This is a genomic window from Clostridium sp. E02 (assembly GCF_003833015.1).
GTDB lineage: Bacteria > Bacillota > Clostridia > Lachnospirales > Lachnospiraceae > Lacrimispora.
Genome location: NZ_RJLQ01000019.1, coordinates 1 through 57,671, shown reverse-complemented (window position 1 = coordinate 57,671; position 57,671 = coordinate 1). Strand labels below are relative to the sequence as shown.

Genomic DNA, 57,671 nt, shown 5'->3' with positions numbered 1-57,671 from the left:
ATTGCAAATGTTAACTATAAAAATAAAAAAGGTTGACAATTAAAGATACCCTCTGTATAATGATGTAAAATCACATATGATACAGGGGGTATTTTAGATGAATTCAACGACGAAACAAGTAACATTATGTGCACTGTTTGCAGCCTTGAATGCAATTTTGGCACAAATATCCATACCCATTGGTCCGGTTCCCATCAATCTGGTTCATGTCTCAACCTTTGTTGCAGCGGGACTGCTGGGATCTAAGTATGGGGCGCTAAGCCAGTTTGCTTATGCTTTGATGGGAATGGTAGGTTTGCCCGTATTTAGTGGGTTTTCAGGAGGACTTGGAGTCATCATAGGTCCCACTGGAGGGTATATCCTTGCATACATAATGGCTGCTTATGTGTCAGGTCTTATCATGGAGCATTTCGGAAAAAAATCAGTTTTTGTTATCTTTATGGCTATGTATGTGGGCTGGATCGTTACCTATGGGTTTGGAACCATATGGTATTCTGCCATAACCCATACCGGATTTTTACCGGCGCTGTTGGTGTGCGCAGTTCCGTTTCTGTTCGGAGATCTTTTTAAAACCTGTTTTTCGGTATACATGGTTAAACGTTTAAGTCCAGTCTTTCGTCGTATGGAGAATTAAGATAAAAAAGAGTTGTCATCTTTCTAGTTCGAAATTAGAAAGGTGACAACTCTTTTTTATACGATCCTACTGGATCTCTTCTTCGACAATTGTAGTCGCATGATCGGAAGAAGGATCTTCCGTCTCTTCGAGTGGTGTAAAATCAGGTTGTCCCGTTCTGGAAGCAGTGTAATCTAGCCCTCCGTCTTCCGTTATATCTTGGTCTTCTTCTGTTTGTTCTTTATCGGATTCCAATTTATCCATTGTTGAAAAAGCTACGGCACTCGCTGCATCTTTCGCTGTATCACTTACGAGATTGGCTGCATCTTTAACCAGATTCTTCGCTGCATTTGCTGCATCTTTTGCGGCATCTGCCATGTCTGATGCTGCGACCTTAAACTCGTCTTTACTGGCATTTAAGGAAACATAATTGCGATTCATCGTACTGTCAATTTTTGAAATGTCATCATTTCCGTCATCTTCAAAATCATGGAAGTTTTCTTCCAGTTCTTTGTGGAAGGATTTGTATTTGGTAAAATAAGAGATACCAGCAGCAACAGCGCCGGCGATTGTAGCAAGTGCCACGAATTTCCCAAAACCATTACCCATTTTCGCCATATGAAACACTCCTTTCATTCTCTATTGTATTGTAATACTTATATAGAAAAAAAGAAAGGTATATAATAAGAAAATTTCTATAAACTAAGTAAGTAAAGGTAAAAAACGGATAATCTAGTAGTAATTGTAAAAAAAATATAAAATTAGCACTCAACTATTGACAGTGCTAATAATGAGTGATATAACTTATTATGTGATTAAAATATAACTTCTTTCTGAGCGCGGAAAGAAAAAAATAAGCAGAAAGCTATGAGGAGGAATTGCAATGAAGTTAGTGCCATTATTTGACAAAGTTGTGTTAAAACCATTGGTTGCAGAGGAGACAACAAAGTCCGGTATCGTTTTACCAGGGCAGGCAAAAGAAAAGCCACAGCAGGCGGAAGTCATCGCAGTAGGGCCAGGCGGTCTGGTAGATGGCAAAGAAGTTACTATGCAGGTTAAAGTAGGCGATAAAGTAATCTTCTCCAAGTATTCTGGTACAGAAATTGAGACCGGAGAAGACGATGAGAAGTATGTCATTGTTAAGCAGAATGATATTTTAGCAGTCATTGAATAATTGTTTCAGACTGCAGCGATAACAGAAGGATTCTAAATAGTAAGCAGGTGTGATTTCCTTAATAAATCACAGATAAATTAAGAAGAAAACTGGAGGAATGAAACATGGCAAAACAGATTAAATTTGGCGTAGAAGCCAGAAAAGCACTTGAGTCAGGAGTGAATCAGTTAGCAGATACCGTGCGTGTAACGTTAGGCCCGAAAGGAAGAAACGTTGTACTTGATAAATCCTTTGGCGCACCTTTGATCACCAACGATGGAGTAACCATTGCAAAAGAGATCGAACTGGAAGATTCTTTTGAAAATATGGGAGCACAGCTGGTAAAAGAAGTTGCAACAAAGACAAACGATGTCGCAGGGGACGGAACTACAACAGCGACTGTTCTAGCACAGGCTATGATCAATGAAGGAATGAAGAACCTGGCAGCAGGTGCGAATCCTATCGTTTTAAGAAAAGGAATGAAGAAGGCAACTGACGCTGCAATCAAGTCGATTGCAAAGATGAGTGAGCCAATCAAAGGAAAAGCTTCCATTGCAAGAGTCGCAGCAATCTCAGCATCAGATGATGTAGTAGGTGAGATGGTAGCAGATGCTATGGAAAAGGTTTCTAACAATGGTGTTATTACCATTGAAGAATCAAAGACTATGATGACAGAACTGGACCTTGTAGAAGGAATGCAGTTTGACAGAGGGTATGTATCTGCCTATATGAGTACAGATATGGAAAAGATGGAAGCGAATCTTGATGATCCTTACATTCTCATTACAGATAAGAAGATATCAAATATTCAGGAAATTCTCCCATTATTAGAGCAGGTTGTTCAGTCTGGTTCCAGACTTCTTATTATCGCTGAGGATATTGAAGGAGAAGCATTAACTACCTTAATCGTTAATAAATTAAGAGGAACTTTCAACGTAGTAGGAGTAAAGGCTCCAGGTTACGGAGATAGAAGAAAAGAGATGCTTCAGGATATCGCTGCTTTAACAGGTGGTAAAGTACTTTCTGAAGAACTTGGCTATGACTTAAAGACAGCAACTCTTGATCTTTTGGGCCGTGCAAAATCCGTTAAGATTCAGAAAGAGACTACCGTTATCGTTGACGGATGCGGAGATAAAGAAGAGATCACCGCAAGAATTGGTCAGATCAAAGGGCAGATTGAAGAGACTACCTCTGACTTTGACAAAGAGAAATTACAGGAAAGACTTGCTAAATTATCCGGTGGTGTTGCAGTGATCCGTGTAGGTGCGGCAACTGAAACAGAGATGAAGGAAGCAAAGCTTCGTATGGAAGATGCGTTATCCGCAGCAAGAGCAGCCGTAGAAGAAGGCGTTATTGCAGGTGGTGGTTCTGCTTACATTCATGCCATCAAAGAGATTGATGATGTAGTAACGGGTCTTGAGGGTGATGAAAAAACAGGTGGAAAGATCATCTTAAAAGCACTAGAAGCTCCATTATACCACATTGCAGCCAATGCGGGTCTGGAAGGCAACGTTATCATTAATAAAGTAAAAGAATCAAAAGTCGGTGTAGGCTTTGATGCATACAATGAAGCTTATGTGGATATGGTGGAAGCAGGAATACTTGATCCTACGAAAGTGACCAGAAGTGCACTCCAGAATGCAACCAGTGTTGCATCTACCTTATTGACAACTGAGTCAGTTGTTGCTAGTATTAAAGAAAAGACACCTGCACTTCCAGCGCCAGGCGGAATGGATATGATGTAATAAGGTGATTGAATCCTTGCAGGTATCCCATTATGCCGTAGGTGGCAGACTTGCAAGAAGAAAGGATCCGGTATCTTTATGAATGAAATGTATGCAGAGTGGCTCGTGAAGCGAAAGTCTCCGGCCTATACCATGTTGTTGAAAATCTTGATGGGTATATTATGCGTGATCGCAATTTTCTTATCCATTACACCAGCATTTGGGATTTTTGGAGTGATCATCTTGTTTGCAGTTGGTGCAGGCACATATTTTGTATTCCGCAACAGTGAGGTAGAATACGAATACTTATTTGTGACAAACATGATTACCATCGACCGTATCTATGGCAGGAGCAAGAGAAAAAAAGCCTGGGAAGGAACGATGGATGAGGTTCAAATTGTTGCACCAACCGATTCCGATGAGGTGAAAAATCACGAAACAAGCAATATGAAGTTATTGGATTTTTCTTCTCATGTCAATGGGAAAAAAACCTATACGTTAATCAGTCAGTCTGGTTCAGAAACGGTTAAAATTTTATTTGAACCAAACGATAAGCTGCTTCAGTGTATGAGGATGACATCACCCCGAAAAGTGATTGTTGATCGATAAAACAGGAAGAGTCAGACGGTTTGTAAAACTGTCTGACTCTTCTTTTGGTAAAAAATGACACGAAGGGTTGTCCACATAGGACGGAAAAAAACAAAAAAATGTCCGTTGACAAGTTCCGTAAAATTTGCTAAACTATGTAACTAATAAGCAAAATTCGCTTATAGCGAAACGAATAAAATAAGATGAAGGAGAGGAAATATTAATGGGCACAATTATTGGCGAAGGTATTACTTTTGATGATGTGTTATTAGTTCCAGCTTATTCAAATGTAATACCAAATCAGGTTGATTTAGCGACCAACCTCACAAAGACCATCAAGCTGAATATTCCACTTATGAGTGCAGGTATGGATACGGTAACCGAGCATCGTATGGCGATTGCCATGGCAAGGCAGGGTGGAATTGGCGTTATCCACAAGAATATGACGATCGAGCAGCAGGCAGAAGAGGTTGATAAGGTTAAGAGGTCAGAAAACGGCGTCATAACGGACCCATTCTATCTTTCACCAGAACATACATTAAAAGATGCAGATGAACTGATGGCTAAGTTCCGCATTTCAGGTGTACCGATTACAGAGGGAAGAAAGTTAGTCGGCATCATTACGAACCGTGACTTGAAATTCGAAGAAGATTTCAATCGGATGATTAAGGAGTGTATGACTTCTGAACACCTTGTTACGGCTAAAGAAGGAATTACACTCATGGAGGCAAAGAAGATACTGGCTAAAGCCAGAGTGGAAAAACTTCCTATTGTTGTTGAGAACTTTAACTTAAAGGGACTAATCACGATCAAAGACATCGAGAAGCAGATCAAATATCCTATGTCGGCCAAAGATAAGCAGGGTAGGCTTTTGTGCGGAGCAGCAGTAGGAATAACGGCTAATGTTCTAGATCGTGTATCAGCACTGGTAGAGGCCAAAGTGGATGTTGTGGTATTAGATTCTGCCCATGGACATTCTGAGAACGTTCTGCGCAGTGTTAGAATGATCAAAGAAGCGTATCCAGACCTTCAGGTGATTGCAGGAAATGTGGCGACCGGAGATGCAACCAAAGCTTTGATTGAAGCCGGTGTGGATGCGGTTAAAGTAGGAATTGGACCTGGGTCCATCTGTACTACCCGTGTGGTTGCAGGAATTGGTGTTCCTCAGATTACCGCTATTATGAATTGCTATGCGGTTGCAAAGGAATATGGCGTACCGATTATAGCAGATGGCGGAATCAAGTACTCTGGCGATTTAACCAAGGCGATTGCTTCTGGAGGAAGCGTTTGTATGATGGGCAGTCTGTTTGCAGGCTGCGACGAAAGCCCGGGATCATTTGAACTGTATCAGGGAAGAAAATATAAAGTATATCGTGGAATGGGCTCTATTTCAGCGATGGAAAATGGAAGTAAGGATCGTTACTTCCAGACAGATGCAAAGAAATTGGTACCAGAAGGAGTCGAAGGTCGTGTCGCATACAAAGGTATGGCAGAAGATACAGTATTCCAGATGCTTGGTGGCTTGCGTTCTGGTATGGGTTACTGCGGAGCACAGACAATTGAGATCCTTCAAGAGTCAGCAAAATTTGTTAAAATTTCGGCTGCATCCTTAAAGGAAAGTCATCCTCATGATATTCATATTACAAAAGAGGCACCCAACTATAGTGTTGATAAATAATTGTTTGAAGCAGGTGAAGATTTCTATAAATCTCCACCTGTTATTTTTCTCTATGGGGCAGTCGTCCCCGGAAAAGGCGTTTTTTCAATTCTGAGAGATGGAATGGGATCAATGGGTAGATATAACTCTTTCCAGCTATGGTTTTATTAAATACAATCGCAAGTATTGTAAGAAGTGCACCACCAATAAAGCCCCAGAAGTTAAATAAGGCAGTTGTTATTAGCATAATCATACGCATGAACTTAAAGGCATAGCCCAATTCAAAACTGGACTGGGAATAGTTGGCGATTGTGACAAAGGCCATATATAACATGGTATCACTGTTAAACCAGCCTGATTTTACAGAATATTCTCCTAGAACAATACCAGCAATTACACTAAGTGGAGTGGTCAGCATACTGGGAGTATTCACGGCAGCAAGCCTTAAACCATCGATTGCAAATTCTAATATCATAAGCTGAAAAAACAGTGGGACTTTCGGTGTTTCTGATATCTGAATAAATTGAAGCCAGGAAGGAACGTACTGCGGATTCTGCATGAACAGGAGCCATAAAGGAGTGACAAATAAAGTTAGAATGGAAATTAAAAATCGAGAGAGTCTTAAATAGGTTCCGGTAATGGGAGGAAAATAATAATCATCGGCTTCTTCTATAATATCAAAAACAGAAGAAGGCAATATCATGGCTGAGGGGGAATTGTCTACCATAATGACGATATTGCCTTCTAAAATAGAAGCGGCTGCAGTATCAGGTCGTTCTGAGTATTTGAACTTTGGAAAGGGGTTGTACCACTTATGAGGATAGATACATTCGGCAAGGCTCTCCTGATTCATAGTGAGTGCATCTACTTTTAATTTTCGGATCCGGTCTTTGATCATAGTAAGCAGGTTTTCATCAAATCTACCCTCAAAATAGCAAATAGCGATATCGGTATGAGAACTTTCTCCTGCACTCATAATCTCTACAGTAAGTTTCGGATCGCGAATTCGCCGACGCATGAGAGCTGTATTAAAAATCAAAGTCTCCACAAAACCATCTCTGGAACCTCGTAAAACTTTATCCTTATCCGGCTCAGATATACTTCTAGCGGGATAGTTTCTAGTATCGATGGAAAAACAACTGTCATATCCGTCTATTAACAGACAGGATACTCCTGACAGAATCTGAACAATAATTTCATCATATGAACTTACTAAATCTACCTGGCCATAAGGAAAATCCACTTTTGAAAATTCATGGGCATCTTTTGGCATATCTTTTTCAAGAATAAAGGAGAAGTCTTCTAAAATCTTTTGCCAGATCCCCCCTTGGGTAAATCCAGAGATATAATAGAGACATGCTTCTCTGCCTCCTACGTAAAAGGTGCGGTATATCAGGTCAAAATTCTCTTTGACATTCAGTTTTTGATTTAAATAGTTCATATTATCGGCTAGACGATTGGAAAATTTCATTCGTGACCTCTCCTTGTCTTAAGCTTTTCAGCAAATTAGAAATCAGTATAGTATGCGCATTTTATACAATTATATGTTTTGTAAAATCTGTATGCTGATAACTAAAATTTCATTAAAAATGTAGAATTTCATACGATAATTACAAGAAAATACGGAATGTGTTTGGGTATAATAGACTAAAAATATTGACTTTAAACTTATAATATGGTATTATCTTACATGTAGCGCAGGAAAAAGTGTTTTTCGTGCATCATTTGGGCTCGGGGATGCCAAAATGTAGAAACAGTATAATGTGACGGTTTTGGATCGTGACGGAGGAGTGCCTTCTGTGGGGGAAAGGTACTTCTCTATTTTTTGTCTCATAGGAAATAACATCCTTAATTATTGATATGATATAAGTAATCATATATAATATTATTTATTGATAAGGAGGAATTTTATGTGGAAAATTCTAAGACGGGATAAAAGGATCCGATGTGCGATGACCACAGCGGCTGTGATTGGATCTGCTTTATTACAAACATACGTAATTCAGGCATTTATTCGGCCGGCTGGATTGCTTTCTGGAGGTTTTACGGGACTTGCCATACTAATTGATCGAATTACGTCTCTATTTGGTTTTCACATTTCAACGTCCCTTGGCATGATTTTGTTAAACCTTCCGGTGGCTTTCATCTGCAGTAAAAGCATCAGCAAGCGATTTACGATGTATTCATTGCTTCAAGTATTGTTATCCAGTGCATTATTAAAAATCTGTAACTTCCAACCTATTTTCGATGACGGATTATTAAATGTGGTTTATGGGGGCGTATTATATGGATTTTCCGTTGTTCTAGCACTCAGGGGGAATGCGTCCACAGGGGGAACTGATTTTATTGCTCTTTATGTATCCAATAAAACGGGGAATTCTATCTGGTCTTCTGTATTCAGTGGGAATGTACTTGTACTTTGTATTTTTGGAGCTATTTTTGGTTGGGATTATGCTGGATACTCTATTTTGTTTCAGTTTGTTACAACGAAAGTTATTTCCACATTTCATCATAGGTATGATCGGGTAACGCTTCAAATTACGACGGAAAAAGGGCCGGAACTGGCCGGAGAATACGGAAAGGAATTTAGACATGGCATATCCTGTGTCGATGCCATGGGTGGTTACAGCAAGAAGAAGATGTATCTTCTTCATACTGTAGTGTCTTCCTATGAGGTCACAGATATTATTGCTTTATTCCACCGAGTGGATGACCATGTGATTGTAAATATGTTTAAAACGCAGCAGTTCTTTGGAAGCTTTTACCGGGCACCGATGGAATAATTTGGTCTATCGAATCACGATATAGAACATATAGATCATATAAACGACGATCATAAATATACTTTCCAAACGGTTTAACTTTTTCTTGGTCTTGCAAAATAGAAAGGTGACAAGGCTGATGAGGATTAAAAAAGCGGCGTCATAAATAGACAGCGGATTTACCTTAATGGGGCTGATGGAGGCGGAGATCCCAAGTACCATCAGGATATTAAAGAGGTTGGATCCAATTACATTACCAAGTGCCAGACCATTTTCTCCTTTTCTGGAAGCGACGATGGAAGTAACTAGTTCTGGTAAGGAAGTGCCAAAAGCCACTATGGTTAGTCCGATTAATGACTGACTAAGGCCAAAGGAGGCTGCGATGGCACTGGCATTATTCACAACTAGATTACCGCCCCATATAATTGCGGAAAGACCAAGAATGATATAGACAGCGGAGAGCCAACTGGGCATGGAAACCGTTTCAATTTCTTTGGGAGCCCGGTTTACGATGGCGTCTCGAATGGTAAAGCCTACGAAGAATATAAAAAAAGCAAAGAGGATAACGCCTTCTAATCTGGAAATATTTAAATTCGTAATCATAATGACGAGCAATAAAACACCAGCACCTATCGATGCAGCGTAATCCCAACGAAGCCGTACCCGAAACGGGTGTATGACACCACATGCACCTAAAACTACCAGAAGATTAAAGATATTAGAACCGATCACATTTCCAATTGCAATATCATTGTTGCCAGACAGAGCAGCGGTAGTACTGACTGCAAGCTCCGGTGCACTGGTGCCGAATGCTACGATTGTTAGACCAATGATGATACTGGGGATTCGTAACTTTCTGGCAATCGACGAACTGGCTTCTACAAAATAATCGGCACCCTTGATTAGCAGTACAAAACCTAATATTAAACTTACGTACATCATCATATGAATCCCTCTTTCTTATTAAGATTGTAGGTGTATTGAAAAAGCGAGGCTTTTATTGCACGTTCCCGTGCAGTAAAAGTCTCGCTAATTATATGCGTACCGGTTTGTCCACACTGACAGAAGGAATTCTGATAGAAGGAAAACGGGTATGTCGAATACACAAAACGCTGTAAGCGTAAGCTACTCCCTTTTATTTGATATTAGTATAGTAAACATATCTTTTCTTGTCAAGCCTGTTCCGGTGAAATTAAAGAGAACTTCTTAAATATACCGGCTACCGGTAGAAAGACCGAAAAAGGGCATAAATCGGCAGCCAGGTTTGTTCCTTTGTATTATGTACGTGATCTTGTTCTGATCCTAATCTGTTTTTTCAGCCTTGGTAAGTGCTTGATTCACAGCCTTTAACAATACGCTGGAAGTATAGCGTGTGTCATCGGAATAAGAAATGTTTTTGGTGGACTGGTTTTTCAAAATCTGTTCCGATAGGTTATCCATAGCGGGCTGCATAAGAGGATACATGGTGGTAACCGCCTCGCTTAATGGAACCAGAGTAACAGAAGTGATTTTCTTTGAGTCAACTGTGATTTCTACATTCACATCCTGGCTGTTTAATGTAATGGCAGAAGAATACACACCCGGAACATAGAGCATAGGATCGCTGGAAGTAGGGACTGAATCCTTTTTCGGGCGGAACATGACTAAAAACAGGGTTATGAGAAGAATCCCAAGGCCTACAAAAATTGCAGTGTAAATGATTTCTTTCATTCGTAGAACAACTATTTTTGTTTTTGAGCTCATATAAAAAGCCCTCCATACCGTTTGTTATAATGTATGAGTGGATTGGGTGGTTTCATTCCTAAGAATTTATTGTTGTAAAAGGAAATTTGTGATAATATGGTAAGCAAACATGCGTTTTGTTTTATCTCATAGGAAATCACGTCTTATGAGATAAAAAGATAGAAGAATAGGAGGCGATTAGGTTATGTCACTTCAATTTATTATAGGTGGTTCTGGGTCAGGCAAGACGACTTGTCTGTATACCGAACTGATTCGGCAGTCCATAAGTGATCCAGAGACCAAATACATTGCCATGGTACCAGAGCAGTTTACTATGCAGACCCAAAAAGAGATCGTTTCCCTCCATCCAAACCATGGAGTTATGAATATTGACATTGTTAGTTTTATGAGATTCGCTTACCGGATATTTGAAGAACTTTCTATCAAGAATCCTCAGATTCTTGATGATATGGGGAAATCAATGGTTTTGCGGAAAGTGGCGGCCAATCATAAAAAAGATTTGATTTTATATAAAGAACATTTATCAAAAGCAGGATTTATATCTCAGTTAAAATCCATGTTGTCTGAGCTTTATCAATATGGAATTTCACCAGACCAATTAAAGGAAGAAATCCCCCAAACTATAAGTCCAGTGCTTCGCCAGAAGTTATCAGATATTTCTGTGGTCTATCAGGGATTCAAAGATTATATTGAAAAAAAATACATTACTACAGAGGAAATTCTTGATGTGCTTTGTCATGTTCTTCCGAGATCAGAACGGATCAAAAACAGTGTGATTACCTTAGATGGATACACTGGTTTTACCCCAGTCCAGTACCGGATTTTGGAATTGCTTCTTCGGTATTGCAAAAAGGTCATAATTACAGTGACCATTGATCCAAGGGAAAACATGAGCCAGAAAACAGGGTCCCAAGAGCTATTTTACATGAGCCGGCAGATGATAAAGAAGATAAACGATCTTGCAAAAGTTACGCAGACCAGCCGGGATCAGGATATCCTGCTTTCTGCTCACCCACAGATTCGATTTCAAAAAGGGGCGGGAGTGGATCTTGATTTTTTGGAACAGAATCTTTACCGCTACAAAGGAAATAAATACAAAGAAGTGCCAGCCTCCATTCATTTATACCAGGCACTGAATCCGTCAGAGGAGATTGCATTTGTTCTCCGTTCAATGGAAGAAAGGGTTCGGAAAAATGGGCTAAGGTATCGGGATATGGCAGTGATAACGGGAGATCTTTTAAGTTATGCCAAAGAAATCAACCATCAATTCCAGCAAAATGGGATTCCATTCTTTTTAGATGATAAGAAGAGTATCTTAAAAAACCCTATGGTGGAAGTGATTCGGGCTGGGATTGATATCATTCGAAAGGATTTTTCCTATGAATCAGTGCTTCGGTACATTCGTACCGGACTGATCATCCGGGAAGAAGATAAGGAAAAAGCCGATCGTCTGGAAAACTACGTGATTGCGCTTGGAATCCGGGGATATAAAAGATGGGAAACACCGTGGGAAGGCTGGTACCGAGGAGGAAAGGAATTAAACCTGTTGGAATTAAACCAGCTAAGAGAAGAGATTTTGACTCCTTTAACAAAGTTAAGGGACGCATTTCAAAAAAAGGATTCTACCGTATCAACTTTAACGGCTGCGGTTCTGGATCTTCTTATGGACAACCGAATGGAAGAGAAGATGACAGCCTATGAGAAAAAATTCCAGGATATGGGAGAATTTAGTCTTGCCAAAGAATACGGACAGGTTTATGGACTTGTAATGGATTTATTTGATCGATTGGCAGGTCTTCTGGGTGAGGAGCATGTAAGTAAAAAAGAGTACGCGGAGATTTTGGATGCAGGATTTTCTGAGATTAAAGTCGGTGTGATTCCAGCTTCCATAGACCGGGTTTTTGTAGGAGATCTGACTAGAACGAGACTTGATCATATTAAAGTGCTGTTTTTTGTGGGAGTAAATGACGGAATTGTTCCGGTGAAAAAGGAGAAAAGCAGTCTTTTTACAGATCGGGAAAGGGTGTATCTACATAACAATGACATGGAACTTGCCCCTACGGCCATGGAGGAAGGGTTTCGCCAGCGGTTTTATATCTACCTTTCACTCACAAAACCAGAACAGGAACTTATTTTGTCCTATACAGCAATGGATGGAAGTGGAAAAAGCATGCGTCCCTCCACACTGATTGGAGAATTGAAAAAAATTTTCCCACTTCTTGTGGAACAGGCTCCCGAAAAGAAAGGGGTACCCTTATCGTTTCTGGAAGCAAAAAAACGACTGGCAGATGAACTAAGAGAATATGGCAGTGGAAACTTGGAAGCGAAAAGTGAATTTTTAGAGCTTCTAAGAGCGTTTCTTTTATCGGATCAATACAAAGAAGAAGGAAAGAAACTAGCAGATGCGGCCTTTTATGTCTATGAGAAGAAAGGGATCGGGAAATTAGCAGCCAAAGCCCTTTATGGCTCTGTTATGAGAGGAAGTGTAACCCGTATGGAACAGTATGCATCCTGCGCTTATGCTCATTTTTTAACTTACGGATTGGAGCTTATGGAACGGAAAGAGTATGAACTGGCAGCGATGGACATCGGGAACTTATTTCACAATTCTATCGATTTGTGGTTTCAGAAAATGACGGAAGAAAAAAAGGATTTTCATTCTTTGTCTGAGGAAGAACGCAAATCCATGGTTCATGCGTGTGTCACCCAGGTGGCTCAGGAGTATGGCAATACTATATTAAAAAGTTCAGCGAGAAATGCCTATCTTGCAGGAAAGGTAGAGCGGATTACGGACCGTACGGTATGGGCTCTTGTTGAGCAGTTGAAAAAAGGAGATTTCACTCCCGTAGGATTTGAAGTCTCATTTTCTGCGGAGGATCATTTAAAAGCCATGCGGATTCCGTTGTCAAAGGATGAAGCCATTCATTTACGGGGCAGAATTGACCGTATGGATTTATGTGAAGAGGATGAAACGGTTTATGTAAAGATTATTGATTATAAATCTGGGAGTACGGCATTTGATTTGACTTCTCTTTATTATGGGCTGCAGCTTCAACTAGTTGTATATATGGATGCGGCACTGGAGATGGAAGAGAGGCGAAGACCCGACAAGAAAGTGGTTCCGGCAGGGATCTTTTACTATAACATTGATGATCCGGTCATAGAAAAAAACGGTGAGATGAAAAAAGAAGAGATCGACAAAGAGATGTTAAAAAAGCTTCGCATGAACGGCCTGGTAAATAGCGACTTTGCAGCGATCGCTCATCTGGATCATGAGATTGAAAAGGAATCAGATGTGATCCCTGTTGCCATGAAAAATGGAATCATACAGGAGGCAAAATCCTCTGTAGCAGGAGCAAAACGGTTCGGGGCACTGAGGCAATTTGTAAATGATAAGTTAAAGGCACAGGGAATGGAAATACTGGATGGGATCATAGATGTAAATCCTTATAAACAAGGGAATAAAAGTGCTTGTGATTATTGTCCTTACCACTCAGTTTGTGGCTTTGATCCAAAGACCCAGGGGTACAAGTATCGAAAATTCAAAGCCCTTAAGTCCGAGGAGATCTGGCCGGAGATAGAAGGAGATGAGGAGGGAGGACAAAAAGATGGCAATTAATTGGACAGAGGAACAAAAAGCGGTCATTGAGAGCAGAAATAGAAATCTTTTGGTGTCCGCGGCAGCAGGAAGTGGAAAGACAGCGGTTTTAGTAGAGCGGATTATTCAGATGATTACAGATGGAGAGAATCCGTTGGGAATCGATCAGCTTTTGGTTATGACGTTTACAAAGGCGGCAGCGGATGAGATGCGGGAACGTGTGTTAAAAGCCGTGGATGAAAAACTAATGGAAAACCCAGATAATACTCATCTCCAAATGCAGGCTGCCATGATTCCTTATGCACAGATCACAACGATTGACAGCTTTTGTCTGGGAATTATCCGGGAACATTATAACAAGTTAGACATTGATCCTGCATTCCGGATTGGAGATGAAGGGGAGCTGATCCTTTTAAAAGGCGACGTGATGAAGGAGATGCTTGAGGAATATTATGAGAAAGAGGACCCTTCCTTTGAACGGTTTGTAGAAACCTATGCAACAGGGAAAACGGACCGTGGAATTGAAGATTACATCATGCAGGTATACACATTCTCCCAAAGCAATCCGTGGCCCCAAACCTGGATAGAGAATTGCAGAATAGAACTTAAGACCTGCGGAGAGGGGAATCTTAAGGATACCGCTTTTATGAAGTTTCTGATGGAAGATGTTTCTTTGTCACTAGAAGAGTTGAAGATGCAGGTCAAGGCTGCAATGGAAGTTTGTCAGGAAGAAAATGGTCCAGAGGCTTACCTTCCCATGCTGGAAAGCGATCTCCATATGTTAGATGAGATGAGCATGGCCAAAGAGTATGAAAGCCTAAATAGTAGTTTACAAGAGATTTCCTTTGTACGACTTGCTTCCATACGAAGCAAAGACATTGACCCAGAAAAAAAGGCATGTGTGACAGGCATTCGGGATCGAGTGAAAAAGGCAGTGGGAAAACTTCGGGATTTGTACTGTTTTGAGTCTCCCGAAGAAGTGCTCTCTGACATGGCAGGAACCAGTGAAGCGGTTACTATGTTGCTTCACTTAGCAGAGGAATATCAAAAAAGGTATCAGGAAAAGAAACGAGACAGAAATCTGGTGGACTTTAATGATCTGGAACATTATGCACTGGAAATTTTATTGACGGAGGAAGATGGAAAACGGATTCCGTCAGAAGCAGCAGATGAATTAAGCCGTCAATTCGAAGAGATCTTGGTTGATGAGTATCAGGATAGCAATGATGTGCAGGAAACGCTGATACAGAGCATATCAAGAGAACGATTTGGCAATCCCAATGTGTTTATGGTAGGGGATGTAAAACAGAGTATCTATCAGTTTCGTCTGGCAAGACCTCAACTGTTTCTTACGAAATACGAAACCTATCAAACAGAAGAAGGAAACTATCAAAAAATTGAACTGCATCAGAATTTTCGAAGCAGGCATCAGGTACTCACTGGGATCAATGAAGTTTTTTATCAGATCATGACAAAGAATCTGGGCAGCATTCGTTATACGAAAGAAACAGCTCTTCATGCAGGAGCTGTATTTCCAGAGGAAGAAACATTCGGGGAAAAGCCAGAACTTCTATTGATCCAATCATCGAAAGATCTGGAAAAAAAGCTAGATGGAGCTGCATCTGACTTTACCAGTCGGGAGATGGAAGCAAAGGTAATAGCCAGAAAGATAAGAGCACTCACGGATCCGAAAACGGGTTTGATGATCTGGGATAAAAAGCTTTTAAGGTATCGCATTGCAGAGTACAAAGATATGGTGATACTGTTAAGAAGTTTAAGCGGATGGGCAGAAGAATTTGTAAGTGTATTTATGAATGAGGGAATCCCGGCCTATGCGGAGAGAAAAACGGGATATTTTTCTGCAATAGAAGTAGAAACCGTTCTGTCCATGTTAAATATCATAGATAATCCGATGCAGGATATTCCTTTGGCCGCAGTCTTAAAGTCCCCTATTGGAATGGTTTCCGATGAGGAACTGGCATATTGTATGGCTTTGTGGAAAAATACAACGGATAAGGGACAAGACCGGGGAATCTACGGAGCTTGGCAAGCTTATATGGAGATTGGAGAGAAAGATAAAAAATATCCGGATCTATATGGTAAATTAAAGAAATTACATGAGATGCTTTTGGATTACAGGGAGAAATCAGCATTTCTTTCCATTCATGAACTGTTGTATGATCTATACGAGAACACCGGATATTTCGATTATGTATCAGCGATGCCAGGAGGAGAAGTGCGGAGGGCTAATTTGACTATGCTGGTGGAAAAAGCTTCCGCCTATGAGAAAACCACTTATTCTGGATTGTTTCATTTTATTCGATACATTGAAAATCTAAAGAAATACGATACCGATTTTGGAGAAGCTTCCCTGGCAGGAGAGGAAAATACAGTTCGCATTATAAGCATCCATAAAAGCAAAGGACTTGAGTTTCCGGTTATATTCCTAGCTGGTATGGGGAAAAAATTCAACAAGCAGGATGCATATGGAAAGTTGCTGATTGATCCAGAACTTGGAATAGGGACCGATTATCTTAATCTAGAACAGAGAATCAAAGCACCTACACTAAAAAAGCATGTTTTAAAGAGAAAAACAGAGTTGAACAACTTAGGAGAGGAACTACGTGTACTTTATGTAGCCATGACTAGGGCAAAAGAGAAGCTGATTTTAACAGGGATTGACCGTTATCTGGATAAAAAACTGGAACGATTTTTAAATGTTATGAGAGTAGATGGGCAGGTTCCTTTTACCATACTCCAGACGGCGGATTCTTATTTGGACTGGCTGCTTATAAGTCTGTCAGGAAAATATACGGAATCAGGGATTCAATCAAAAGAAGGAGTGGATACAGGCAGTATTCTTGTAAAGGAGTGGCAAGTTTCTGATCTTGTAGGGATTGAGATGAATCGGCAGGCTATGAAAAAATGGTCCAAAGAAAGTCTTCTCTCCTTTGACACAAAGGCTACGTATGATTCCACATTTGAGGCTGAGTTAAAACATGCACTGACATACCAGTATCCCTTTTTAGAGGATACCAAACTGCATGCCAAGTTAACGGTATCTGAGTTAAAAAAACAGGGACAGTATGCAGAGGAAGAAGAAAGCGATTTTCTGCCAACAATTCCTGAATTTGCAAAAGATGGGAAACGAGAAGACAAAGCCCAGGGGGCAACCCGAGGAACCGCTTATCACAGAGTACTGGAGCTTTTGGATTTTGGAGCAATAAAAACCAGAGAAGATTTGCGGGCTGCACTTACAGAAATTCGGAAAGAGCAACGGATGGATGAAGAAAGTCTTTCGTTTCTATCAGAGTCCCTTCTTATGTCATTTCTTCAGTCCCCCCTTGGAAAACGTCTATCGGCGGCCGAGGAGCAGGGACGATTAAAAAAGGAGCAGCAATTTGTGATTGGAATTTTAGCCAGAGAAATGAATGTGGCAGATTCGGATGAAAGAATTCTGATCCAGGGAATTATAGACGCTTATATGGAAGAAGATGGAAAGCTGATTTTGGTGGATTATAAGACGGATCGCATCCGTGAGGGAGAGGAAGAAGTTCTATTAAAACGATACAGGATTCAGATGGAATATTATAAGCGTGCGTTGGAGCAGATGACCGGAAAAACGGTGAAGGAAATGATTCTTTATTCTCTGGAACGAAAGAAAGAAATTCTTGTAACTGGGAGCTGATTTTATGCATAAGGATTAAAAAAATATAACATAATAGAAGAAAACAAAAGTACGACACCACGTAGAAAGCCTAATAAAATAGTATTGACAAATAGTTTTCCCATATGGTATAGTCAATCCTGTCAAAGGTCACATAGATTTGTGAAGTATTAATATTCGATGAAACTTATATATGCTCATAATTGGTTGAGTGTTTCTACCAACTACCGTAATAGTTGTCTATAAGTTTCCACGAGACAGGAATGCAGCTTTTTTAGTTGCGTTTTTATTGTCTGCGTTTGGAGAGATAATAGAGAAAACGGTGGTTTTTTATTGCTTGGGTTTGATAGAACATTGCAATTAAACTGCCGTATTTTTTGTGCTTACGGAACAGGAGGTTCTATGACCAGTGATAATAATTTTATTTTAAAGGGAAACATATGCTACAGTGAGAATATCCATAGGTTAAAAACAGTGGAACAAGGTTTCTTAATATGCCAGGAAGGAAAGTCAGCAGGAGTGTTTTCGGAAATACCAGACCTGTTTCTGGAGTATCCGGTTACAGACTTAGACGATATGTTAATAATTCCAGGGCTTATTGATCTACATATTCATGCACCGCAGTATTCTTTTCGCGGTCTTAATATGGATTTGGAACTTTTGGACTGGTTGAATACGAATACATTTCCAGAGGAAGCCAGATACGGTGATTTAGAATATGCAAAAAAAGCTTACCAGATTTTTGCAGATGCCATGAAAAAAAGTGGAACAACAAGAGCTTGTATCTTTGCCACCTTACACAGGCCAGCAACGGAACTTTTGATGGACCTGATGGAGGAGACTGGACTAAAGACTATGATAGGGAAAGTCAATATGGATCGCAACTCCCCTGAGTATTATTGCGAATCTAGTGCAGAGGAATCGATGTATGAAACGGAAATCTGGATTCAAAACTGCAGGTCAAAATATAAGAACACAACTCCTATTTTGACTCCTCGGTTTATCCCATCTTGTACAGATCATCTGATGGATCGTTTGGGTAGACTAAGAAGAAAGTACAAACTTCCGGTACAGTCCCATCTGTCAGAAAATCAAAATGAAATTCAATGGGTAAAGAAGCTTTGCCCAACTGCTGGATTTTATGGAGAGGCGTATGATCAATTTCAGATGTTTGGTGGAGAAGAAAACACAGTGATGGCACATTGCGTGTATTCTTCCAATGAAGAGATGGAACTGATAAAAAAACGAGGAGTTACGGTCGCCCATTGTCCACAATCCAATGGTAATTTAGCTTCTGGGATCGCTCCAGTAAGAACCTTTTTGGATCAAGGGATTAAGGTTGGACTTGGTACGGACGTTGCTGCAGGAAGCGGGGAATCGATCTTTCGAGCCATGGTGGATGCCATTTCTGCATCCAAACTTCGATGGTGCCTGGTGGATTCTTCATTAAAACCGCTTACCGTAGAGGAAGTTTTTTATTTGGGGACTTTAGGGGGAGGCTCTTTCTTTGGAAAGGTAGGAAGCTTTTTAAAAGGCTATGACTTTGACGCTTTGATTCTTGATGACAGCAGTTTGCGTCATCCACAGCCACTTTCTTTAAAAGAACGGCTGGAACGATTGATTTACCTATCCGATGACAGACATATAAAAGGGAAGTATGCGGAAGGAAGACGAATATTTTAACGAACCTGTAAAACGCTGCGTGGGGCAAACGTTGTTGCAGGAAGTAAAATAGAAAAGTACTCAAGGAGGTAAGAGATAGTATGGAAACAAATAAAAAAGAAGGTTTTTTGGAGAAGGTGTTTCACTTATCAGAAAACCACACAGATATAAAGACTGAGGTCGTAGCTGGAATCACTACTTTTATGACGATGGCTTATATCCTGGCTGTCAATCCAAGTATATTAGGAGCAGCAGGAATGGATAGCGGGGCGGTATTTACAGCCACAGCATTGGCAGCTTTTGTTGCTACTTTGTTAATGGCATGTCTTGCAAATTATCCTTTTGTGCTGGCGCCTGGTATGGGACTGAATGCATACTTTGCTTATACCGTTGTACTTAACATGGGATATTCCTGGGAAATGGCACTGGCAGCTGTATTTATTGAGGGACTTATCTTTATCCTATTATCCCTAACCAATGTGCGGGAAGCTATTTTTAATGCAATTCCTATGAATCTAAAACATGCGGTATCTGTTGGTATCGGGCTATTTATTGCATTCATTGGCTTACAGAATGCAAAGGTTGTAGTAGATGGATCCACTCTTGTAACCATGTATTCTTTTAAAGGATCTTTGATTGACGGAACCTTTCAATCGGTTGGAATTACGGTATTGCTTGCAATTGTCGGAATCTTAATTACGGCTGTATTAGTAATAAAAAATGTAAAAGGAAACATATTATGGGGAATTTTAATTACCTGGATTCTTGGTATGATCTGCCAGGTGGCAGGCATATATGTTCCCAATCCTGATCTTGGCATGTTCAGTGTATTTCCTGATTTTTCCGCAGGATTTAAAATCCCAAGCCTAGCCCCCACGTTCCTAAAACTAGACTTTAGCAGAGTGTTATCCTTTGATTTTGTTGTTATTATGTTTGCATTTTTATTTGTAGATATGTTTGATACATTGGGAACCTTGATCGGTGTGGCATCAAAGGCAGATATGCTTGATAAAGAGGGAAAATTACCAAAGATTAAAGGTGCTCTTATGGCAGATGCCGTAGGAACTTCTGTAGGTGCTGTACTTGGAACTTCCACCACCACTACATTTGTAGAGAGTGCAGCCGGTGTTTCTGAAGGCGGAAGAACAGGACTAACTGCAGTGGTAGCTGCCATTTTGTTTGGCTTGTCCCTGTTTTTATCCCCTATTTTCCTTGCGATTCCTTCCTTTGCGACAGCTCCGGCTATGATCATTGTTGGATTTTTAATGTTGACATCGGTAACTAAGATTGATTTTAAAGATTTCACAGAGGCGATTCCTTGTTATATTGCAATCATTGCTATGCCTTTTATGTACAGCATTTCAGAGGGGATTTCTCTTGGAGTAATTTCTTATGTTTTCATTCATATAGTAACTGGAAAGGCAAAAGAGAAGAAAATCAGTGCTCTTATGTATGTACTGGCGGTATTGTTCCTATTAAAATATGTTCTAATTTAATTGATTCATTAAATACAATTGTTTTATGAAAGTGAAAAGGCAGATCAGTTATGACAAGGAAAGGTGTTCTTTCTTTGTGATGACTGATCTGCTTTTTTTTGGAATGAAAAATTTAATTGAGAAAAATAATGGCAAGATTTAAATAGCCTGCAAATGTGACCCATAGTAGGTACGGAATCTGTAAGAGCGCCGCTATTTTGTTCACCTGCCAAAACGATGCTATCATTTTTATGATAAAATACCACAGAAGTAAAAGGATGAAAAACGCCAGAACATAGTTGTTTAAAATAAAAAACACCGGACTCCACAGGAAATTAAGGATAAGCTGAATGATGTAATAAAGGAGTGCTTTGTCTTTGTAGGGGGAGTATGAAGTTGCAACCAGATAAGAACCCAGTCCCATCAAAAGATATAAGATAGTCCAAACAACAGGAAATATCCAGCCTGGTGGTGAAAGGGCAGGCTGATTTAAGTTTTTGTAAAGGTTCATGCCGTTGCCGGTCAAAATTCCGGACAAGGCCCCTACAACCAGTGGAAGTAAAAGATATACAATGGATTTTTTTTCCAGTTTCATAACATGAATTCTCCCTGATTCTTTATTGTTATAGTTTATTCAAAACCCATTCTAAATATCCATAAAAATCAGAATCAGAATAGAAGAAAGTAGATATTTTAGGGACAAGTAACAATTGGTTACAAAAAAAAGTGAAAAATTTGCAGACAATGTAACGTAAAATTCTGAAATCTATTCAAATATAATTGCATTTATAAAAAATTTCTGCTATAATTCTTGTGTTAATGTTAAATTCACACAAATGGAGGATATTTAGTTATGGAAACCAAAGAAAAGGATCAGAACACGTTAAGTGGTCCGCAATCCGCAATCCTGATGATTTTAATTGTAGCTTCCGTAGCAGTTTGCATCCGGTTGAAGGTCGGGGGTCCAATGATTGGCTTGTTTTTTTCCTGGTTGATCATCTACGTGTTTTGTTTGGTGTTAAAGATTGATTACAAGGAGATTAAAAAAAGTGCGTTTGATGCGTTAAAAGTAGTTCTTCCCACTATGACCATCTTAATGGCGATTGGTGTTTTGATTGGGACTTGGATGCTTTCAGGAACCATACCAACCATCATTGTATATGGTCTAAAATCCATCAACCCCACGTATTTACTACCATTTACTTTGATATTTACTTCCATTCTCAGTTTGGTAACGGGAACTTCTTATGGATCGGCTGGAAGTGCTGGAGTAGCGATGATGGCAATCGGCAATGCGATGGGAATCAATCCCGGTATGGTGGCAGGTGCAGTTATCTGTGGCGCAATGTTTGGAGACAAGTTAAGTCCCTTCTCTGATACCACAAATCTTGCTCCCGCAGTGGCAGGAGCAAAGCTAGGAGATCATATAAGAAGCATGCTCTGGACTACGGTTCCACCATTTTTAATTTGCATTGTTATTTTTGCAATTCTTGGAATTACACAAACAAGCGGGAATTATAATCCAGGTGATTTAAATAGTTACATCAATTATCTGGAAGGTAATTTTAACATCGGATTGGTTACACTGTTACCAGCTGTCTTGATCATAGTTCTCTTAATCTTTCGGGTCGGTGCTTTTGAAGCTTTGGGAATCGGTGCAATCGCAGGTGGTTTGGTGGCAATATTTGCACAGGGTGAAACGCTGCGTACCGTAATCGGTGTTTGCTATAATGGGTTTAGCTGTGATACGGATATTGGAGTATTAAAGTCTATTTTAAACCGTGGAGGAATGAGCAGTATGCTCCAGTATGTAGCCATTATCACCTTTGCTGTAGGCATGGGAGGGATGTTGGACCGATTGGGAGTATTGAATCAGATTCTATCCATATTCTTAAAGAGAATCAACGGAGATGGCTCTTTAATTCTTGCTACAATCATATCTGGATATGTGACGAGTATCATTAGCTGTTCAAGCCCGATGTCTCATGTGCTGACTGGTCGTTTGATGGGTCCCCTCTTTAAAGAGCGGAACATAGAACCCTCGATTTTGTCTAGAAGTTTAGAGGACAGCGGAACCCTGGCTGGTCCTATGATCCCCTGGCATGGGTATGGGATCTATATGGCTGGGACTTTAGGAGTGGCATGGGCACAATACATATTATTCGTTCCCCTCTTGTGGATGACGCCTTTGTTTTCCATTCTATATGGATTCACCGGATTTACGATCAAACATAAGAAGGATTAAAAAATGTACACCAGCGTTAGAGTCTGATTTGTCAGACTCTTTCTTTGTATTCTGGATTTTTAATTGATTCCTAGTATACTTACAACTGGATTGGAATTATAATAATAGAAGACTAGGGAAATGAAAAGAAGGAGGAGAAAATATGTTAAAAGAAGTTGATTTAACTAAAATCAGCATCGATCCGTTTTACACCGTGGGAAAAGAGTGGATGCTCCTATCTGCGGGTACTGAAAAAAAACATAATATGATGACTGTAAGCTGGGGAAGCTTCGGGGTGCTCTGGCACAAAAATGTGTCCACTATCTATGTACGTCCCCAAAGGTATACTCTGGAATTGATTGATGAGAATGAATTCTATGCTCTTAATTTCTTTGATGAGACCTATCGGTCTGTATTAAATTACTGCGGTTCCCATAGTGGACGTGATGTAGACAAAGGAAAAGAGACTGGACTAACCCCTGTCTTTGACAGAGAGGCGCCTTATTATGAACAGGCAAAGCTCGTACTGATCTGCCGTAAGATTTACAGACAGCAATTTGATTCGTCTGGATTTTATGATTCTGACATCAAAGATCAAAATTATGCAAATAATGATTATCATCAATGTTATGTGGGAGAAATTATAACCGCATTAAGCGTATAGCCGGAGAGGAGATTATACTTCTCCTCGGGAAATACGAGATAGCCTGTCCATATCCAAAATAATCGTGAAATGTCCAGATTTTGCTATGATACCCATCTCTTTTAATCGCCCCATCATGCGTGTGACTGTAATCGTATGAATTCCTAAGTAACTGGCGATTTCACTATAAGAAAAGTCCTTGTGAATCCTATATTCTGTGGTATCATACTCCGCAAGTTCAATCAAAGCCTGACAGAGACTGATAAAATTATCTCCATCTTGTAAGGTATAACAATGCTTTAAGGCATTATCATAATGAGTAACCGTCGCTTCAAAAAGGCACCGATAGAACTCTGGATGCGTCTCCATAAAGTTGATGAAGACCGGATACGGAATCTGATACAAGGTACAGGCTGATTTTGCAGTAATGGAAAAAGCATAAAAGGTATCGTCTGGATAATAAGGCCGGTAGGCAGGGATAAACCCAACAAAATCTCCTGGAAGAAAGTACTGGTAGATCCGCTCCTTGCCACTGGCAGATATACTGTGAAGGGCACATAGCCCATCTTCTAGACAATAAACATAATTGTCTCTATGAGCACGGTTGTAAAGGCAATCGTGCTTTTTTGCATGGATTAAAGTGCCGAGACCACGAAGCGTGGTTAGAAATGTTTCATCTAAATTCATACTACCCCCTTAAAATTGCACTAATTCTGCAAAAATTATACCATAAATGTCAGATGATAGAAAGTCTAATGTTAAAAATGTCGAAACAGGGAAAAAATGGTATCAATAGATATTTTTTAGTGGGAGTAAATGGGAGTAAAATAGATATACTTAAAAAACAGTAGCAGGAGGAGCGACAATGAATAACAATAGAATTGATTATGAACGAATTAATCACCTAATTATACGCCAGCAGGAACGGGAACAGGCGATGGAAAAAGAATTAAAGAAAGGGATGTATACGTATCAACATCCTTATGTGGTGATTAATCCCTATTTTGTCAATCCTCTTACTTCCATGATTTTGTTTGAAACAGAGGAAGAACAGGCTGTGACAATTACCGTAAAAGGAAAGGAAACAAAAGGGGACATCACCCATACATTCAAGGCGTCTAAGACACATATACTGCCAGTATTGGGTTTGTATCCAGAATACAATAATACGGTTATGATCTCTCTATCCAAAGGGGGATGTCATAGTGTCACCATTCAGACAGAATCAATCAAAGACATGCCTTATCAGGCGGATTATATTCGCACGACCAGCGAGTATATGGATGGACAGTTGATGTTTGTTACACCGGCAGGAGATTCTTTAGCGGGTGGGTATGACTACCATGGAGACTGTAGATGGCATCTGGTGGAGCCTTTTATCTTTGATTTAAAACAGGCAAAAAATGGTCACATTCTCATTGGTTCCAACCGGCTTTTGGACATGCCCTATTACACTGCTGGGGTTTGTGAAATGGATCTTGTTGGAAAACTTTATACGGAATACCGGATTCCAGGTGGATACCATCATGATCAGTTTGAGATGGAAGATGGGAATCTGCTAATTCTTACGCAGGAAAAGAATGCCAAGACAACAGAGGATGAATGTGTTTTAGTAGATCGGAACACAGGAGCAATCTTAAAAACCTGGGATTTTAAGAAGGTTCTTCCACAAACTGCCGGAAAGTCAGGAAGTTGGTCCGAACATGATTGGTTTCATAACAATGCAATCTGGTATGACAAACGGACGCATTCCATAACACTTTCTGGAAGGCATCAGGATGTGGTTATTAATATCGATTTTGAGACAGGAAACCTAAACTGGATCTTAGGTGATCCAACTGGATGGCCGGCTGATATGGTAGAAAAATATTTCTTTACACCTGTAAATCAGGAGGAATTTGACTGGCAGTATGAGCAGCATGCCTGTATGATGCTTCCGGATGGGGATATTATGTTGTTTGATAACGGGCACTGGCGTGGAAAAGAAAAAGAATGTTACCGGCTCAATCAAGATAATTTTTCAAGAGGAGTCCGTTACCGCATTGATACGGAGAATAGAACCATAAAACAAATCTGGCAGTTTGGGAAAGAGAGAAAGAATGATTTCTTTTCCTCTTATATATCCAATGTGGAATATTACAGGGATGGGCATTATCTGGTTCATTCTGGGGGAATGGGATATAACCACGGGGTCACCTGTGAGGAGCTTCCGGTTTATATGAATTTGGACGATTCTGAATGTACTCTAAAGAGCATTACGGTAGAAGTAATGGAAGGAGAAGTTGTTTATGAAATGCATCTTCCTTCTAACTATTATCGAGCGGAAAAGATGAAACTTTATAAAGATGAGACTCATGAAACATTCGGGCTTGGAAGAGTGGTTGGAAGTCTTGGAGTAACTGGAGAATTCGAGACAGAGGTACCAGCTACGGCTACTGGAGAACTGCTTCCTTCTTGGTGTATGGCAAAACTAACCGAGGAAGATGACAGAATTTTGTTTAAGGCAAAATTTAAAAAGGGACAGTTAGTTATGTTCCAGCTAGAGAAAGCAGATGATCCAGAGGAAATTCACCGTTACTTCATCTCTACAAGTGCCAAACGCTTTTTGGCTATGTGTTCTGGTACATTTCTTCCCAAAGATGATCGGGAAGTAACATTAAATGTTGATAAAGAAGGACTCTGTGGCGTATTTGACGTACGAGTAATTATAGATGATATAAAATATGAAACAGGGATTCAGATCAGAATTTAAGAATGAACCGATGTGGTTCACGGGAATTGAAACGGAGGCAGAACGAATGAGTAGAAAAATACTTACTATCTTGGGAATCGCAGTAGGAAATGCTGTTTTAGCATTTGGAATATCAGCGTTTTCTATCCCAAATCACTTTTTGGTAGGGGGCAGCGCCGGTATTGCAAGAAGTGTGGAGTATTTTTTCCATGTAAACATGTCGATTGTCGTTGCAGCGATCAATGTCATCATGTTCCTACTTGGTTTCTTGGCTTTGGGAAAATCCTTTGCATTTACAACACTTATCAGCACCTTTTTGTTTCCCTTTTATTTAAATGTGTTTCTAAAAATAGAGATGTTAAAGCATTTGACAAATGACCGTTTGTTAGCAGCCTTGTTTGGTGGAATGCTGACCGGTCTTGGACTTGGGATTGTGATGCGCCTTGGCGGCTCTACCGGAGGAATGGACATCCCTCCTTTGGTGCTTCATAAAAAATTTCATTTGCCCATTGCACTTGGGATGTACTGTCTGGATTTCACTGTTTTACTCATTCAAATGTTTTTTTCAAACACGGAGCAAATACTATATGGGATCTTATCCGTGTTGTTGACTTCCATTGTTTTAAATCAGGTACTGCTTTATGGGGCTGGTGAGGTACAAGTGTTGATTTTAAGCAAAGAGTATGAACGGATTAATTCTGTGATTCAAAAAGATATGGATCGGGGTTCTACCTTTTTGCAGATTCAGACGGGGTTTGAGCGGTTGGATCAAAAGGCCATTTTATGTATACTACCTAACCGAGAAATGAATCAGTTAAACCAGTATGTGCAGGAGATAGATCCCAAAGCATTTATTATTATGAACGGAATCCGGGAAGTAAGAGGGAAAGGGTTTACTTTAGATAAAAACTTAAAATAAAATAAAAGTTTTTTATTTTTAACACACCAAAATGGTGTATAATAAGGGGAGCAAAGGAGGGACTTTTGTGGGGAAAATGCTGAGAGAAAATACATATGTGTTTGGTAATGTAAAGAAGAAAAACATACTGAATGGATTAACTTACTGTCTGATTCCATTTCTATTTGGAATTGCATCCCTTTGTGTATGGAATGGATTGACAAAGAGTAATGACTTTGCTCCTCATCTTAGGATACAGATCAATAAATGGTTGGGTAGCCTTTCTATAATTAGCATCTTTTTTGTGCTTTGTTATTTCTTAAATGCACATAGAAAGAAGAATGAGACAATAGAAGGCAGATATCGTTCCATCATTCAGCATATGCAGGTTGGAATCGCAGTTTATGAAGGCAGGGATAAAGATTCACTTGAGGATTACCGTCTCATTGAAGGAAACCAAAGGTATGTAAAAATGGGTGGTTTCAAAGAAAAAGTTATGTTAAATCAAACATTCAGTGAAATACATAAAAAGGTGGAACCGGAATTTGTGGATCAACTCAAAGAACCGTTAGGAACTGGGAAGCCTGTAAAATTTGAGTGGTTTTTAAAAGAAACCAAGAGGTATTATGAGGTAACTGGGTTTTGCTCCAAACCCCATCAGCTGGTTTTTATCTTAAATGATATTACAAGTCAAAAGCTGACGAAAGATCGCCTGAACTATCTAAATTATCATGATCCTTTAACTGGACTTTACAATCGAAAATATTTTGAAAAAATGCTCATACAACTGGATCAAAAATCTTATTATCCACTGGGGATAACGATAGCGGATATCAATGGATTGAAGTTAATCAATGATTCGTTTGGAGTTGCAGCAGGGGATCAATTGATCCAGTCAGCAGCGCAGGTTCTTATAGAAGGACGTGGGGAAACCGATGTGGTATGCAGACTTGGAGGAGATGAATTCGTTTTGCTTTCCCCGAATACTTTGGAACATGAAGTCAGGGAGAAAATCAACGTACTCAGTGAATCTGCAAAAAAAAGATCGATCAATCAAGTAGCGCTTTCTCTTTCCTTTGGATACAGTTTGAAAAACAGTAAGGAGGATCCTATGATAAAAAGCCTGAAAAATGCCGAAGACTTTATGCATCGAAGGAAACTTTTGGAGAGTCCAAGTATGAGGGGAAAAGCGATCTATACGATAATGACCACTCTGCATGAGAAAAATCCCAGAGAGGAAGAACATTCGCTTCGGGTGTCAAATCTTTGTGAAAAAATGGGAACGGCTCTTGGTTTTCCAGAAGATGAGATCAAGGAATTAAAAACCGTTGGTCTGTTGCACGACATTGGTAAGGTTGCCATTGAAGAAGGGATTTTAAACAAGAACGGAAAATTAGATAAAAACGAATGGATAGAGATAAAAAAGCACCCAGAAATTGGCTATCGGATATTAAGTACAGTGAATGACTTATCTGAAATGGCAGATTATGTTCTTGCCCATCACGAACACTGGGATGGAAGTGGCTATCCCAAAGGACTAAAAGGAACACAGATACCGGTGCAGTCAAGGATTATAGCCATCGCAGATGCTTATGATGCCATGATTAGTGAACGAAGTTACCGGCATGCTTTGCCCAAAGAACAGGCAGTCTGTGAATTAGAGAGGGGAGCTGGAACCCAGTTTTGTAAGGAGTGGGTAAAAATATTTATAGATAAGGTAATTAATGAAGTAAGTTGAAGTAAAACATAAAAGCAGGTGCATTGTTTGATTCTACAAACAATGCACCTGCTTTTGTAATGTAAAAATTTTTCATCACTCAAAAAACTGGTTTTAAATATCTATAAGCAAGGGATAAAATAGTAAATATATTACCAAAAGTTACATTTAACCTGTTATTTTTTACATCAAGGAACAATTTTCGTAAAATCAGTTGTATACTGTATTCGAAATATAATTCCCTGCATTGCAAACGTATTTGTTTGCAGTTTGGGACTTTTTAATTATGTTTCATGAAAGAATGTGAGGTGCAAAGAATGAATGATAATAATCTGGCTGCCGATGGCTGCCTTTTAAAATGTACAATGGGAAACGGTACGTGTAAGCTGAAAGTACCAAAAAGCCATGGGGCAGAAATTAATGGGAAGAACCAGGCAACTGTAATGGACTACAAACCAGGCTGCAATCTTTCCTCTTTTGGAACATGCAGGCGGATGACACCTCCTCAGAATTGTGTTCCCGTTGTTTTAATCCCTTGGATGATCAAAGATAAAAACAATCAGCTGAATGGAGAACCGGTTCTTTCTGAATCGAGTGTCCTTTCCTGTGTCTGCGGAGGTGTGATTCATATCGTCAAAGAAGAATAGAGGGCTAAGCCAGCCTTGCAAATTTTGGCACTTATCATGTATAATTTTGGCACTTGGGTTGAAAAATGACGAATTTCGTTATATGATTTAATCGCAAAGAAATTGTCTATAAGTGATTACAAAATAGTAGGAGGAATGGCCATGTTAGAAATTGGCATCTGCGACGATGACCGTCTACTGCTGTGGGAAATGGAAAAGCGTCTGTGTAAACTCAGCCGGAGACTAGGTATTAGTATGGAGATTTTAACCTATATAGATGGAGAAGAAATTGTAAAAGAGGTAAGTGAGGGAAAGCACTTTGATCTTATCTTTATGGATATTGGGATGGAGCGGCTAGATGGTTTAACAGCAGCAGAAACCATCAGGGATATGGATCGCTCTGTACAACTAATATTTGTCACATCTTATGAAAGTTTTATGAAGGAAGCATTTCGTTCAGCACCCATTGGTTTTTTAGTGAAACCAATTGATGAGGATGAATTTACAGAAACGTTTCAACACGTTCTGAATCAGATAGAAAAAGAGGATCAGTATTATCGGTTCCGATATGATAGATCGGATTATAAGATTAAGTTAACAGAAGTAAAATATTTTGAGAGCAAACGGAGAATGACAGAAATTGAGAGTGGAAGTGGACGTTACCGTCTCTATAAGAGTCTGGAAGTTGTGGAAGAAGAGTTAAAAGAACAAAGGGTTCGTTTTGTTCGAATTCATAAATCGTATTTGGTTAATTATTTTTATATCGCCCGGTGCTCTGCTGATTTTGTTGAACTGGCCGATGGAACTTGCCTTCCAGTAAGCCGAAGCAGGAGAAAAGAAGTAGAAGAGAACCTATATGAGTCTATGGAATGGTGCCATGTATGAGTCAAATCATTGTCAGTATTTGTTTTTCTTCGTTTCGTATTATTTTGCTAAAAACATATCTGGGTATATTTTTAATCGAAATCAAAGGAAGACAAAGAGCAGCGGGGTGGTTGCTTTTCTTTTTTGCGCAGATGTACATAACTATGAATGTAACTGCAGGGACTTGGGGTATTTTTTTACTCGGTTCCTTTGTATCCATGGAATTGGTAGGATTTTTGGCTTATACGGATCCAGTCTGGAAGCGGTTTACGTTTACCTTTTTGTTTGCAGTACTTTGGGGTCTATGTGAGGTTTTTTTCCTGCTGGGATTCCAACTATTGATAGGGGTAGATCATAACGGAATCCGAACTATTTTTATTCTGTCTGACCTAGTGATGGTACCATTTGTATGGGGAATCCGTAATTATATGAAAAAGAAAGAAATTGGAAATCAGCTTTGTATCGAGGTGATTTCACTGATCTTGCCTTTGATGACCGCCATGACGGTATACATTGCTTTTTTTATGACGGTGGAGCAAACGACACAGCAAGCAGATCGAGTTCTGGGATGGCTGATGCTTGGTACGGTTGCAATGATTCTTTTAAACTTATGTATCTATCCAACTTACCTTCAACGGATCGAGGAAGCACAGGTTAAGATGAATGAACGCTATTACGTCAGACAGTTAGACCTGCTTCAAGAGCAAAAACATCTGGAAGAAGAGGAAGTGGTAGAGCTTCACACAAAACGACATGATCTAAAACAAAAACTAATTTATATTCATGAACTAGCCCGATATGAAGAAACAGACAAGTTGATGGAGATTCTATCACAGATGATTGGGGAGACAGGAAAGAAAGGGCGCAGGGAAGGAACAACCGGAAATTTGGTAATTGATGCGCTTGTTAATCACTTGTGCAAAGAAGCGAATGATCGAAAGATTAATTTAAAAACAAGTATCAATCTTCCCTTGGATTTAAATATTAAAGAAACTGATTTATGTATCCTTCAGGGAAATGCGTTTGATAATGCAGTAGAAGCATTGGAATCGGTGGGAGAGTCAGAACGGGATATGTGGGTTGAAATGAAATATGAAAAGGGATGCTTTCTTTTGAATGTGAAAAACCGATTTCAAGGAGATTACAGGAAAGAGGATGAAGGCGAATTAAAAAGTAGTAAAAGAGATGGAATTCACGGTCTGGGGATTCGTTCTATGAAAAAAGTGGCGAATAAATATCATGGCTCCTTAAATGCAGTAGGGGAGAATGGAATTTTTACGTTAAGAGCAGTTCTTTATGAGCAAAAATAAATAGAATTTTACCAAAAGTTACATACAATCCGTTATTTGTTACATATATGAAACAAATGTTATAATATGTATTATAATTGTTTTTGAAATAGTATCACATTTTCAATTCTAGATGCATTTGCCTGTGGTATGCAAAAAGAACAATTGAAAATTGAGGATGCTAAAAAATAAACAAGGAGGGGTAAAGTATAGAAGATTTATTGAAAGGCTATCTTACCACAGACAAAAGGGGACCCAATGATGATTGAATCAAAGGGTATGAAAGCAGTGTGATTTTAGTATAAATAGATTAATATGAAAAACGTGAAAAGAAAAGAAGCAGGAAACGTGTCATTGTCTTGCTTCTTTTCTTTTTCCATTGATTTTAAGTTTCATAAATTATCGGCCGAAGGTTCAGATGGTGTTTTTTATTGAAAATAGAATTTTTGGGTATAATACAAATCATATGGGCTATTAAATGAAAACAGGAGGGATCAACATGTATAAACCAGCGGTTTTGGTGTTTGTGGTTGTTATGGCAGTATGCTTGACTGGCTGTGGTCTAAAAAAGGAAAATAAAAGTCCTCAGTCAGTTCCTTCAGCCGAAGAGTCAAACGAAGCAGAGGCAGCTCAGGCAACCGCGGAAGCAAAACAATCGGAAAGTACAGAGCCAGAACTGGTTTTAAAATATGGGGAAGTAAATCCGGAGGATAATATAACCGCACAAGTTGCTTATCAGTTCGCAAAATACGTGGATGAACTTTCTGGAGGGCGAATTCAGGTCGATGTGTATCCTGGTGCATCATTGGGAGGTGAAAAGACTTCACTTAACGCATTAAATAAAGGGAACGGTCTTGTGGATATTTATCGTGCCAATACCAATTCATTGACAGGTTATAACTTTAAAAAACTAACCTTGTTTGGACTTCCTTATATTTTCAAGGACAGAGAAGGACTTTGGAAAGTACTGACAGCAGATGATGTAGGAAAGGCTTTTTTATCAGAGGGAATGGAAAATGGTTCCAATATGGTAGGACTTTTTTATACCGATGAAGGTCCTAGAAATATGTTAATGAAAGAAAAAGTCAGAAGACTTACGGATATAAAAGGGAAAAAAATTCGTGTACCGGAATCCGTACTGATGATGGATACCTTATCCGCCCTTGGAGCGCAGCCCATTCCCATGCCTTATGAAGAACTTTATGATGCGTTGGAAAGCGGTTATGTAGAAGGTGCAGAAAATCCACTCACTGCTTATCTGTCTAACCGTTTCTATGAAGTTGCTCCTTATTATCTTGTAACGGAACATGTCTATAGTCCAGGAGTGGTCATGATGGCAGAGGATAAGTGGAATGAACTGAGTGAAGAAGATAGAAATATTCTGAAAGAAGCCGGACGCATGGCATCGGAATGGAATCGGGAAGCAATCGGGCCGGAGGAAGAAAGATTAAGAAATGAACTGGTTGAAAAGGGGATCAAGGTGGTTGAATTAACACCAAAAGAAAAAGCCGAGGCAAGAGAAGCTGAGGAGATCGTACGAAAAAGCTTTTCCCCTGGTCTGGAAAAATGGGTCAATGAAATCAATGAAATTCAAAAATAAAGAGATAAGGGCGGTAAAAAGCCCTTATCTCTTTATTTTTGACTCTTCACATAACGGTAGATAATGGACGGCCTTCCTCCTGTTGTGTAATCAATATCACTAATAATTTGTTTCTTATCTAGTAGATAATTCATATACCGTCTTACTGTGACACGGGAAAGATGAACTTCTTCCGCAATGGTCTCGCTTGTAAGAGAATTAGACGGATGGCTTTTCATAAAATTAAGTATCGTTTCTAATGTTTTTTCCTGCAGCCCTTTCCTTAGAACTTCCTGAGCTGAGACCTGACCTACAGGTGATTCAAATAGGGAATCTAGCTGCTGTTGGGAAAACGTCTCCTGATTTAATAACTCCCGATGTTCCATAAATCGTGCAAGTGCATGGTTAAATCGGATATATTCGAACGGTTTTACTAGATAATCAATGACACCCAGAGATAATAGCTGTTTTACATGAGTGCCATCTGTGGCAGCAGTGACCATGATGACATCTATGTGATTCTTTTGTTTTCTTATTTCTGTCAACAATTCCACGCCATCCATAACCGGCATATATACATCAAGAATTAAAAGATCTGCAGAATTTGTTTTTAAATACTCCAGTGCCTCCTGACCATTGCTAAAATGTCCAGTTACCGTTAAGTATTTGTTTAGTTCCACGTATTGTCTGTTAATGGATGCCACCATGGGATCATCTTCTACAATCATAACTTTATACATGATTTTCCTCCTGTGCAAAAGTAATAACAAATGAGGTCCCTTCATTTTCCTCGGTTTCCAACTCAATGGTACCGTGATATTGCTCTACTAGGCTCTTAATAAGGAACATGCCAGATCCCCGGTTTTTTCCCTTGGTTGAAAAGTTTTTCTCAAATATATGTTTCTGGACTTCCATGGGAATGCCTCTTCCGGTATCATCCACAGATAGAATGCTTCCTGTTTTCCAGATATTGATACCAATCTCAATTTCCTTCATGGCAATGCTTTGATGGTTTAATTCTTCGATGGAATTCTCAATCAAATTACCAAGAATTGTAATATACAAATCTGCAGGCATGTATAATTCTGATTCGTTACAAGAACTATCTGGTTTTAAGATAAGATGAATCCCAAGTTCACTGGCACGGATGATTTTCCCAATCAAAAGAGCAGCTATGCTTTGCACCTGTATTTTTTGGGTCACATCACTGACCGCCTGGGTAGAAACAACACCGGTGTTTAAGATAAAATCTGTCACTTTTTCAGGATGTCCCATTTCGATAAATCCCAAAATGACATGCAGCTTATTTTTGAACTCGTGGTTGAATGCTCTGAGTGTTTCTACCATATACCGTGCTCCAGTTAATTCTTCGGCCATTTTTGTCACTTCTGTTTTATTTCGGAAAATAGAAACAGCACCAAGGATTTTGTCTTGTTCAATAATCGGAATCCGGCTTGACATAATATGCTTGCCCTGTATGGTTAGATTAATGTTATATTCTGGTTCCGATGATTGAAGAACGGCAGGGAGTCTGGTTTCCGGATAAATATCGGTTAGTTTCGTGCCGTATTCCGGCATTTCATTTAGATCCAGAATTTTTTTCGCTGATTCATTTATTAGGATTAGTTCGCCCTTTGTATTGATGGCAAAGATTCCTTCCTCCAGCGCATCTAAGACTTCTTTTCGTTCAATATGAATTTTTCTGAAATCTTCTGGACGGTATCCAAACAGAATTTTCTTTAATCTGGAAAAAAGCAAATAGGAAGTCAAATACCCCATGGAAGTGAGTAATACGGCTAACAACAAAAATACAGCAAGAATGTTATGGGTTAATTGTAGAATGCTAGTGGTTAGTACGGAGACCATCACAAAGCCAATTATGCTTCCCGTTTTGTCGGTAACTGGATAAAAGGCTCTTCGCTGTTTTCCTAGGGTTCCTTTTCCGTTGGTAATATAGGGCGGTGCCCCATGAATAATCATGGTTTCATCCCCTCCCACAAAGGTTTTACCGATTAACTTTTTGTTGTTGTGGTAGTACCGGGTGCTTTTGGTGTCACAAATGGTTACGATGTCAACGTAGGATAGCTCTTTCACCATTTGATCCATTCGTTTGTTAAAAGAAAGTGAGGAAGTTCCACTTTTTAACAGAAGAATAACTTCTGGAGATTGGGAAATAATTATTCCCGCATTTTTTATATTCATATCGAGAGAATTTCTCTTTGTGACCAGATTGTAATGCAATGAAATCCCCAGGGATAGTAGAATCGACAGGGTGATTCCAAGTAACTGAGATACATATATGTGATGTTCCAAAGGCTTTTCTTTCATGACATACCTCCCTAATGAACCTATTGTAGTAGAAATGAGGGGGAAAAGCAACGTGTAACCATATTTTGTTTTCCAGCTAATTTTTTTTACTTACATAAGTTTTTAATAAGATACACAAGATTACAAACAAAAGGTGACGTGCTACCATTGAGACAAATAAATACAGAAAGAAAATGGTGAGAAGGTTATGGATTATAACAAACTGGCATTACAATTGCATGAACAGAAAAAGGGGAAAATTGAGGTGGTTTCAAAAGTAGAGGTTAAAACCAGAGAAGATTTAAGTACAGCTTATACCCCTGGTGTTGCGGAACCTTGTAGAAAGATCCGTGATGATAAGTCAGAAGTCTACCGGTATACAGCAAAAGGTAATTTGGTAGCAGTGATTAGTGACGGGACCGCTGTTTTAGGGCTAGGGGACATTGGTCCGGAGGCGGCAATGCCTGTAATGGAAGGAAAGTCAATTTTGTTTAAGACGTTTGGAGATGTAGATGCCTTCCCTATCTGCCTTGATACCAAAGATACAGAAGAAATTATAAAAACAGTCCGTTATCTGGCACCTACGTTTGGCGGGATCAATCTGGAAGATATATCTGCACCAAGATGTTTTGAAATCGAACGCCGATTAAAAGAAGAACTGGACATCCCAGTGTTCCATGATGATCAGCATGGAACTGCGATTGTGGTTTCTGCAGGTATCATCAATGCATTGAAACTGGTAGGGAAAAAGATGGAAGATGCGAAGGTGGTAATCAACGGAGCCGGTTCCGCTGGAATTTCCATCTGCAAACTTCTGTTATCAATGGGACTCAAAAATGCTATTTTAGTGGATAAAAAAGGAGCATTGGCTCAAGGGGAAACCTGGATGAATGATGCACAAAAGGATATGGCTGCAATTACCAACAAAGAAAATCTCCATGGTGATTTACAGGAAGTGATGAAGGGAAGAGATGTTTTTATAGGCGTTTCCGCACCAGGGATTGTAACTTCTGAGATGGTTGCTTCTATGGCAAAGGATGCGATCGTGTTTGCAATGGCAAATCCCACTCCTGAGATCATGCCAGAGGATGCAAAAAAAGGTGGAGCAAGAGTAATTGCAACCGGACGGTCTGATTTCCCAAATCAGATTAATAATGTATTGGTATTTCCAGGAATCTTTCGAGGAGCGCTCGATGCAAGGGCAAAAGACATTACAGAAGAGATGAAGATTGCCGCTTCCTATGCGATTGCTAGTATTATAACGGATGAAGAACGAAACGAAGAGTATATCATTCCAGGTGCATTTGATGAACGAGTGGCAAAAGCAGTGGCAGAAGCTGTTAAGGAAAAAGCCATTGAACAGGGGGTAGTCAAATAAATGAAAGAGGAAAAGATTAAAATCTCTGGGATCCCATTGCCCATCTATCTTTTATTGACAGTAGTAACAACGATCGCCATGATTTTTAAATGGCTGCCATCTGGTATGATCGGTGCATTACTGATCCTGATGATTTTTGGTGGACTATTTAATGTGATCGGGAATCATCTCCCCATTGTTAAAACATTTTTAGGGGGCGGAGCAATTGTTTGTATCTTTGCATCTGCGGCTCTTGTATATACAAAGGTAATACCAGAATATGTGGTAGAGAATGTTTCTACGTTTATGGGCTCAACTGGATTTTTGAATTTTTACATAGCGGCATTAATAACCGGAAGCATACTAGGGATGGATCGTTCTTTGCTTTTAAAAGCAGCCGTACGGTTCCTTCCGGTGGCCCTTTGTGCCATGTCTCTTGCCATTGTTATGGTGGGTATCGTGGGAGGGCTGACCGGGTATGGATTTGTTGATGCGATTATGTACATAGCGATCCCAATGATGGGTGGCGGTATGGGGGCAGGAGTGGTTCCCTTGTCTGGTATGTATGCAGAAGCATTGCATGTCGACTCTGCGGCGGTTATCTCAAGAATGATTCCTGCTTCCACTTTAGGAAACGTTATGGCAATCGTCGGGGCTGGTATGCTGGCAAAGATCGGAGAATTAAAACCAGGTTTTACTGGAAATGGAATGCTTATGAGAAATCATACTTCTGATTTAAAGGAAAAGAAAAATTCGACAGTTACGTTAGAAGAGTTGGGAATTGGTCTAATTACCGCTATGTTCTTCTTTCTGTTAGGCGGTATTATCAATCATTTTGTTTCCTCTATTCATGCTTATGCGTGGATGATTATATTGGTTGCTGTAAGCAAGGCGGTTGGAATTATTCCGGAAAAATTTGAAGATTCTGCTCGCCAGTGGTCCCAATTTGTTATGAAAAACTGGACCAGTGCGCTACTGGTTGGAATTGGTATCTCTATGATTGATTTAGGAGCGGTTGCGAAAGCGGTAACTCCGATGTACTTGTTATTGGTATTTGTTGTTGTAGCAAGTGTCTCAATCGGAGCTGCAATTGGTGGTTACTTCGTAGGGTTCTATCCAGTGGAGTCTGCAATTACAGCAGGACTTTGTACTACGAACATGGGAGGAACTGGAGATATTGCAGTTCTCTCTGCTGCTAAAAGAATGGAATTGTTACCATTTTCTCAGATTGCAACTAGGATTTGTGGAGCTTTAATTCTAATTGTTGCCAGTTTATTGACACAGATCTTATTTTAAATATCATTGAGTGCACCCGTAGGTTTTGTGGTTTTATTACCAAAAAAACCTGCGGTTTTTTCTTTTTTTAGTGCGTAGAGGGAAATCCAGATTTCCATTAACCAGAAAAGAAAAGTATGGTATGATAGTACAAAAGAAGAGGAGAACGGAGGCATTATGAAACTATTTCACCTATCTGATTTACATATTGGAAAACAATTAAATGGTTATAGTTTAAAAGAAAATCAGGAAGCAGTTTTAAACCAGATCGTAGAATATGCTGGATTGGAACACCCAGATGCAATCATGATTTGTGGCGATATCTATGATAAGACGGCTCCTTCTGCGGAGGCATATACCATATTTGGAAATTTTCTGGAAGCTTTGTCCCAGATCTCTCCTCAAATTACTGTTTTAATCATCGCAGGAAATCATGATTCCCCAGAACGGCTGTCTTATGCGGGTTCCTTTTTAGAGAAGCACCGGATTCATCTTTCTGTATTTCCGCCTAGAAAACCGGAAGATTTTTTAAAGAAAGTAGTTTTGACGGATGAGTACGGTCCGTTAAATTTTTATCTTCTTCCCTTTTTAAAACCTGGGTATGTGAGACAGCTTTGCCCGGATAATCCACCGGAAGGATATGAACAAGCGGTAAGAATGGTCCTTTCCCGAGAATTGGTAGACAAAAACCAACGGAATATACTTTTATCCCATCAGTTTTATACCGGAGGCGGCATGGATCCGCAAACGTGTGAATCGGAACAGACTGTAATTATGGCAGGTGGTTTAGACCGTGTAGATGCTTTGGTTTTACAGGATTTTGATTATACAGCACTGGGGCATATTCATGGGCCTCAGAATGTTTTCGGGGAGAGAATTCGGTATTGTGGTTCCCCATATAAATACTCAGTGAGTGAGGAACATCATAAAAAGTCAGTGACAGTCCTGCATATGGGCAAAAAAGGGGATAAACCAGAGCTGCAGTTTCTACCTCTTTGTGGAATACAGGATGTAAGACAGGAAAGAGGCAGTTTAAAGGAAGTGATCAGACGGGCAACAAAAGAAAATTGTCATGATTTTATTCGAGTTACCCTAACCGATGAAGATGAGCCTTACCGCATCCGGGAGCGTCTGGAAGAAGTCTATGATCATCTGCTGGAACTGCGGGTAGAGAATGAAAGAACCAGAGAAAAATTAATGGATGTAGAAGAACCAGTACCGGTTCTAAATCCTTTGGAGGCATTTCATCAGTTTTATCATGCAGTTAGAGGAGAAGAATTGTCAGAGGAAGCCCAAAAGATTATAGAAACAATTGTTCAGGAAGCAAAGGAGGAAGAAGGAATATGAAACCACTTACTCTAACGATGTCAGCGTTTGGTTCTTACGGAGGGACGCAGACAATTGATTTTGAAACGATTGGACATGGAATTTTTTTGATCACTGGCGATACGGGAGCAGGAAAAACCACCATATTTGATGCCATATCGTTTGCTTTGTTTGGAGAAACGAGTGGACAAAAAAGAGATTCAGCCATGATGCGGAGTCAATATGCAAAGGAAACGGATGAAACAAAGGTTATATTATCATTTTCGGAACGAGGCGAAACGTATGTGATTACCAGAAGCCCTTCTTATACCCGGACAAGTAAAAGAAAAGACAAAAACGGAACGTATAAAAAAGTTTTAGTTCCGGCGAAAGTTTCTCTGTTGTTACCGGACCTGTCTGAGTTTGTAGGGAATCTACGGGATATCAATCAGAAACTTGTAGATATCTTAGGCGTGGATCAAAATCAGTTTTCCCAGATTGCAATGATAGCACAGGGAGAATATATAAAGCTCCTTCATGCCTCATCGAAAGAAAGAAAAGAAATATTTACTAAAATATTTAATACTGGAATTTATGCCAGAATTCAGTGGAAGCTAAAAGAAAGATTCCAGGTTTTACACAACCGCCTAGAGGACAACCGAAAACTAACCAGTCATGAGCTTAGTAACATGGAGCTTTTAGAAAACAGTTTCTTAGAACCTGAATGGAAGGAACTTTTGCAGCGCCAGGAGACTAAGATAGAAGAAATTCAATCCTTTCTGAATCAGATCTTTACAGAGATTGAGGAAAAAGAAAAAAGTATATTAGCGAAAAAGGAAGAGGAAGAAGGGAAACTCCGTGAGTTGGAAGGAAAACTACAGATTGGCCAGGAAAGAAATCAGTTGTTTGACCGGCTAGAAGAGGCAGAAATCCGTTTTCATGATTTAAAAAGCAAGGAAGGCAGCTGGGAAGAAAAAAAGCAGCTGTTAAAAAAAGCAGAACAAGCGGAGAAAGCAAAAGGCGCGGAGACGTGGCTGATAGAGAAGACAAGAGAGTACGAAGCTTCCATGGAAAAAGAAAGCCAGTTGACAAAGGAAATAAAACGGCTGGAAGAATCCCTACGGACAGCCAGGAAAGAAGCAGACGAATGGAACCAAATTTCTCAACAGGAAATCCCCGGACTGTCTCTACGAATTAGTCAGCTAGAGCAAGCACTTCCAGTGTATCGTGAGTGGGAAGAAAAGATGAAAAATTACCGCTTTTTTAATAGGGAAACCAAGAAAGCGGAAGAGGAGTATCAGAACCTGCTTACAGAGCTGTCACGATTAAAGAGCAGACTCATAGTAATAGAAGATCAGCGAAAAGAATTGGAAGCAGAATCTGGCAATATTTTAGAGATTAAACAGAGACTTATCGATTTGTCAAAACAGCATCAAGCACTTATTAAACTAAACGAAGCACAAAAAAAGCTGATGGAAGATAAAGATCAATTAAAACAGCTACAGGATAAAGCTAGACATGCACAATCTAATTATGACGAGGCGGAGCAAAAATACAACAATGTCTATCGTCGTTTTTTTGCTCTGCAGGCTGGTATATTAGCACAAGATCTGGCGGAAGGAATTTCCTGTCCGGTCTGTGGTTCGCTCCATCACCCTCAAAAAGCACAATTAAAAGAGGGCGGTGTTACGGAAGATATGGTAGAACTGGCCAAAGGTGAGAGAAACCGGGCAGAAGAGGAACGATCAAAGGCAGTACTTGCGGCTGCAACGTTGTTTGAAAATTGCTCACATCAGGAAAAACAGATAGAATCCGATGCCAAGGTATGGATTATCATGCCAGCAGACCCAAACGATTTGTTACAGACACTCTCTCATAAACAAAGAGAAACCTCTTCTTTTATGGAACAAGGAAAAGCAGAGGAAAAGAAAGCACTTGAAACGGAAGCATTTTTAAAAGAACTACAACAAGAGGCGGAGAGAAACGAAAGTCAGATAAAGAAGCTGGAACCTTTAAAAGAAAAAGCTGGAGAGGCATATCAAGAGAAGCGCTTTGTGGCAGTCAGCCAGCTAGCGGAAGCCAACCAGTTAAAAAAGCAGCTGCCTTATGAGGAGAAAATAGAAGCACAACAGGAACAGGAAAAACAGGAGAAAAGAAAACAAGAGATCTTACGTATGGAAAAGGAATCTGGGGAACGGTACCAGCAGATTTTAGAATATGAGAAAGAAAAAAGAGGACGTTTGGCATCGGAGCGGGAGAGCAGAGAGGCTCTTTTAAAGGCGCTGGAACAGGGAAAGCTTACGTTTGGAGAACAACTGGAAAAATTAGGGTTTTCAGGGGAAGAAGAATATCGAAAAGCAAAACAGCCATTGGAACGAATGCAAGGCTTAAAGGAACAGATTAAACGGTATGAGGAAGAGATTTTAACAGCTAGAACCATATATCATCAGTACCAGGAACAGACAAAAGGTCAAAAGAAAGTGGATTTAATTCCATGGAAGGAACAGGTGGATAAAAGAAAAGAGGAGTTGAAACAGCTGCAACCAGTCCTCTCCCAGACAGTGGGAATCAAAAGTCGTGCAGTCCGGGCAAGAGAGAATTTAAATGGGCTGTGGAAGGATAGAAAACAACTGGAAAAGGAATATAGTCTATATTATTATTTAAGCCAAACAGCCAATGGGAAGTTATCTGTAAGCCTGGATTTTCAAACCTACGTGCAGAGGCAGTACTTTAATCAGATGATTCATGCAGCCAATAAGCGTTTAAAGGTGATGGTGGATGGAGCGTTTCTTTTGCAGTGCAGAGATCTTGAAACCCTTGGAAAACAGGGAGAAGTTGGACTGGATCTGGATGTATACAGTATGATCACCGGTCAGGTTCGGGATGTGAAATCACTGTCTGGAGGAGAGTCCTTTTTGGCGGCTCTTGCCATGGCGCTTGGGATGGCAGATATCATACAGAGCACCGCTGGTTCTGTGTGTATGGATGCAATGTTTATTGACGAGGGCTTTGGTTCCCTTGATGAACAATCCAGGTTACGGGCAGTCCGCATTCTAAAAGATCTTGCAGGAGACAAGAAGCTGATAGGAATGATTTCTCATGTAACAGAACTAAAAGAACAGATCGGGAAAAAGCTAGTGGTTTCTAAAACAGAAAAAGGAAGCTTTATTCGTTGGGATCTTGATGGGTATTTATGAACAGAATCGGGAGTAGTAAACAGACCCTAAGGTCGGTTCATAACTCCCGATTTTTTCTCTAATAATTCAGAAAATTGATGGTTTTATGATCCTTTTTTTACAAGGGTTTGCCCTTTTAATAACAATTGGTAAAGCGTATCAAAATCGGATTCTTTTAGATCTTCCATTTTTTCCATTAGCTGATTTAACAAAACAGGGTTTTTGTTCTCTTCATCAAAAAATTCATTTGGTTTTATATTAAGATAGATACAAATAGATAGAAAGGTATCAAGTGTTGGCAAGGAGCGTTGTGCTTCGATGTCACGGATGGTATCTTCTTGAAATCCCAATGCAAGACTCATATCTTTCTCAGACACCCCCTTTTTGGTACGCAGTTGTGCCAATCTTTTCGGTATGTAATTTTCATCCATGGTACATTCTCCTTTTCTTAACAAAAGATACAGATTTACTTCCAATTATAAAAGAGAATGGAAAATGATTCAATAGGAAAAATGAGTTTCACAATTCTATGAGACAACAGCCTTGTAATTAATGGAGGAATTATTGCATGGACGAATACAATGTTTTGTTTTATAATAGATAAAGTTGTAAAACAAGGCATCCACAGATAGAAAGGAAGATACCATGTTAATATGTGAAAGAACCAATGTGATGAATATAGAAAATGCGATGCGCGGCGCACGAAATCCCATGAACAGCTGGGGGCGGATGGATAGCGAATATGATAAGGAAGGCAATTATGTCCTGGGACCAAACGATTTGGGGCTGGCAAGACGTTTAAGACTGGCTGGCAGTGATCATCGTAAATATCTCCGTCAGATTTTTGTATCGGTAGATATTACAGCCCCTCTTTACTGGTGGAAGGAATATGACACTTATAAAGCAGGAACTGTGGCCAATTCTACCAGTACGATGCATAAAATCCACAGCAAACCATTTTCACTTGAGGATTTCAGCCATGATCACATGACAGAGCCCACTCGTTCTTTTATGAAGGTTGTGGTTGGAGAATTGGAAAAACTACGTATAAATTATGTGGAAACAAAAAGCAAAGAGACCTGGTATGATATGATCCAGCTTCTTCCATCTAGTTACAATCAGATGCGGACGTGTACGTTTAATTATGAAAATCTGATCAATATGTATTTTGCAAGAAAAAGCCACAAATTAACGGAATGGCATACGTTTTGTGACTGGGTGGAGACGCTTCCCTATGCTAAGGAACTAATCATTGCGGAATCAGAATAAAGAAAAGAAAGAGGACCTATGAATATTATTGTTGCAGTAGATAAAAACTGGTCCATCGGCAATCGTGGACAGCTTTTGGTATCTATACCGGAAGATAAACGGTTGTTTCGGGAAGAAACATTGGGAAAAGTAATTGTAATGGGACGGAAAACACTAGAAAGTCTACCAGGAAAACAGCCTCTTTACGGACGAACCAATATTGTATTGTCAAAAAATCCAGAGTATAAGGTAAAGGGAGCCATTGTCTGTCACAGTCTGGAAGATGCAATGAATGTCCTCAGCCAGTACCGGGATGAAGACTGCTTTATTATAGGAGGACAATCGATCTATGAGATGTTTTATCCCTACTGCGATACGGCACATGTCACATACATCGATTACCAGTATCAGGCGGACACTCATTTTGTTGATCTGGAGCAAGATCCTTTCTGGAAGATGGAAGCAGAGAGCGAAGAACAGACGTATTTTGATTTGTGCTATCACTTCCGGATGTACCGGAGAAAAAAAGTTTAATCGATAAAAAAGTAATGATATTTGGGAATAATTATTGTCATTAATCATGAAAAATGATAAGATAAAGGAAGTGCCATTTCACTGAAAGATCAATTGATTGATCGAAACGGTGTACAGGTGTATTCACGAAAGCATTAGGAGGATAAAGATGTATAAGATTGTAAAATCAGAGAAACTAGCTGACAAGATCTATCTGATGGATGTAAAAGCACCCCGGATTGCCAAAACCTGCCAGCCAGGAGAGTTTGTTATTGTAAAGATGGATGATAGGGGTGAGAGAATTCCTCTTACCATCTGTGACTACAATCGAGAAAAAGAAACCATTACCATAGTGTTTCAAACCGTTGGATCAAGTACAGAACGAATGGGATTTTTAAAGACAGGAGATAGCTTTTTAGACGTTGTTGGTCCACTTGGCAATGCTTCTGAATTTGTAAGTGAAGATTTAGAAGAAGTGAAGAAAAAGAAGTTTTTATTTGTAGCAGGTGGAGTCGGAACCGCTCCGGTCTATCCTCAGGTAAAATGGATGAGAGAACACGGTATTTCGGTTGATGTTATCATAGGTTCAAAGACGAAGGATCTTTTAATCTTAGAAGATGCTATGAGAGAACAAGCCGGTAATTTATATGTAACGACAGATGATGGTTCTTATGAACGAAAAGGTATGGTAACTGAGGTGATCCGGGATTTGGTAGAAAACCAGGGAAAACAGTATGATGTCTGTGTTGCTATCGGACCGATGATTATGATGAAGTTTACTTGTCTGCTAACCAAAGAATTGCATATTCCCACTGTCGTAAGTTTGAATCCTGTTATGGTTGATGGAACGGGGATGTGTGGTGCATGTCGGATTACAGTTGGTGACGAAGTGAAATTTGCTTGTGTGGATGGTCCTGAATTTGACGGCCATAAGGTGAATTTTGATGAAGCCATGAAACGCCAGATGATGTATAAGAGTGAGGAAGGCCGTGCTAAATTAAAGGTCGTAGAAGGAGACACTCATCATGGTGGATGCGGACTGTGCGGAGGTGACGAGTAATGGATATATTAAAGAAAGTACCAGTAAGAGAACAAGACCCAAAGGTAAGAGCGACGAATTTTGAAGAGGTATGCCTTGGTTATAATGAAGAAGAAGCAAAAGAGGAAGCAAGCCGCTGCATCAAATGTAAAAACCCCAAATGTGTGAAAGGGTGTCCCGTTTCCATTGACATTCCAGGATTTATCAAAGAAGTGGAGGATGGGAACTTTGAAGAGGCTGCTAAAGTGATTGCTAAGTCTTCTGCACTTCCGGCTGTTTGTGGACGAGTTTGTCCTCAGGAAAGTCAGTGTGAAGGGCAGTGCATCCGAGGAATCAAAGGAGAGCCAGTTTCCATCGGTAAGATGGAGCGTTTTGTAGCAGACTGGTCCAGAGAGCATGGATTTGTTCCGGAAGCTCCGAAAAAAACCAACGGGAAAAAGGTTGCAGTGATCGGTTCCGGTCCTTCTGGTCTTACTTGTGCCGGAGATTTGGCTAAACTGGGTTATGAAGTGACGATTTTTGAAGCACTTCATGAGCCTGGCGGAGTACTGACTTATGGAATTCCGGAGTTCCGTCTTCCAAAAGACAAAGTGGTACAGCCTGAAATCGACAACGTAAGAAAACTTGGAGTCAAAATTGAAACCAATGTAATCGTTGGAAAATCGGTAACCATTGATTCTCTTTTAGAGGAAGAAGGATTCAAAGCAGTATTTATTGGTTCTGGTGCTGGACTTCCCATGTTTATGGGAATACCAGGGGAGAATGCAAATGGTGTATTCTCAGCCAATGAGTACTTGACAAGAAGTAACTTGATGAAAGCATTCCGCAGTGATTATGATACTCCAATCGTAGCAGGAGAAAGGGTAGCAGTTGTCGGTGGCGGAAATGTAGCGATGGATGCGGCTAGAACGGCCCTACGTCTTGGAGCTGAAGTGCATATTGTATACAGACGAAGCGAAGCAGAACTCCCTGCAAGATCAGAGGAAGTTCACCACGCCAAAGAAGAAGGCATTATCTTTAATCTACTGTCGAACCCAATCGAGATTCTCACAGATGAGAAGGGCTGGGTAAACGGTATGAAGTGCATTCGAATGGAACTAGGAGAACCAGATGCATCGGGAAGAAGAAGGCCGGTGGAAATCGAAGGTTCGGAATTTGTAATTGATGTGGATACGGTTATTATGTCCCTGGGAACGTCTCCCAACCCATTGATCTCAAATACGACAAAGGGGCTTGATATCAACAAACGCAGATGCATCATTGCTGAGGAATCTACAGGAAAGACCAGTAAAGAAGGCGTATATGCCGGAGGAGATGCGGTAACCGGAGCGGCAACCGTAATTCTGGCTATGGAAGCCGGTAGAGCTGGTGCAAGAGGAATTGATGAATTCCTTTCTACAGAGGAATCATAGGAAGAAAAGGGCTGCCTATTCTGGCAGTCCTTTTGATACGGAGTAAATAATAGATATGAATAGAAAAATAGATTTGTTAAAGGGTCCTATCTTCACTTCTCTGACTGAGCTTGCGATCCCTATCATGGTTACCGCATTGGTTCAGATGGCTTATAACTTGACGGATATGGCATGGATTGGAATGGTAGGTTCTCCTGCAGTGGCAGCCGTAGGTGCCGGAGGGATGTATGTCTGGCTTTCTCAGGGAGTGGTTGCACTTGCTAAGATGGGGGGGCAGGTTAAGGTAGCCCATTCCCTTGGAGAAGGAAAAAAAGAAAAAGCGGCCATATACGCATCTGGAGCCATACAAATGGCGATTATTTTTGCATTTTTGTATGGGGCTTTGACTTTTTTTGGAGCTAAAATACTCATTGAGTTTTTTGGATTAAGCGATTTCGAAACCATTCTAAATGCGCAGGGATATTTGAAAATCACCTGTGGATTGATTGTCTTTTCTTTCCTAAACTCAATTTTTACCGGAATTCTCACTGCAATGGGGGATAGTAAAACCCCTTTGACGGCGAATGTGATAGGATTGGTTTTGAATATGATCCTGGATCCTTTGTTTATCTTTGGTGCAGGTCCTTTGCCAGGATTTGGCGTACAGGGAGCGGCTGCCGCTACAGTTCTGGCACAGTGTTCTGTTACCCTTATATTTCTTTTGGTGGTACGAAAAGATCGGGTTGTGTTTGATCAGGTGCGCATTTTACAAAGAATTCCATGGAACTACATGAATTCCATGATTCGGATTGGATTTCCTTATGCGGTACAGAATTTGATCTATACCAGTATTTCCATGGTACTTACCAGATTTGTGGCAGGGTTTGGAGATATGGCTGTGGCAGTCCTTCGGGTTGGAGGACAGATTGAATCGATTTCTTGGATGACAGCAGATGGATTTGCAGGTGCCATCAATTCTTTTGTAGCACAAAATTATGGAGCCAAGCAGTATCATCGAATCAAAAAGGGTTACTTTACAGCCGTCGGTGTGATGTTTGTATGGGGATTGTTTTCTACGTTTCTATTGATTGTATTTCCAAGACAGATTTTTGGATTGTTTCTTCATGAACCGGATGTGATTTCACTGGGAATCCGCTATCTGGTTATTCTGGGATTTTCTCAGATGTTTATGTGTGTGGAGCTGACAACAGTGGGAGCTTTGTCCGGTCTTGGAAAAACGCTGCTAAGTTCGGTAATTAGTATTACGTTTACCACGGCAAGAATTCCGTTGGCTATTATTTTAAGCAGCATAGGGATGGGACTTGATGGGATTTGGTGGGCATTTTCCATATCCAGTATGATTAAGGGAATTCTATTCTTCTTCTGTTTTTTAAAGGTATCGGATCATCTCCCAAAGGAAAGTACGTTACTATATTATGGGAAAGGGGATGAAGGGAATGAAGCCAATGAATCAACAAGAACGGTATGAGCAGATGACAAACGTTCCTGTCTCTAAATTGATTCCTGGTCTTGCAATACCAACAATTATCAGTATGCTGGTTACATCGATTTACAATATGGCAGATACATTTTTTGTAAGTCAGCTGGGAACGAGTGCTTCTGGTGCGGTTGGTATAACATTTTCTGCCATGGCTATGATTCAAGCCATTGGTTTTACATTTGGTACGGGGAGTGGGAATTATGTTTCTAGAAGCCTTGGGGATCGGAATGAAGACCTGGCAGAAAAAATCGCTTCCACTGGATTTTTTACAGCCATGGGCATTGGTGTTTTTATAATGATAACAGGGCTTTTGTTTTTAAGGCAACTGGTATTCTTTCTTGGAGCAACGGATACGATTGCCCCTTATGCCATGGATTATGCCAGATTTATTTTACTTGCAGCTCCATTTATGATGTCATCTTTTGTTATGAACAATGTTTTAAGATCCCAAGGGAATGCGCTGTACTCTATGATTGGGATTACAACAGGCGGAATCTTAAATATGATTCTGGATCCTATACTAATTTTTGGCATGGGAATGGGGATTTCTGGAGCAGCAGTTGCTACGATGATCAGTCAGGTGACCAGCTTTATGATTCTTTTAGCCCAGAGCAACGGGCGGTCTGGCTGCATCCGGTTGAGATTTAAGAAATTCACTCCTAAATGGAATCTGTATGGTGAGATTCTTCATGCAGGTCTTCCTTCGTTTTGCCGCCAGGGACTCGCCAGTGTGGGCATAGTAACCTTAAATGTTTTGGCTGGACCATATGGGGATTCTGCCATAGCAGCAATGTCAATTGTAAACCGGTTTATGATGTTTATTAACTCAGCACTGATTGGGTTTGGACAGGGGTTTCAGCCAGTATGTGGATTCAACTTTGGTGCAAAACGGTATGACAGGGTACTTTCGGCATATTGGTTTTGTGTGAAGGTGGCGATCTTGATGCTGAGTGTGTTTGGAGTGATTGCATTTGTATTCAGTCAGCCAATCATAACGGCTTTCCGCCGGGAAGATATGGAGGTCATTGCCATCGGAACCGTGGCCTTGCGTGCGAGTCTTTTGACGCTGCCATTTCAGGCATGGGTGATCATGGTCAATATGCTGACCCAGTCCATTGGATTTGGGTTTCGTGCTTCCTTAGTGGCGATGGGAAGGCAGGGGCTTTTTTTAATTCCTTCTCTCTTAATTTTACCAAAGCATTTGGGAATTCTCGGTATAGAGATTGCTCAGCCTGTGGCGGATGTATTTACTTTTATTCTGGCATCGTTTATTGCAATTCAGGTGATAAAGGAGTTAAAAACCATGAGTAAGATGCAAACTATGGTGCAAACAGTATAAAAACATAATAAATGGCATAAAAACACAAATAAGACTTGAAATTTCTCGGTTGTTTGGTTAACATATAAAGTAGAATAAATGGCAAAAGGGACGGACGATGAATCGAAAAGTACATATTATAAAAAGTGGAAGTGCCAGATCCAGAGGATTAAGAAGACTTCTCTGTGGATTTATGATAGGCGCTATGATATGTAGTCAAACGATACCAGTTTGGGCTACTTCTAAGGTAGAAAAAGAAAAACAGGAAGCACAGAAAAAACTGGATGAAGCCAAGCAAAAAGCGAATGAGGCAGAGAGCAAAAAGGGAGAAGCTAAGAATCAAGTATCGAAGCTTACTGCCAATCTGACTGTTTTGATTTCAGATATAAAAGTTCTGGAATCGGATATGGCAGATAAGGAAGCTCAGATCAAGCAAGCCCAGGCTGATTACGAAAAGGCTAAGAAGGAAGAAGAAAAGCAGTACCGGGCAATGAAAAAGAGGATCCAGTACATGTATGAAAAAGGAGATACTGAGTATCTTGATATCTTTCTTCAAGTAAAAAGTATGTCAGATTTGTTAAATAAGGCAGAGTATGTAGATGGTATTTATAAATATGATCGTAAAATGCTTGTGAAATTTCATGAAACTAAACAGAAGGTTGTTGACTATAAAGCGGATCTGCTCGAGGATAAGGCAGAGATGGAAGGCATGGAGCTAGAATACAAGGATCAAAAAAAACAGCTGGAATCCCTAATCGCTTCAAAGAGAAAGGAAGTCAGTGATTTTGATAAACAGTTGGCAACAGCCAAAGCCGATGCTGCTATCTATGCAAAAACCATAGCGAAGAAGAACGATGAGATTCGTAAGGCCAAAGAGGAAGAAGCAAGAAAAAAGGCCGCCGAAGAAGCAAGGAAAAAGGCAGAAGAAGCAAAGAAGACATCGTTTAAGAGCAGGGGCAATAAGAAGAATAACCAATATTCCGGACCACAAGCTGCAAAAAGCAGCGGCGGTACGGTACAGGGAAGATCAGTCGCAGATTACGGCCTGCAGTTTCTAGGAAATCCTTATGTATTTGGAGGGACAAGCTTAACAAATGGTGCGGATTGTTCTGGGTTTGTGCAGTCCATATACAGACATTTTGGCTATTCCATACCAAGAAGCTCATCGCAACAGCGGTCGGCTGGCAGGGAGGTGTCTTATTCAGATGCTCAGCCAGGGGACTTGATCTGCTATGCTGGACATGTAGCACTCTATATTGGAAATGGAAAAATTGTCCATGCCAGTACCCCCGCCACTGGAATCAAGGTAGGTACGGCTACTTACCGGTCTATTCTTTCCGTGAGAAGAATTTTAAACTGATATTTTATTCTTAAACCAGGGAGACATCGACCCCTTTTCTTGTCTCTCTGGTTTTTTGTGTTGTCTGCCACTTTTTGGAGGAAGGGGGTAACCTCCATTCGCTGGAAAAAACACTTGCAGAAATCGACAGAATATGAGAAAATGGTATCAAGTATGATGTGATTTAATTAACAAAGTACGATTCACGCTTATTACTTATTCGAAAGGAGTTTTAACATGATTTATTCACAGGAAGTAGAAGAGATGTGCACAGTAGCACAGGGCGTTAACCACGGCGCAGCTCCAATCCCAGAAGAAGGAAAATGGGTAAAATCCAAAGAAGTTAAAGATATCTCCGGTTTGACACATGGTATTGGCTGGTGTGCTCCTCAGCAGGGCGCATGTAAGCTGACTCTTAATGTAAAAGAGGGTATTATTCAGGAAGCATTAGTAGAGACAATCGGGTGCTCTGGTATGACTCACTCGGCTGCTATGGCATCAGAGATCCTGCCAGGTTTAACCGTTTTAGAAGCATTAAATACAGATCTTGTTTGTGACGCTATCAATACCGCTATGAGAGAGTTGTTTTTACAGATTGCATACGGTAGAACACAGAGTGCTTTCTCCGAAGGTGGACTTCCAGTTGGTGCGGGTCTGGAAGATTTAGGAAAAGGACTTCGTTCTCAGGTAGGTACTATGTATGGTACGTTAAAGAAAGGTCCTCGTTATTTAGAGATGGCAGAAGGTTATGTTACTGGAGTTGCACTGGATGAGGAAGATCAAATCATCGGCTATCAGTTTGTAAGCCTTGGTAAGATGACAGATTTCATCAAAAAGGGTGATGATCCAAATACTGCTTGGGAAAAGGCAAAAGGACAGTATGGTCGTGTAGACGATGCGGTTAAGATCATTGATCCGAGACATGAATAATCGGTCAGAGATAATTCTGTGCAACCGGTTAGGAAAGAAGATATTTGGCCAATAATAAGGAGGACAAGATAATGGCATTATTTGAATCATATGAGAGAAGAATTGACAAAATCAATTCCGTATTAAACAGCTATGGGATTGCTTCCATCGAAGAAGCTGAAAAGATTACAAAAGATGCAGGTCTGGATGTATACGAACAGGTGAAGAAGATTCAGCCAATCTGTTTTGAAAATGCTTGCTGGGCTTATACCATTGGTGCAGCCATTGCCATCAAGAAGGATTGTAAAAAAGCAGCAGATGCAGCAGCAGCAATTGGAGAAGGACTTCAGGCTTTCTGTATTCCAGGTTCTGTAGCAGATCAGCGTAAGGTTGGTTTGGGTCATGGTAACTTAGGAAAGATGTTGCTGGAAGAAAACACAGATTGTTTCTGTTTCCTTGCAGGACATGAATCTTTTGCAGCAGCAGAGGGTGCGATCGGAATCGCAGAGAAAGCCAATAAGGTACGTCAGAATCCATTAAGAGTTATCTTAAACGGTTTGGGAAAAGATGCAGCTCAGGTTATTTCCAGAATCAATGGTTTTACATATGTAGAAACAGAGATGGATTATTACAAAGGCGAAGTAAAAGAGATCTTTAAAAAGTCTTATTCTGAAGGCTTAAGAGCTAAGGTTAATTGTTACGGAGCGAATGATGTTACAGAAGGTGTTGCTATCATGTGGAAGGAAGGCGTTGACGTTTCTATCACAGGGAACTCCACCAACCCTACCAGATTCCAGCATCCAGTAGCTGGTACTTATAAGAAAGAATGCAATGAAAAAGGGAAGAAATACTTCTCTGTAGCTTCTGGTGGTGGTACAGGCCGTACCCTTCATCCAGATAATATGGCAGCTGGTCCAGCTTCCTATGGTATGACAGATACAATGGGTCGTATGCATTCAGACGCTCAGTTTGCCGGTTCTTCTTCTGTTCCTGCTCATGTAGAGATGATGGGACTGATTGGTATGGGTAACAACCCTATGGTTGGTGCTACTGTAGCAGTAGCTGTTGGGATTGAAGAGGCAGCAAATGAAGGTAAATTCTAAGATAAAACCTTGATTTTATGAGGAAAATACTGTTTGATAGAGGAAAGAGGAGTTCGCTTTGGCGGCTCCTTTTTTTTTGCAATTAGGGTTAAAATAGGTTTTTGACAACCATTTGACAACCAAATTTTTAGCATGTAGTCAAAATTACGGTATATCTTCGAGTAAGCCAATAGTTTGAACTTGCATTTTTGAAGTTACGTGAGCGTAAAAAACAACTTTGACAATTCTCATTTCCCCAGCTATTTCTATAGCCTTTTAATATTATAAGAAAATTTGCATATAATATATTTTGATTAAAATAATTGGAGGTAATGGCTATGTTAACAATGGAAACCAAGAAGAACCAATCGTGTATTGATTCATGTGCAAAATGTGCACAGGCTTGTTATGAATGTTTTCATGCATGTTTAAATGAACCTGATCTAAAAGAAAGAAAGAACTGCGTTAGTATGTTGGTTGAATGCGCAATGATGTGTCAGATGTCAGTCTCTATGATGTCGATGGGCGGGCAATACTCGAAAGATCATTGTGGAATTTGTGCAAAAATTTGTGACAGCTGTGCAAAAGAGTGCAATATGTTTAAGGATCAGCACTGTAAAGACTGCGCACAGATATGTGAGACATGCGCAGAAGAGTGCAGAAAAATGTCTGGAATGTAAGTTTTGATATAGTAAGGGGCTGTCGCACTAACTGATCAAAATCAGCTGTGCACAGCCCCTTCTTTGCTGCCCAGTCCAACTTGTTAATCAAGTCTATACACGGGCATCGCTATTATCTTTCAATTTCACGGATTAAATTAACCATTTCAATTGCACCAACTGCACAGTCATAGCCTTTGTTACCAGCCTTTGTTCCTGCTCGTTCAATCGCTTGTTCTATGTTTTCAGTCGTCAGCACTCCAAACATGACAGGAATATCGCTGTTTAGTGATACATTTGCAATGCCTTTTGAAACTTCGCTGCAAACATAGTCGTAATGAGATGTGCTGCCACGGATTACGGCACCAAGGCAAATCACTGTATCATACTTGCCGCTTTTCGCCATTTTGGAAGCAATCAGCGGAATTTCAAACGCACCGGGAACCCATGCCACTTCAATATCGTTTTCCTTGACCTCATGTCTTTTCAGGGCGTCAATTGCGCCGCCAAGCAATTTTGATGTAATAAATTCATTGAATCTTGCTGCAATAATCCCTACCTTAATGTCTTTTGATACTAATTTTCCTTCATAAGTTTTCATGATTCATAATCTCCTTAATTGAATTATTTATGTTGAGGTAATGCCCCATTTTATCTTGTTTTGTTTGCAAATAAGCCTTGTCATATTTGCTTGCTTCAATTTCAATGGGAACACGCTCTGTGATCTCAATTCCAAAATCCGAAATTTGATTGACTTTGTCGGGATTATTTGTCATGAGTCTAAGTGTTTTAACTCCTAAGTCCCGAAGGATTTGAGCGCCAATATAATACTCCCGTAAATCTTCTTCAAACCCTAATGCAATGTTAGCTTCAACCGTATCCATGCCCTGGCTCTGCAGTTCATAGGCTTTCAGCTTATTCAAAAGACCAATTCCACGGCCTTCCTGACGCATATATAGAAGGATGCCACGACCTTCTTTTTCAATTTGCTTCATAGCTAAATCCAGTTGTTTCCCACAATCGCATCTAGCGGAATGGAATACGTCCCCAGTTAAACATTCGGAGTGGATTCGACACAACACATTTTTGCCATCTCCGATTTTCCCTTTTACCAAAGCAACATGATGTTCCCCATTTAGAAGATTTTCATAGCCATAAGCACGAAATGCGCCAAACTCAGTAGGCAGAATAGGACTTGCTGCACAGTTTACAAGTTTATCGGATTTCTTTCGGTAGTCCTGTAATGCTTCAATCGTAATCAACTTCATTTTCCATTTTTTCGCAATTTCTATTAGCTGAGGTGTTCTCATCATTGTTCCGTTGTCAGCCATGATTTCACAACAAAGGCCGCATTCCTTGAGTCCTGCAAGTTTCATTAAATCAACCGTTGCTTCTGTATGGCCATTTCGTTCAAGCACACCGTTCTTTTTCGCAAGGAGTGGAAACATATGCCCCGGACGTCGGAAATCTTCGGGTTTCGCATTTTTATCAACAACTCTTAACGCTGTAATACTTCTTTCGGCAGCAGAGATACCTGTTTTCGTATCCTTGTGGTCAATTGAAACCGTGAAGGCTGTATTGTGATTGTCGGTATTTTGTGCTACCATTTGAGGAAATTGCAGTCGAGTGCAGACTTCCTTGCTCATAGGCATACAAATTAATCCTTTTCCGTGAACAGCCATAAAATTAATGTTTTCCGTAGTAGCAAATTCAGCCGCACAGATAAAATCACCTTCATTTTCTCTGCTTTCATCATCAGTCACTACTATAATTTCACCATTTCTCAAAGCATTCAGTGCTTCTGGAACTGTATTAAATTTAAACATTTAAGGTTATCCTCCTAAAATCCATTTTCTTGTAACAATTCGTTTGTGATACCTTTTGGTGTAGAAATAAATTTTTCAATATATTTCCCAATGATATCATTTTCTAAATTGACAATGGAACCTATTTTCCTTTGATATAAAATAGTTTCTTTTGCAGTGTGGGGAATGATAGAAAACGAAAAATTGTCTCGCTCCACGTTTGCCACGGTTAAACTAATTCCATCAATCGTTATGGAACCTTTTTCGATCATATAGCGCATCAGATTGCTATTTGTTTTTATCGTATACCAAATAGCATTATCGTCTTTTTTGATCTCAGTGATTTTACCTACACCATCAATATGTCCTAAGACAATGTGTCCGCCAAAGCGGCTTTTCGCTGACAAGGCTCGTTCTAAATTTACATAGCTTCCAATATTTAAATTTCCCATTGAGGAGCGTGCCAGTGTTTCATTCATGATATCAGCAGTGAATTGGTTATTCTTGATTTCAGTGACAGTCAAGCATACGCCATTTGTTGCTACACTATCACCCAGTTTTAAATCAGAAAATATAACATTCCCCTGAATTGTCAATGTGGCTGATTTTGCCCCTTTTTTTACAGCTCTTATTTGTCCGATTTCTTCTACAATTCCTGTAAACAAGAATAATCCACCTCGCTTTCAATCAGAAAATCTTCACCGATTTGTGAAAAGATACTGTTTTTTAGTCTGATTGCAGATGAAACAGACGCAAAGCCCTTTCCGCCTACGGGTGTTTTCGCATGACTGCCGCCAAATAATTTTGGCGCAATATAGCATTGCACCTTTCTTACGATTTTGCTTTCTAATGCTGAAAAGTTCAGTGTACTTCCACCTTCAAGCAAAATACTGTCAATTTCTATTATCCCAAGTTTTTGCATCAGCTTTTGCAAGTCAATATGTTTTCCTTTTTGAGGAATTGTAAGTATTTCACAGCCTTTATTTATATACGGTTTGTGTGCACTTAAGTCCTTAGTCGTTGTGGCAATAATTGTTCTGATTTGATTTGCAGTTGTGACAATATTACTATCAAGTGGTGTTCGTAATCGACTATCGCAGACAATACGAATCGGGTTTCTTCCATTTTCAATACGACAAGTAAGCATTGGGTTATCAATAAGAACTGTTTCAATTCCTACCATAATTGCAGAATAATGATTGCGGTCCTTATGTACGTTTCTTCTGGCTAATTCGCCAGTAATCCACGTTGACTGGCCTGTTTCTATCGTGATTTTTCCGTCCATTGTCATAGCGTATTTCAACACTACAAAAGGCGTTTTTTTGGTAATGTAGTGAAAAAATATTTCATTGATCGATTTACATTTTTCTTCTAACACCCCTACAACAACCTCAATGCCAGCGTTTCGAAGTAGTTTGACACCTTTGCCAGCCACTAATTTATTGGGATCTAGTGTACCAACAACCACTTTTGCAATTCCACTTTTAATAATTGCTTCGGTACAAGGCGGTGTTTTCCCCTGGTGGCAGCAAGGCTCTAAAGTGACATATAACGTTGCCCCTTTTGGAGATGATGTACAATTTGTTAGTGCATTGCGTTCTGCGTGTGGTCCCCCGTATCTTTCATGATAACCTTGACCAATGATTTGATTATTTTTGACAATAACCGATCCCACCAATGGATTTGGATTCACATTTCCGATTCCTTTAAGAGCAAGATCTAATGCCAGTTGAATGTAATTTTGATCATTCATAAATTCCTCCTTAAAATAAAAATTGCCTTGAATAAGAACATTCAAGGCAAACAATAGAAGGAAACACGAACATGACTATTTTCCCAATTTAAAAGCTCTGAAATGATAAAATCATTCCAGAGCAAAATAACAGAAGAAAACACAATCACTGCGTTTTAAACCATATCTTCTTTTATCCAGACTATACTGTCGGCCTCGGAATTTCACCGAATCATGCTTTGCTTGACGCTCTGCTCGTGGGCTTTACCACCGGTAGGGAATTAAACCCTGCCCTGAAGATTGTATTCAATTATCCGATATGATAGCATAAAAATTCATTCATGTCAAATTATAGTTTGTTTACGAACGATATTCTATGATTCATTTATGATAATGTCCTAGTGTATCACAAATGATTATGTCCCAATTAGTAGTTCATATATTATAATAGAACCTCATGACTTAGAAATGAGGTGGACACAATCAGAAAGGTATTACTAAC

46 protein-coding genes and 2 riboswitches are annotated in these 57,671 nt (G+C 39.9%); of the genes, 33 read left to right on the top strand and 13 right to left on the bottom strand.

What is annotated here, in order from left to right:
- The first annotated feature begins 97 nt into the window (after positions 1 to 97).
- Positions 98 to 634, top strand: a complete 537-nt coding sequence (locus tag EFT72_RS14700) for a biotin transporter BioY (RefSeq protein WP_124067676.1) — start codon at positions 98 to 100, stop codon at positions 632 to 634.
- A 66-nt stretch (positions 635 to 700) separates the two neighbouring features.
- On the opposite strand, the gene EFT72_RS14695 is transcribed toward EFT72_RS14700, so the two are convergent.
- Complete coding sequence (locus tag EFT72_RS14695) at positions 701 to 1,231, bottom strand: hypothetical protein (RefSeq protein WP_243110027.1); 531 nt, start codon at positions 1,229 to 1,231, stop codon at positions 701 to 703.
- 265 nt (positions 1,232 to 1,496) lie between these two features.
- On the opposite strand from EFT72_RS14695, the gene EFT72_RS14690 reads away from it, so the two are divergent.
- The 4 genes from EFT72_RS14690 (at position 1,497) to guaB (ending at position 5,756) form a co-directional block, all read left to right on the top strand.
- On the top strand, positions 1,497 to 1,787 hold the full coding sequence (locus EFT72_RS14690; RefSeq protein ID WP_124067675.1) for a co-chaperone GroES: 291 nt from the start codon (positions 1,497 to 1,499) through the stop codon (positions 1,785 to 1,787).
- A gap of 104 nt (positions 1,788 to 1,891) precedes the next feature.
- Positions 1,892 to 3,511 carry a chaperonin GroEL gene (gene groL, locus EFT72_RS14685; RefSeq protein ID WP_124067674.1) on the top strand — a complete coding sequence of 540 codons (1,620 nt, stop codon included), beginning with the start codon at positions 1,892 to 1,894 and terminating at the stop codon, positions 3,509 to 3,511.
- Between the two features lie 78 nt (positions 3,512 to 3,589).
- Positions 3,590 to 4,099, top strand: coding sequence for a DUF6106 family protein (locus EFT72_RS14680; protein WP_124067673.1), 510 nt, complete (start codon positions 3,590 to 3,592; stop codon positions 4,097 to 4,099).
- 202 nt (positions 4,100 to 4,301) lie between these two features.
- A complete protein-coding gene (gene guaB, locus EFT72_RS14675; protein WP_124067672.1) occupies positions 4,302 to 5,756 on the top strand; it encodes an IMP dehydrogenase in 1,455 nt (484 codons plus the stop codon).
- A gap of 40 nt (positions 5,757 to 5,796) precedes the next feature.
- On the opposite strand, the gene EFT72_RS14670 is transcribed toward guaB, so the two are convergent.
- A complete protein-coding gene (locus EFT72_RS14670) occupies positions 5,797 to 7,206 on the bottom strand; it encodes a spore germination protein (protein ID WP_124067671.1) in 1,410 nt (469 codons plus the stop codon).
- A gap of 439 nt (positions 7,207 to 7,645) precedes the next feature.
- Between EFT72_RS14670 and EFT72_RS14665 the strand changes: the two genes are divergently transcribed.
- A complete protein-coding gene (locus EFT72_RS14665) occupies positions 7,646 to 8,518 on the top strand; it encodes a YitT family protein (protein WP_124067670.1) in 873 nt (290 codons plus the stop codon).
- A 6-nt stretch (positions 8,519 to 8,524) separates the two neighbouring features.
- On the opposite strand, the gene EFT72_RS14660 is transcribed toward EFT72_RS14665, so the two are convergent.
- Both EFT72_RS14660 and EFT72_RS14655 read right to left on the bottom strand, forming a co-directional pair.
- On the bottom strand, positions 8,525 to 9,442 hold the full coding sequence (locus tag EFT72_RS14660) for a calcium/sodium antiporter (RefSeq protein ID WP_347561892.1): 918 nt from the start codon (positions 9,440 to 9,442) through the stop codon (positions 8,525 to 8,527).
- A gap of 357 nt (positions 9,443 to 9,799) precedes the next feature.
- The gene (locus EFT72_RS14655; protein WP_124067669.1) at positions 9,800 to 10,240 is read right to left on the bottom strand and encodes a hypothetical protein; all 441 of its coding nucleotides are present in this window, start codon (positions 10,238 to 10,240) and stop codon (positions 9,800 to 9,802) included.
- A gap of 184 nt (positions 10,241 to 10,424) precedes the next feature.
- Here EFT72_RS14655 and addB point away from each other — a divergent pair, with 184 nt between their 5' ends.
- From addB to EFT72_RS14635, 4 genes are all read left to right on the top strand, one after another.
- Entirely contained in the window at positions 10,425 to 13,859 is a 3,435-nt protein-coding gene (gene addB, locus EFT72_RS14650) for a helicase-exonuclease AddAB subunit AddB (protein ID WP_124067668.1), read from the top strand.
- The gene (addA, locus tag EFT72_RS14645) at positions 13,849 to 17,526 is read left to right on the top strand and encodes a helicase-exonuclease AddAB subunit AddA (protein WP_124067667.1); all 3,678 of its coding nucleotides are present in this window, start codon (positions 13,849 to 13,851) and stop codon (positions 17,524 to 17,526) included. Before addB ends, addA begins: the two co-directional genes overlap by 11 nt.
- A gap of 146 nt (positions 17,527 to 17,672) precedes the next feature.
- Positions 17,673 to 17,768, top strand: a riboswitch (purine riboswitch).
- 139 nt (positions 17,769 to 17,907) lie between these two features.
- Entirely contained in the window at positions 17,908 to 19,188 is a 1,281-nt protein-coding gene (locus EFT72_RS14640; protein WP_124067666.1) for an amidohydrolase family protein, read from the top strand.
- 80 nt (positions 19,189 to 19,268) lie between these two features.
- Positions 19,269 to 20,663 carry an NCS2 family permease gene (locus tag EFT72_RS14635; protein WP_124067665.1) on the top strand — a complete coding sequence of 465 codons (1,395 nt, stop codon included), beginning with the start codon at positions 19,269 to 19,271 and terminating at the stop codon, positions 20,661 to 20,663.
- 112 nt (positions 20,664 to 20,775) lie between these two features.
- Here the strand turns inward: EFT72_RS14635 and EFT72_RS14630 are convergent, their stop codons facing one another.
- Positions 20,776 to 21,237 carry a TspO/MBR family protein gene (locus EFT72_RS14630; RefSeq protein ID WP_124067664.1) on the bottom strand — a complete coding sequence of 154 codons (462 nt, stop codon included), beginning with the start codon at positions 21,235 to 21,237 and terminating at the stop codon, positions 20,776 to 20,778.
- Positions 21,238 to 21,495: 258 nt separating this feature from the next.
- Here EFT72_RS14630 and nhaC point away from each other — a divergent pair, with 258 nt between their 5' ends.
- Positions 21,496 to 22,887 (top strand): Na+/H+ antiporter NhaC, encoded by a 1,392-nt coding sequence (nhaC, locus tag EFT72_RS14625; RefSeq protein ID WP_124067663.1) that lies wholly within the window; start codon positions 21,496 to 21,498, stop codon positions 22,885 to 22,887.
- 142 nt (positions 22,888 to 23,029) lie between these two features.
- Positions 23,030 to 23,530 carry a flavin reductase gene (locus EFT72_RS14620; protein ID WP_124067662.1) on the top strand — a complete coding sequence of 167 codons (501 nt, stop codon included), beginning with the start codon at positions 23,030 to 23,032 and terminating at the stop codon, positions 23,528 to 23,530.
- 12 nt (positions 23,531 to 23,542) lie between these two features.
- Here EFT72_RS14620 and EFT72_RS14615 read toward each other — a convergent pair whose 3' ends face one another.
- Entirely contained in the window at positions 23,543 to 24,196 is a 654-nt protein-coding gene (locus EFT72_RS14615) for a Crp/Fnr family transcriptional regulator (protein ID WP_124067661.1), read from the bottom strand.
- Positions 24,197 to 24,374: 178 nt separating this feature from the next.
- On the opposite strand from EFT72_RS14615, the gene EFT72_RS14610 reads away from it, so the two are divergent.
- The 7 genes from EFT72_RS14610 (at position 24,375) to EFT72_RS14580 (ending at position 33,234) form a co-directional block, all read left to right on the top strand.
- Entirely contained in the window at positions 24,375 to 26,261 is a 1,887-nt protein-coding gene (locus EFT72_RS14610; protein WP_124067660.1) for an aryl-sulfate sulfotransferase, read from the top strand.
- A gap of 46 nt (positions 26,262 to 26,307) precedes the next feature.
- Positions 26,308 to 27,159 (top strand): YitT family protein, encoded by an 852-nt coding sequence (locus EFT72_RS14605; RefSeq protein WP_124067659.1) that lies wholly within the window; start codon positions 26,308 to 26,310, stop codon positions 27,157 to 27,159.
- A 76-nt stretch (positions 27,160 to 27,235) separates the two neighbouring features.
- A complete protein-coding gene (locus tag EFT72_RS14600) occupies positions 27,236 to 28,876 on the top strand; it encodes an HD-GYP domain-containing protein (protein WP_243110028.1) in 1,641 nt (546 codons plus the stop codon).
- A gap of 296 nt (positions 28,877 to 29,172) precedes the next feature.
- Positions 29,173 to 29,502, top strand: a complete 330-nt coding sequence (locus EFT72_RS14595) for a DUF4280 domain-containing protein (protein WP_164473169.1) — start codon at positions 29,173 to 29,175, stop codon at positions 29,500 to 29,502.
- Between the two features lie 141 nt (positions 29,503 to 29,643).
- Positions 29,644 to 30,366, top strand: coding sequence for a LytTR family DNA-binding domain-containing protein (locus EFT72_RS14590; protein ID WP_164473168.1), 723 nt, complete (start codon positions 29,644 to 29,646; stop codon positions 30,364 to 30,366).
- Positions 30,363 to 31,655: an ATP-binding protein gene (locus EFT72_RS14585; protein ID WP_164473167.1), complete on the top strand. Its 1,293-nt coding sequence runs from the start codon at positions 30,363 to 30,365 to the stop codon at positions 31,653 to 31,655. The genes EFT72_RS14590 and EFT72_RS14585 overlap by 4 nt, the downstream gene beginning before the upstream one ends.
- Before the next feature lie 478 nt (positions 31,656 to 32,133).
- The gene (locus EFT72_RS14580; RefSeq protein ID WP_164473166.1) at positions 32,134 to 33,234 is read left to right on the top strand and encodes a TRAP transporter substrate-binding protein; all 1,101 of its coding nucleotides are present in this window, start codon (positions 32,134 to 32,136) and stop codon (positions 33,232 to 33,234) included.
- Positions 33,235 to 33,266: 32 nt separating this feature from the next.
- On the opposite strand, the gene EFT72_RS14575 is transcribed toward EFT72_RS14580, so the two are convergent.
- Entirely contained in the window at positions 33,267 to 33,953 is a 687-nt protein-coding gene (locus EFT72_RS14575) for a response regulator (protein WP_124067654.1), read from the bottom strand.
- Positions 33,946 to 35,541: a sensor histidine kinase gene (locus EFT72_RS14570; RefSeq protein WP_124067653.1), complete on the bottom strand. Its 1,596-nt coding sequence runs from the start codon at positions 35,539 to 35,541 to the stop codon at positions 33,946 to 33,948. Before EFT72_RS14570 ends, EFT72_RS14575 begins: the two co-directional genes overlap by 8 nt.
- Before the next feature lie 187 nt (positions 35,542 to 35,728).
- Here EFT72_RS14570 and EFT72_RS14565 point away from each other — a divergent pair, with 187 nt between their 5' ends.
- From EFT72_RS14565 to EFT72_RS14550, 4 genes are all read left to right on the top strand, one after another.
- Positions 35,729 to 36,898, top strand: coding sequence for an NADP-dependent malic enzyme (locus tag EFT72_RS14565; RefSeq protein WP_124067652.1), 1,170 nt, complete (start codon positions 35,729 to 35,731; stop codon positions 36,896 to 36,898).
- Positions 36,899 to 38,173 (top strand): 2-hydroxycarboxylate transporter family protein, encoded by a 1,275-nt coding sequence (locus EFT72_RS14560; RefSeq protein WP_124067651.1) that lies wholly within the window; start codon positions 36,899 to 36,901, stop codon positions 38,171 to 38,173.
- Positions 38,174 to 38,329: 156 nt separating this feature from the next.
- Entirely contained in the window at positions 38,330 to 39,499 is a 1,170-nt protein-coding gene (locus EFT72_RS14555; protein WP_124067650.1) for an exonuclease SbcCD subunit D, read from the top strand.
- A complete protein-coding gene (locus tag EFT72_RS14550; RefSeq protein WP_124067649.1) occupies positions 39,496 to 42,654 on the top strand; it encodes an SMC family ATPase in 3,159 nt (1,052 codons plus the stop codon). Before EFT72_RS14555 ends, EFT72_RS14550 begins: the two co-directional genes overlap by 4 nt.
- Before the next feature lie 83 nt (positions 42,655 to 42,737).
- Here the strand turns inward: EFT72_RS14550 and EFT72_RS14545 are convergent, their stop codons facing one another.
- Positions 42,738 to 43,064 carry a helix-turn-helix transcriptional regulator gene (locus EFT72_RS14545; RefSeq protein WP_124067648.1) on the bottom strand — a complete coding sequence of 109 codons (327 nt, stop codon included), beginning with the start codon at positions 43,062 to 43,064 and terminating at the stop codon, positions 42,738 to 42,740.
- A 214-nt stretch (positions 43,065 to 43,278) separates the two neighbouring features.
- On the opposite strand from EFT72_RS14545, the gene EFT72_RS14540 reads away from it, so the two are divergent.
- The 10 genes from EFT72_RS14540 to EFT72_RS14495 all read left to right on the top strand — a co-directional run bounded on the left by EFT72_RS14540 (position 43,279) and on the right by EFT72_RS14495 (position 53,653).
- On the top strand, positions 43,279 to 43,902 hold the full coding sequence (locus EFT72_RS14540) for a hypothetical protein (RefSeq protein ID WP_124067647.1): 624 nt from the start codon (positions 43,279 to 43,281) through the stop codon (positions 43,900 to 43,902).
- 18 nt (positions 43,903 to 43,920) lie between these two features.
- Positions 43,921 to 44,415: a dihydrofolate reductase gene (locus tag EFT72_RS14535; protein ID WP_124067646.1), complete on the top strand. Its 495-nt coding sequence runs from the start codon at positions 43,921 to 43,923 to the stop codon at positions 44,413 to 44,415.
- Positions 44,416 to 44,563: 148 nt separating this feature from the next.
- Positions 44,564 to 45,454, top strand: coding sequence for a sulfide/dihydroorotate dehydrogenase-like FAD/NAD-binding protein (locus EFT72_RS14530; protein WP_124067645.1), 891 nt, complete (start codon positions 44,564 to 44,566; stop codon positions 45,452 to 45,454).
- The gene (gene gltA / locus EFT72_RS14525; protein ID WP_124067644.1) at positions 45,454 to 46,845 is read left to right on the top strand and encodes an NADPH-dependent glutamate synthase; all 1,392 of its coding nucleotides are present in this window, start codon (positions 45,454 to 45,456) and stop codon (positions 46,843 to 46,845) included. The genes EFT72_RS14530 and gltA overlap by 1 nt, the downstream gene beginning before the upstream one ends.
- Before the next feature lie 55 nt (positions 46,846 to 46,900).
- Positions 46,901 to 48,313, top strand: a complete 1,413-nt coding sequence (locus tag EFT72_RS14520) for an MATE family efflux transporter (protein ID WP_124067643.1) — start codon at positions 46,901 to 46,903, stop codon at positions 48,311 to 48,313.
- On the top strand, positions 48,282 to 49,664 hold the full coding sequence (locus EFT72_RS14515) for an MATE family efflux transporter (RefSeq protein ID WP_347561891.1): 1,383 nt from the start codon (positions 48,282 to 48,284) through the stop codon (positions 49,662 to 49,664). The genes EFT72_RS14520 and EFT72_RS14515 overlap by 32 nt, the downstream gene beginning before the upstream one ends.
- Before the next feature lie 97 nt (positions 49,665 to 49,761).
- Complete coding sequence (locus tag EFT72_RS14510; RefSeq protein ID WP_124067641.1) at positions 49,762 to 51,003, top strand: NlpC/P60 family protein; 1,242 nt, start codon at positions 49,762 to 49,764, stop codon at positions 51,001 to 51,003.
- A gap of 216 nt (positions 51,004 to 51,219) precedes the next feature.
- The gene (locus EFT72_RS14505) at positions 51,220 to 51,912 is read left to right on the top strand and encodes a hypothetical protein (RefSeq protein ID WP_124067640.1); all 693 of its coding nucleotides are present in this window, start codon (positions 51,220 to 51,222) and stop codon (positions 51,910 to 51,912) included.
- Positions 51,913 to 51,983: 71 nt separating this feature from the next.
- The gene (locus tag EFT72_RS14500; protein WP_124067639.1) at positions 51,984 to 52,994 is read left to right on the top strand and encodes a GGGtGRT protein; all 1,011 of its coding nucleotides are present in this window, start codon (positions 51,984 to 51,986) and stop codon (positions 52,992 to 52,994) included.
- Between the two features lie 311 nt (positions 52,995 to 53,305).
- Complete coding sequence (locus EFT72_RS14495; RefSeq protein WP_124067638.1) at positions 53,306 to 53,653, top strand: four-helix bundle copper-binding protein; 348 nt, start codon at positions 53,306 to 53,308, stop codon at positions 53,651 to 53,653.
- 112 nt (positions 53,654 to 53,765) lie between these two features.
- On the opposite strand, the gene ribE is transcribed toward EFT72_RS14495, so the two are convergent.
- Genes ribE through ribD form a run of 4 tightly spaced genes read right to left on the bottom strand, consistent with a single transcriptional unit; the run spans position 53,766 to position 57,190 of the window.
- Positions 53,766 to 54,233 carry a 6,7-dimethyl-8-ribityllumazine synthase gene (gene ribE / locus EFT72_RS14490; RefSeq protein WP_124067637.1) on the bottom strand — a complete coding sequence of 156 codons (468 nt, stop codon included), beginning with the start codon at positions 54,231 to 54,233 and terminating at the stop codon, positions 53,766 to 53,768.
- Positions 54,220 to 55,458, bottom strand: a complete 1,239-nt coding sequence (locus EFT72_RS14485; RefSeq protein WP_124067636.1) for a bifunctional 3,4-dihydroxy-2-butanone-4-phosphate synthase/GTP cyclohydrolase II — start codon at positions 55,456 to 55,458, stop codon at positions 54,220 to 54,222. The genes ribE and EFT72_RS14485 overlap by 14 nt, the downstream gene beginning before the upstream one ends.
- 14 nt (positions 55,459 to 55,472) lie before the next feature.
- Entirely contained in the window at positions 55,473 to 56,102 is a 630-nt protein-coding gene (locus EFT72_RS14480) for a riboflavin synthase (protein WP_124067635.1), read from the bottom strand.
- Entirely contained in the window at positions 56,084 to 57,190 is a 1,107-nt protein-coding gene (ribD, locus tag EFT72_RS14475; protein ID WP_124067634.1) for a bifunctional diaminohydroxyphosphoribosylaminopyrimidine deaminase/5-amino-6-(5-phosphoribosylamino)uracil reductase RibD, read from the bottom strand. The genes EFT72_RS14480 and ribD overlap by 19 nt, the downstream gene beginning before the upstream one ends.
- A 160-nt stretch (positions 57,191 to 57,350) precedes the next feature.
- Positions 57,351 to 57,474: riboswitch (FMN riboswitch) on the bottom strand.
- Positions 57,475 to 57,671 lie beyond the last annotated feature (197 nt).

What these genes read in the sequence shown, in the direction of transcription:
- EFT72_RS14545 (WP_124067648.1), bottom strand. Translation starts at nt 43,064, where the DNA reads ATGGATGAAAATTACATACCGAAAAGATTGGCACAACTGCGTACCAAA.
- EFT72_RS14690 (WP_124067675.1), top strand. Translation starts at nt 1,497, where the DNA reads ATGAAGTTAGTGCCATTATTTGACAAAGTTGTGTTAAAACCATTGGTT.
- EFT72_RS14665 (WP_124067670.1), top strand. Translation starts at nt 7,646, where the DNA reads ATGTGGAAAATTCTAAGACGGGATAAAAGGATCCGATGTGCGATGACC.
- EFT72_RS14535 (WP_124067646.1), top strand. Translation starts at nt 43,921, where the DNA reads ATGAATATTATTGTTGCAGTAGATAAAAACTGGTCCATCGGCAATCGT.
- EFT72_RS14620 (WP_124067662.1), top strand. Translation starts at nt 23,030, where the DNA reads ATGTTAAAAGAAGTTGATTTAACTAAAATCAGCATCGATCCGTTTTAC.
- EFT72_RS14520 (WP_124067643.1), top strand. Translation starts at nt 46,901, where the DNA reads ATGAATAGAAAAATAGATTTGTTAAAGGGTCCTATCTTCACTTCTCTG.
- EFT72_RS14700 (WP_124067676.1), top strand. Translation starts at nt 98, where the DNA reads ATGAATTCAACGACGAAACAAGTAACATTATGTGCACTGTTTGCAGCC.
- EFT72_RS14570 (WP_124067653.1), bottom strand. Translation starts at nt 35,541, where the DNA reads ATGAAAGAAAAGCCTTTGGAACATCACATATATGTATCTCAGTTACTT.
- EFT72_RS14615 (WP_124067661.1), bottom strand. Translation starts at nt 24,196, where the DNA reads ATGAATTTAGATGAAACATTTCTAACCACGCTTCGTGGTCTCGGCACT.
- EFT72_RS14555 (WP_124067650.1), top strand. Translation starts at nt 38,330, where the DNA reads ATGAAACTATTTCACCTATCTGATTTACATATTGGAAAACAATTAAAT.
- gltA (WP_124067644.1), top strand. Translation starts at nt 45,454, where the DNA reads ATGGATATATTAAAGAAAGTACCAGTAAGAGAACAAGACCCAAAGGTA.
- EFT72_RS14540 (WP_124067647.1), top strand. Translation starts at nt 43,279, where the DNA reads ATGTTAATATGTGAAAGAACCAATGTGATGAATATAGAAAATGCGATG.
- EFT72_RS14610 (WP_124067660.1), top strand. Translation starts at nt 24,375, where the DNA reads ATGAATAACAATAGAATTGATTATGAACGAATTAATCACCTAATTATA.
- EFT72_RS14590 (WP_164473168.1), top strand. Translation starts at nt 29,644, where the DNA reads ATGTTAGAAATTGGCATCTGCGACGATGACCGTCTACTGCTGTGGGAA.
- EFT72_RS14500 (WP_124067639.1), top strand. Translation starts at nt 51,984, where the DNA reads ATGGCATTATTTGAATCATATGAGAGAAGAATTGACAAAATCAATTCC.
- guaB (WP_124067672.1), top strand. Translation starts at nt 4,302, where the DNA reads ATGGGCACAATTATTGGCGAAGGTATTACTTTTGATGATGTGTTATTA.
- EFT72_RS14660 (WP_347561892.1), bottom strand. Translation starts at nt 9,442, where the DNA reads ATGATGATGTACGTAAGTTTAATATTAGGTTTTGTACTGCTAATCAAG.
- EFT72_RS14655 (WP_124067669.1), bottom strand. Translation starts at nt 10,240, where the DNA reads ATGAGCTCAAAAACAAAAATAGTTGTTCTACGAATGAAAGAAATCATT.
- EFT72_RS14580 (WP_164473166.1), top strand. Translation starts at nt 32,134, where the DNA reads ATGTATAAACCAGCGGTTTTGGTGTTTGTGGTTGTTATGGCAGTATGC.
- EFT72_RS14670 (WP_124067671.1), bottom strand. Translation starts at nt 7,206, where the DNA reads ATGAAATTTTCCAATCGTCTAGCCGATAATATGAACTATTTAAATCAA.
- EFT72_RS14485 (WP_124067636.1), bottom strand. Translation starts at nt 55,458, where the DNA reads ATGTTTAAATTTAATACAGTTCCAGAAGCACTGAATGCTTTGAGAAAT.
- ribD (WP_124067634.1), bottom strand. Translation starts at nt 57,190, where the DNA reads ATGAATGATCAAAATTACATTCAACTGGCATTAGATCTTGCTCTTAAA.
- EFT72_RS14605 (WP_124067659.1), top strand. Translation starts at nt 26,308, where the DNA reads ATGAGTAGAAAAATACTTACTATCTTGGGAATCGCAGTAGGAAATGCT.
- EFT72_RS14595 (WP_164473169.1), top strand. Translation starts at nt 29,173, where the DNA reads ATGAATGATAATAATCTGGCTGCCGATGGCTGCCTTTTAAAATGTACA.
- EFT72_RS14680 (WP_124067673.1), top strand. Translation starts at nt 3,590, where the DNA reads ATGAATGAAATGTATGCAGAGTGGCTCGTGAAGCGAAAGTCTCCGGCC.
- nhaC (WP_124067663.1), top strand. Translation starts at nt 21,496, where the DNA reads ATGGAAACCAAAGAAAAGGATCAGAACACGTTAAGTGGTCCGCAATCC.
- EFT72_RS14510 (WP_124067641.1), top strand. Translation starts at nt 49,762, where the DNA reads ATGAATCGAAAAGTACATATTATAAAAAGTGGAAGTGCCAGATCCAGA.
- EFT72_RS14630 (WP_124067664.1), bottom strand. Translation starts at nt 21,237, where the DNA reads ATGAAACTGGAAAAAAAATCCATTGTATATCTTTTACTTCCACTGGTT.
- EFT72_RS14640 (WP_124067666.1), top strand. Translation starts at nt 17,908, where the DNA reads ATGACCAGTGATAATAATTTTATTTTAAAGGGAAACATATGCTACAGT.
- addA (WP_124067667.1), top strand. Translation starts at nt 13,849, where the DNA reads ATGGCAATTAATTGGACAGAGGAACAAAAAGCGGTCATTGAGAGCAGA.
- groL (WP_124067674.1), top strand. Translation starts at nt 1,892, where the DNA reads ATGGCAAAACAGATTAAATTTGGCGTAGAAGCCAGAAAAGCACTTGAG.
- EFT72_RS14530 (WP_124067645.1), top strand. Translation starts at nt 44,564, where the DNA reads ATGTATAAGATTGTAAAATCAGAGAAACTAGCTGACAAGATCTATCTG.
- EFT72_RS14695 (WP_243110027.1), bottom strand. Translation starts at nt 1,231, where the DNA reads ATGGCGAAAATGGGTAATGGTTTTGGGAAATTCGTGGCACTTGCTACA.
- EFT72_RS14565 (WP_124067652.1), top strand. Translation starts at nt 35,729, where the DNA reads ATGGATTATAACAAACTGGCATTACAATTGCATGAACAGAAAAAGGGG.
- EFT72_RS14495 (WP_124067638.1), top strand. Translation starts at nt 53,306, where the DNA reads ATGGCTATGTTAACAATGGAAACCAAGAAGAACCAATCGTGTATTGAT.
- EFT72_RS14505 (WP_124067640.1), top strand. Translation starts at nt 51,220, where the DNA reads ATGATTTATTCACAGGAAGTAGAAGAGATGTGCACAGTAGCACAGGGC.
- addB (WP_124067668.1), top strand. Translation starts at nt 10,425, where the DNA reads ATGTCACTTCAATTTATTATAGGTGGTTCTGGGTCAGGCAAGACGACT.
- EFT72_RS14575 (WP_124067654.1), bottom strand. Translation starts at nt 33,953, where the DNA reads ATGTATAAAGTTATGATTGTAGAAGATGATCCCATGGTGGCATCCATT.
- EFT72_RS14600 (WP_243110028.1), top strand. Translation starts at nt 27,236, where the DNA reads ATGCTGAGAGAAAATACATATGTGTTTGGTAATGTAAAGAAGAAAAAC.
- EFT72_RS14550 (WP_124067649.1), top strand. Translation starts at nt 39,496, where the DNA reads ATGAAACCACTTACTCTAACGATGTCAGCGTTTGGTTCTTACGGAGGG.
- EFT72_RS14585 (WP_164473167.1), top strand. Translation starts at nt 30,363, where the DNA reads ATGAGTCAAATCATTGTCAGTATTTGTTTTTCTTCGTTTCGTATTATT.
- EFT72_RS14560 (WP_124067651.1), top strand. Translation starts at nt 36,899, where the DNA reads ATGAAAGAGGAAAAGATTAAAATCTCTGGGATCCCATTGCCCATCTAT.
- EFT72_RS14515 (WP_347561891.1), top strand. Translation starts at nt 48,282, where the DNA reads ATGAAGCCAATGAATCAACAAGAACGGTATGAGCAGATGACAAACGTT.
- ribE (WP_124067637.1), bottom strand. Translation starts at nt 54,233, where the DNA reads ATGAAAACTTATGAAGGAAAATTAGTATCAAAAGACATTAAGGTAGGG.
- EFT72_RS14635 (WP_124067665.1), top strand. Translation starts at nt 19,269, where the DNA reads ATGGAAACAAATAAAAAAGAAGGTTTTTTGGAGAAGGTGTTTCACTTA.